Annotated in this window: 35 protein-coding genes (1 of these 35 running past the window's edge); 11 read left to right on the top strand and 24 right to left on the bottom strand. The window is 40.2% G+C overall.

Annotation, left to right across the window (positions count from 1 at the left end):
- Positions 1 to 2,448, bottom strand: the 5' portion of a protein-coding gene (locus tag VGE44_RS17015) for a TonB-dependent receptor (protein ID WP_331081394.1). Its footprint begins 315 nt before the window's first position; 2,448 of the gene's 2,763 nt are visible here — the first part of the coding sequence; its start codon is at positions 2,446 to 2,448; its stop codon lies beyond the left edge, outside the window.
- A 230-nt stretch (positions 2,449 to 2,678) separates the two neighbouring features.
- Between VGE44_RS17015 and VGE44_RS17010 the strand changes: the two genes are divergently transcribed.
- The 10 genes from VGE44_RS17010 (at position 2,679) to VGE44_RS16965 (ending at position 18,655) form a co-directional block, all read left to right on the top strand.
- Positions 2,679 to 3,752, top strand: coding sequence for a sensor histidine kinase (locus VGE44_RS17010; protein WP_331081392.1), 1,074 nt, complete (start codon positions 2,679 to 2,681; stop codon positions 3,750 to 3,752).
- A complete protein-coding gene (locus tag VGE44_RS17005; protein WP_331081391.1) occupies positions 3,752 to 4,480 on the top strand; it encodes a LytTR family DNA-binding domain-containing protein in 729 nt (242 codons plus the stop codon). Before VGE44_RS17010 ends, VGE44_RS17005 begins: the two co-directional genes overlap by 1 nt.
- Positions 4,481 to 4,622: 142 nt before the next feature.
- Positions 4,623 to 6,014: an MFS transporter gene (locus VGE44_RS17000; RefSeq protein ID WP_331081388.1), complete on the top strand. Its 1,392-nt coding sequence runs from the start codon at positions 4,623 to 4,625 to the stop codon at positions 6,012 to 6,014.
- Between the two features lie 21 nt (positions 6,015 to 6,035).
- The gene (locus VGE44_RS16995) at positions 6,036 to 8,396 is read left to right on the top strand and encodes a hypothetical protein (RefSeq protein ID WP_331081386.1); all 2,361 of its coding nucleotides are present in this window, start codon (positions 6,036 to 6,038) and stop codon (positions 8,394 to 8,396) included.
- A gap of 161 nt (positions 8,397 to 8,557) precedes the next feature.
- Positions 8,558 to 9,133, top strand: a complete 576-nt coding sequence (locus tag VGE44_RS16990; protein WP_331081384.1) for an RNA polymerase sigma-70 factor — start codon at positions 8,558 to 8,560, stop codon at positions 9,131 to 9,133.
- A gap of 87 nt (positions 9,134 to 9,220) precedes the next feature.
- Complete coding sequence (locus VGE44_RS16985) at positions 9,221 to 10,393, top strand: FecR family protein (protein ID WP_331081382.1); 1,173 nt, start codon at positions 9,221 to 9,223, stop codon at positions 10,391 to 10,393.
- Between the two features lie 151 nt (positions 10,394 to 10,544).
- Positions 10,545 to 13,967 (top strand): SusC/RagA family TonB-linked outer membrane protein, encoded by a 3,423-nt coding sequence (locus VGE44_RS16980; RefSeq protein ID WP_331081380.1) that lies wholly within the window; start codon positions 10,545 to 10,547, stop codon positions 13,965 to 13,967.
- A 20-nt stretch (positions 13,968 to 13,987) separates the two neighbouring features.
- Complete coding sequence (locus tag VGE44_RS16975; RefSeq protein WP_331081378.1) at positions 13,988 to 15,571, top strand: SusD/RagB family nutrient-binding outer membrane lipoprotein; 1,584 nt, start codon at positions 13,988 to 13,990, stop codon at positions 15,569 to 15,571.
- A gap of 134 nt (positions 15,572 to 15,705) precedes the next feature.
- The gene (locus VGE44_RS16970) at positions 15,706 to 17,055 is read left to right on the top strand and encodes an AGE family epimerase/isomerase (protein ID WP_331081376.1); all 1,350 of its coding nucleotides are present in this window, start codon (positions 15,706 to 15,708) and stop codon (positions 17,053 to 17,055) included.
- Positions 17,056 to 17,305: 250 nt separating this feature from the next.
- Positions 17,306 to 18,655 (top strand): AGE family epimerase/isomerase, encoded by a 1,350-nt coding sequence (locus VGE44_RS16965; RefSeq protein ID WP_331081374.1) that lies wholly within the window; start codon positions 17,306 to 17,308, stop codon positions 18,653 to 18,655.
- A gap of 158 nt (positions 18,656 to 18,813) precedes the next feature.
- On the opposite strand, the gene VGE44_RS16960 is transcribed toward VGE44_RS16965, so the two are convergent.
- The 5 genes from VGE44_RS16960 to VGE44_RS16940 all read right to left on the bottom strand — a co-directional run bounded on the left by VGE44_RS16960 (position 18,814) and on the right by VGE44_RS16940 (position 27,156).
- Positions 18,814 to 19,920 (bottom strand): amidohydrolase family protein, encoded by a 1,107-nt coding sequence (locus VGE44_RS16960; RefSeq protein ID WP_331081372.1) that lies wholly within the window; start codon positions 19,918 to 19,920, stop codon positions 18,814 to 18,816.
- Positions 19,921 to 20,297: 377 nt separating this feature from the next.
- The gene (locus VGE44_RS16955) at positions 20,298 to 21,113 is read right to left on the bottom strand and encodes an ion transporter (RefSeq protein WP_331081370.1); all 816 of its coding nucleotides are present in this window, start codon (positions 21,111 to 21,113) and stop codon (positions 20,298 to 20,300) included.
- 117 nt (positions 21,114 to 21,230) lie between these two features.
- On the bottom strand, positions 21,231 to 22,553 hold the full coding sequence (locus tag VGE44_RS16950) for a RagB/SusD family nutrient uptake outer membrane protein (protein WP_331081368.1): 1,323 nt from the start codon (positions 22,551 to 22,553) through the stop codon (positions 21,231 to 21,233).
- An 11-nt stretch (positions 22,554 to 22,564) separates the two neighbouring features.
- Positions 22,565 to 25,825, bottom strand: coding sequence for a TonB-dependent receptor (locus tag VGE44_RS16945; protein ID WP_331081366.1), 3,261 nt, complete (start codon positions 25,823 to 25,825; stop codon positions 22,565 to 22,567).
- A 185-nt stretch (positions 25,826 to 26,010) separates the two neighbouring features.
- The gene (locus VGE44_RS16940; RefSeq protein ID WP_331081364.1) at positions 26,011 to 27,156 is read right to left on the bottom strand and encodes a FecR family protein; all 1,146 of its coding nucleotides are present in this window, start codon (positions 27,154 to 27,156) and stop codon (positions 26,011 to 26,013) included.
- Positions 27,157 to 27,419: 263 nt separating this feature from the next.
- Between VGE44_RS16940 and VGE44_RS16935 the strand changes: the two genes are divergently transcribed.
- Positions 27,420 to 27,992 carry an RNA polymerase sigma factor gene (locus VGE44_RS16935; RefSeq protein WP_331081362.1) on the top strand — a complete coding sequence of 191 codons (573 nt, stop codon included), beginning with the start codon at positions 27,420 to 27,422 and terminating at the stop codon, positions 27,990 to 27,992.
- Positions 27,993 to 28,016: 24 nt separating this feature from the next.
- Here the strand turns inward: VGE44_RS16935 and VGE44_RS16930 are convergent, their stop codons facing one another.
- The 18 genes from VGE44_RS16930 to VGE44_RS16845 form a co-directional block, all read right to left on the bottom strand.
- On the bottom strand, positions 28,017 to 29,261 hold the full coding sequence (locus VGE44_RS16930) for an amidohydrolase/deacetylase family metallohydrolase (protein WP_331081360.1): 1,245 nt from the start codon (positions 29,259 to 29,261) through the stop codon (positions 28,017 to 28,019).
- Between the two features lie 63 nt (positions 29,262 to 29,324).
- Positions 29,325 to 30,740 (bottom strand): hypothetical protein, encoded by a 1,416-nt coding sequence (locus tag VGE44_RS16925; RefSeq protein WP_331081358.1) that lies wholly within the window; start codon positions 30,738 to 30,740, stop codon positions 29,325 to 29,327.
- 50 nt (positions 30,741 to 30,790) lie between these two features.
- Positions 30,791 to 33,010 (bottom strand): pyrroloquinoline quinone-dependent dehydrogenase, encoded by a 2,220-nt coding sequence (locus tag VGE44_RS16920; RefSeq protein ID WP_331081356.1) that lies wholly within the window; start codon positions 33,008 to 33,010, stop codon positions 30,791 to 30,793.
- Positions 33,011 to 33,166: 156 nt separating this feature from the next.
- A complete protein-coding gene (locus VGE44_RS16915) occupies positions 33,167 to 35,359 on the bottom strand; it encodes a PQQ-binding-like beta-propeller repeat protein (RefSeq protein WP_331081354.1) in 2,193 nt (730 codons plus the stop codon).
- A gap of 25 nt (positions 35,360 to 35,384) precedes the next feature.
- On the bottom strand, positions 35,385 to 36,350 hold the full coding sequence (locus VGE44_RS16910; RefSeq protein ID WP_331081352.1) for an amidohydrolase family protein: 966 nt from the start codon (positions 36,348 to 36,350) through the stop codon (positions 35,385 to 35,387).
- Between the two features lie 329 nt (positions 36,351 to 36,679).
- Positions 36,680 to 37,801, bottom strand: coding sequence for a lactonase family protein (locus VGE44_RS16905; protein ID WP_331081350.1), 1,122 nt, complete (start codon positions 37,799 to 37,801; stop codon positions 36,680 to 36,682).
- A 92-nt stretch (positions 37,802 to 37,893) separates the two neighbouring features.
- Positions 37,894 to 38,739, bottom strand: a complete 846-nt coding sequence (locus VGE44_RS16900) for a carbohydrate-binding family 9-like protein (RefSeq protein WP_331081348.1) — start codon at positions 38,737 to 38,739, stop codon at positions 37,894 to 37,896.
- On the bottom strand, positions 38,720 to 40,450 hold the full coding sequence (locus tag VGE44_RS16895) for a c-type cytochrome (RefSeq protein ID WP_331081346.1): 1,731 nt from the start codon (positions 40,448 to 40,450) through the stop codon (positions 38,720 to 38,722). Before VGE44_RS16895 ends, VGE44_RS16900 begins: the two co-directional genes overlap by 20 nt.
- Positions 40,451 to 40,655: 205 nt before the next feature.
- On the bottom strand, positions 40,656 to 42,218 hold the full coding sequence (locus VGE44_RS16890) for a SusD/RagB family nutrient-binding outer membrane lipoprotein (protein WP_331081344.1): 1,563 nt from the start codon (positions 42,216 to 42,218) through the stop codon (positions 40,656 to 40,658).
- Positions 42,219 to 42,262: 44 nt separating this feature from the next.
- A complete protein-coding gene (locus VGE44_RS16885) occupies positions 42,263 to 45,613 on the bottom strand; it encodes a SusC/RagA family TonB-linked outer membrane protein (protein WP_331081342.1) in 3,351 nt (1,116 codons plus the stop codon).
- Between the two features lie 142 nt (positions 45,614 to 45,755).
- Complete coding sequence (locus tag VGE44_RS16880) at positions 45,756 to 46,922, bottom strand: FecR family protein (protein ID WP_331081339.1); 1,167 nt, start codon at positions 46,920 to 46,922, stop codon at positions 45,756 to 45,758.
- A 90-nt stretch (positions 46,923 to 47,012) separates the two neighbouring features.
- A complete protein-coding gene (locus tag VGE44_RS16875) occupies positions 47,013 to 47,597 on the bottom strand; it encodes an RNA polymerase sigma-70 factor (protein WP_331081337.1) in 585 nt (194 codons plus the stop codon).
- Positions 47,598 to 47,789: 192 nt separating this feature from the next.
- A complete protein-coding gene (locus VGE44_RS16870; RefSeq protein ID WP_331081335.1) occupies positions 47,790 to 48,719 on the bottom strand; it encodes an RraA family protein in 930 nt (309 codons plus the stop codon).
- 62 nt (positions 48,720 to 48,781) lie between these two features.
- Positions 48,782 to 51,775 carry a DPP IV N-terminal domain-containing protein gene (locus VGE44_RS16865; RefSeq protein WP_331081333.1) on the bottom strand — a complete coding sequence of 998 codons (2,994 nt, stop codon included), beginning with the start codon at positions 51,773 to 51,775 and terminating at the stop codon, positions 48,782 to 48,784.
- A gap of 78 nt (positions 51,776 to 51,853) precedes the next feature.
- Positions 51,854 to 52,906, bottom strand: a complete 1,053-nt coding sequence (locus VGE44_RS16860; protein WP_331081331.1) for a Gfo/Idh/MocA family protein — start codon at positions 52,904 to 52,906, stop codon at positions 51,854 to 51,856.
- A 127-nt stretch (positions 52,907 to 53,033) separates the two neighbouring features.
- Positions 53,034 to 54,317 (bottom strand): aminotransferase class V-fold PLP-dependent enzyme, encoded by a 1,284-nt coding sequence (locus VGE44_RS16855; protein WP_331081329.1) that lies wholly within the window; start codon positions 54,315 to 54,317, stop codon positions 53,034 to 53,036.
- 208 nt (positions 54,318 to 54,525) lie between these two features.
- Positions 54,526 to 56,103 carry a RagB/SusD family nutrient uptake outer membrane protein gene (locus VGE44_RS16850; RefSeq protein ID WP_331081327.1) on the bottom strand — a complete coding sequence of 526 codons (1,578 nt, stop codon included), beginning with the start codon at positions 56,101 to 56,103 and terminating at the stop codon, positions 54,526 to 54,528.
- A gap of 44 nt (positions 56,104 to 56,147) precedes the next feature.
- Positions 56,148 to 57,671: SusC/RagA family TonB-linked outer membrane protein (locus VGE44_RS16845; protein WP_331081325.1), on the bottom strand; the 1,524-nt coding region annotated here is incomplete at its 5' end.

The following is a 57,671-nucleotide window of genomic DNA, read 5'->3' as shown; positions in this document are numbered from 1 at the left end:
TCCTGAGGCCAGGATCCAGGTAGCCGAGAAAGTCCATTTCTTCCAGCGGTACATGTTTACCGATTTGAATTCATGCCTGTTATCCTGATTCGCATAGTAATACTCTTCACCATAGGTGTCAAACTGGTTTTTTGCTTCTGCGAGGGTATAACTTAACCAGCCGGTAAAATTTCCTGTTTTCTTCTGTGCAAGCAGTTCAACGCCCCTGCTGAATCCCTGTCCGTTATAGAAGTGTTCTTCAATAGTTCTGGATCTGGGGTTAGGGCTCTGGCGCTGTGAGTATTCGGTAAGTCCGTTCAGCTTCTTATAATATACTTCAGCGTCAAAAAGAAAACCTCCGGTTTCATAACTAAGTCCGCCGATATAATGATTAGCTGCACCCACCGGTATTGCATCGCCATCTGATAATACCCAGAAATCTCTGCTGCCCGACAAAATATCTTCCCGCAGAACCCGGTTCGCAAATTGGTAAAAGCGTCCTCCTGCAGCTTTAAGCGTAAGCTGGTCGCTCAGGGAATAGGTGCCCGAAAGTCGAGGTTCAACATAGAAACGTCCGGTTTTACCGTAATAAGTAGAACGCAGGCCTGCTTTAAATTGCAGCTGTTCATTGGGATTCAACTCTGCTTCTGCATAGGCTCCTCCTGTAAGCGCTTTATTATATTGATCGATCAGCATTGTGCTGTCAGACTGGTAGTTAAAGCTTAGGTTTTGCTGCGAAGTAAACCCTCCGAACAGCAGCTTTACTTTATTGAATCCCTGCCATTCCCAGTCAGATTTGAGACTAAAGTCTTCAATCATGTTCTTTTCGACTGTGCCCCTGCTTATCTCAGAACTAAATCCGGCAGTATCAGTCACTGTTGATTTATTGCTTCTGTCGCGGTTGCTTTTATAAGTTGAATAACTGACCAGGGTATTGGAATATAATTTAGATCCCCAGAACCTCGACCATTTTGCACTGGAGCCTAAATTGCCATAGTCTGTTAAGTCGCTTATTTTGATTCCTCCGCCATTCCCGGTTATAAATGAAGGCAGGTTGATCTCCCTGCTGTTATCGAGATTATCGTTCCCCTGATAGAAGCTCCAGGAAAAAATATCTTTCTCGCCATGCCGGTAGGTGTATTTTGCATTCAGGTCATAGAAATAGGATATTGGGGTGCTTGCCGCTTGTGCACCACCCCGTCCACCGGGTCCACCCGGGCCTTGCTGTGCCTGGGTCAGGGTGCTTGTATTATTAAATTGATTGAACAGCTTATTGTAAAGGGGGCCCTGATATGATCTGCGGTAAGCCAGGAGTAAAGAAGAATTATCAGTAACAGGTGTTTCAAGAAATATGTTTGCGCTTAACAGACTCAGGTCAGTTCCCAGACTGAAATTTTTCTTATTGCCTTCTTTTCCGCTGATGTCGGTAACACTTGATAGCCTCCCACCAAATTTTGATGAAAATCCACCCTTGTATAACTGAACATCTTTTACTGCATTACTATTGAATGCACTAAAGAATCCATACAAATGATCGACCTGGTAAATGGTAAATCCGTCAAACAGAACAAGGTTTTGATCGGGTGTTCCTCCCCTGACATATGCACCTGATGAGGATTCATTACTTGCACTGATACCGGGCATTAACTGGAAAGAGCGTAAAATATCCTTTTCTCCAATATTGGGCAGTTCATTTAGTTTTGCAGGGGATATCTGCAAAACACTAACACGCCGGGTATCAGTGGTCATGACTCCATCCGTTTTTTTATCAGTAATCACTACTTCCGAAAGGTTATTGCTGGAGGGAAACATATTGATAGTTACCAGATTCTTAAAATCCAGGTTTCTGAGTTCGAATCGGTCAGTCTGATAACCGATATAGGATGTAATTACTGTGCAGGTATCTGTAGGGACGTTTAGGATTGTAAAATAACCATCGGCATTGCTTGTTGCGCTCAGGTCAGTATATGCTATTCTGATAACAGCTCCGGGTAAGGTTTCGCCGCTGGCTTTGTCTATCACTTTTCCGGAAATATTGAAAGGGCCTTTTCTTACGACTATGGGTTCTTTAATTTCTGCCCTTTGCTGTACTATTGTCTGGGTCAAGACCGGATTGACAAGTGTATTTCTGGCAAGTTTCTTTAAAGGCAGCAATTCATCCTGTGTTTTCAGTATGTAAATTGTTCCGTTACCTTCAAGCCAGTAACGATATCCACTGCTCCTGCAAATGTTCGCGAGGACGCCCTTTAGTGGTTCATTAAAGAAATGTTCAGCGACGAATTGCTTTCCGATTTCTTCGCGGTTGAAAATTATTCTAAGATTATGCTGCCTGGCGATCGAGTCCAGAAAATTATCCATCGACATCGTGATGAAGCCATTAATTACAATGCTGTTATCCATGCGCTGCTGGGCAATGGAGAACTGAAATGCGAAGAGTGCAAGTATGCAGGTGATGAATGTTTTTTTCATGATTATGCAGCTAAAATAGGCTGGCATATTCTGCCCAAAAAGTTAAGTAATGTTAAATGCGACCTAGCACCTTAATCATGCGATGAACGGATTGATTTTGCTGAGGAACAATTTTTTAATTCGGAACTTAAGATGATGAACTGCTTTATATTTGTACTCTTACCCATATTTTGGGGATCAACGAAAGCTGATCTCAATACTTAATTAATGGCTTGCCTGATATTTCAAATATGTTCACCAGGAAAAATTTAAAATCTCAATTGTGGATCTACCATGCAGTCCCCCTGCTGATCTGGCTTGGATTTGTACTGCTCCCATTTTTATTCTCTCCGGGACCGCCTGTTCCATCAGACAATCATGGATTTATGATTAAGATGTTTTATGGTAATATTTTACTATTGATTATTTTTTATATCCATTCCTATGGCTTGTTCCCTCTACTTGAATTTAAGGAGCGAAAATTCTGGTATTTTCTGGGATTGATTTTCTGTTTAGTCCTTTATATACTTATTTCAGAGCAATTAAGACCGGGGCCGCGCGGTAGCAATATCCCTATAGAGCAGCCTCCAAGATTACAGGGCCGTGGAGGGTTTAGAGGAGGCCCGGGATATTATTTTCACCTTGTACGCTTTTTTATCGTAATTATATGTAGTTACTCCTATTGTTTGTTCTTGGATAACATCAAGAGGGAGCGAATAATTAAGGAAAAGGAAAATACTCAATTGAAAACAGAGCTAAACTTTCTGAGATCCCAGATCAGTCCGCATTTTATGTTTAATGTGCTGAATAGTATGGTTTCTCTGGCAAGGAAAAAATCAGACATGCTAGAACCGGCATTAGTCAACATGTCAAGTCTGATGCGATATATGCTCTACGAGAATAATGGCAACCCGGTAAATCTGGGAACTGAAATAGAATACCTTAAAAATTACATTGATCTTCAGTTGTTAAGATATGGCGATTCACTCAAATTGAATTTATATATCAATGGTCGTTTTGATGACTACCGTATTGAACCTATGTTGCTGATTCCATTCGTCGAAAATGCTTTTAAACATGGGATATCAATGGTTGAAGGACCTCTAATTGATATTTCAATTCATATGGATGAGGGTAGCTCAAATCTGAAATTCATTGTGATGAATACTACCAGTACTTTGGAAAGTCCGGATGAAAATGGCAGAGGTATAGGTTTATCGAATGTTAAAAGAAGATTGGCCCTTTTATATCCGGATTCCCACAAACTGCAAATTGAGAAAACAGAAACTACTTTCAGAGTCATCGTTAATATCAAGCTTGCATAATGAGGTGTTTAATTGTAGATGATGAAAAGCCGGCATTAGAACTCCTGGAGGATAATGTAAGAAAAGTGCCATTCCTTACGCTTACAGGCACATGCAGAAACTCATTTGAAGCTCTTGAGATTCTCAGGAACCAGCAGATTGATCTGGTGTTTTTGGATATAAGGATGCCGGGAATCAATGGGCTTGATCTGATCCGTGGACTACAGAATGCCCCACTTATTATTCTTGTTACAGCTTATGACCATCATGCAGTTGAGGCTTTTCAACTTAATGTGGTGGATTATTTATTGAAGCCTGTTTCATTTGAGCGCTTCTTTTCTGCCGTGAATAAGGCTCATGACCTGTTTACACTTCGGAAACAATCGGCACAGGTACAATTGCCCAGGCACGATCATATTTTTGTAAATGCCGGTTATTCGCTTGTGAAAGTTCGCTTGCAGGATATTATTTACATCGAGGGCCTAAAAGATTATGTAAGGATTAATCTCTGTGAGGGTGAGGAGCCGGTGATTACCAGGATCAGTTTACGTGATCTGGAAAATAAATTACCCTCTGATCTTTTTATGCGCGTACATAAATCATTTATTATTTCTCTGGACAGAATAGATTCTGTTCAAAAATATAAACTTCAGGTAAGCGGTCAGGAGATACCAATAGGAGGATTATATCGAAACGTCTTGAATCTCCATATCAATGAGAGAAATATTCAGGTCAAAGGGCTTGATTGATTGTTACGTGGATAGCTTAATAATCCTAAAATTGCAGCTATTTTAATCCGGTTTATAGGGTTAAATCTCTAAAATTTGGCTTTTCTTTAGAAAAAATTTCTAATTTGAATCCGAATTCAATCACCTGTTTTAAAAATTTTAAATGACTCCTGATTCTACCTCTCCCGAATTAGCAAATGATGCTAATATCAACCCTGAAAAAAAGAATAATCTGAAATTGGTTATAGTTGCCTCATCAGTAGGTACACTGATCGAATGGTATGATCTTTTGCTGGCTGTAATTATGGCCAATATATTATCCATACAGTTATTCCCGGCCGGTGGTAACAATTTTATAGAAACCCTGGGGATTGTTGCTACAACTTATCTAATCAGGCCTTTCGGGTCATTATTGTTTGGGAATTTTGGAGATAAAATAGGACGTAAATATACCTTTCTGGTTTCTCTCTTACTGATGGGTGGTGCTACTTTCCTAATCGGCTGTATTCCTACATTTGAACAAGCCGGATGGGTTTCGCCAATTCTGTTTTTAATTCTTAGATTATTACAGGGTCTTGCGATCAGCGGGGAGTACTCTGGTGCAGTAATTTATGTAGCAGAGCATTCACCATCGCATAAACGGGGATTCTATACCGGGTTTATACAAACAACATCATCAATTGCACTGATTCTTGGGCTAGTTGTTGTTTTTTCGACCAAAAGCATTATGTCTGAAGAGAGTTTCAACTCTTTTGGATGGAGAATTCCATTCCTTTTCAGTGCAATTCTAGTAATTGCAAGCTATTTTATTCGCCGCAGGCTTCATGAAAGCCCGGTTTTTGCCCAACTGAAAAGTGAAGGTAAGACGAGTATATCTCCGGTTAGAGAAACATTCAAAACCAAAAAGAATATTGGACTTATACTTGCTGCTATCTTTGGTGGTAATGCAGCGCAGAGTGCGATTATGCAGGTTAACCAGTTTATTACATTATTTTTTCTTCAGCGCACGGTTAAATTACCTGATACCACGGCGCTCTTAATCATGGCTACCGGAATTCTTCTTGCCGGACCATTCTTTCAGATTTTTGGGGCACTAAGTGATCGTATCGGCCGTAAGAAAGTAATTCTTCCGGGAATGATTCTTGGGCTCCTCGTCATACCGCTCATGTTTTACTTGTTCCTCGAACTCGGGAATCCGCAGCGTCTGGATACTATTCAGCACATCGATACTCAAACCACAATTATTTTCATTGGCCTGGTATTTATGCTTACCATTTCGGGTACCATGGTCTATGGTCCGATGGGGGCTTTTCTAATGGAAATGTTCCCAACTAAGATCCGATATACCAGTATGGGATTTGTATATAACGTTGGAAATGGCGCAATTGGCGGATCAACCCCTGTAATTACAGAACTGATCAAATCATCTGTTGTAATTGGGTTTGCGCTTTCACCTTTTGTCGGGCTGGTTTATCCGCTTTCGCTGATTTTGATTGGAATTATCGTCAATATCTTTTGGGTTCCTGAAACCTACAAGAACAACCTAACTGATTAAACAGAACCTATAATCATTTTTATGGCAGATAAATTAAGCAGGCGAAAAGTTATAAGCAGCTTTGGCCTGACCGGTCTTGGGCTGCTTGCCTCCAATGTTCAGGCAGCTAACTCTAATCCAATATCCCTGATCAGGGAAGGTGAAAACATTCTGTTTTATTCGAGTTTAGTGGAATTGAAAGAAAGCACGGTTCTGAAGGCGGGGAATGTTGTCCAAACAGGGGGATATTATCAGATTGGCGATGGAGGTGAGGGAACCTATATCATCAGGGCATCAGCCTCTGAAATTACTCCTGATGGCGGTGGAATAATCAGTCTAAAAAAGAATCTGATCGCCGTTTTAATCAATGTCAGAGAAGTAAATTATAAGTGTTTCGGGGCTGTTGGCGACAAGAAAAATGATGATGGAGTACAGATTAAGGCAGCACATGATTATGCAAATAAACATCGTATTCCTGTCATAAACCTGAGTGGAGAGTACTGGTTCAGAGAGACAACCGCAATTGTAATTAAAACTAATGTGGATTGGGGCCAAAGTATTTTTCATTTCGATGAAAAATTCAATGGTAAGGAACCCCGGTTTAAGGTGTTAAGTGATGTGGCTCCTTATCCAATCGAACTCTCTGAGCAAGCAAAGGATTCATTGATCAGTCAATTAAAGCCGGGGGCTCAGGTTATCCCTGAACTGGCTCCATATAAAAACTGCCTTGTAATTGTTGCTGATTCGGGAGATATGATCGGATTGAGGAATCAAAGTACCGGTATCAGCAGGGGGTGGGCCAGAGAAGAACTTTTCTATGTTGAGGAACATGGGCGCATTGTGGGCGAGATGGCCTGGACCTTTAAGAATTATACCAGTTTAATGGCCTATCCCGCCAGTGACAGTTATTTGACTATTACAGGGGGTACATTTTACCTTTCGGGAGATAATGAAGGAAATTATGTAGAAAACGGAATCCGCATTGAACGAAGCAGAACCCTGGTATCAAATCAATGGGTTGGCCTGGAGCCTGGTAAACAGGATGTGGCTAAAATTCAGCGGAGTGGATTCTATTCACTAAGAATGGTATATGATGTAGTAGTTGAGAATATCAGGCTCATCCCATGGGAAAAAGACAGGCCGGGTGTGCCGATGGTACCACAGGGTACTTATGGAATCTCAGGAAATCGCTGGATGAATGTAACCTTCCGGAATATTACTGCAGAAGGAAGTCCGGTACACTGGGGAGTATTCGGTACCAACCTGACCAAGAATTTCAGGATTGAGAACTGTATGCTTAACCGTGTAGATGTGCATTTTCATTGCTGGAATCTCTATATCAAAGACAGTAAGGTAGGACAGAGGGGACTGACTTTAACAGGTGGAGGAGATCTCTTTGTTGAAAACACCCTGGTAAATGCCAATGCATTCATTTCATTCAGAGCTGATTATGGGGCTAAATGGGATGGGGATATTCGTATAAAAAATTGCAGACTTGTTCCTCGTACCAGTGCAACACAGGTTTCAGTTTTGCAGTTTGTTACGGCTGATTTTGATTTTAAATACCCAATTGGATATGGCCGCACACTTAGTGTGCAGGATATGGTTGTTGATTTTAGCGGACAGCAACAGAGTAAAGCTGTTTGCTGGCTGATGAAAACTTCGGAATGGGTGAATAATGCCGGTAAGGTAAGACTGTTCTTCCCGGAGCAGATGGACATAAATAATGTTAGTATTCGTGGCCGGAAGCAGGGACTTCGCTTATTCCAGTTATATGATTGTTCAAAATATTACATGAATAAGGAGGGCTCTTATGACGGTGTCAGGATGGAAAGTAATTGCCGGATTCTGATCCGGAATGTGGATCTCGAGAAGTTAAATCCTTCTCCTCTTAGTGCAGTAAAAGATAATGTTCATTTCTATCTGAATGATACTTCTGCTGATAAGCGGCCGGATGCTTTATATCCTGATATCAGGTTTGAAGGCTGCCGGAATATGGATCTTTATACAGGAAATGGTACCGCAAATCTGAGATTCGAAAATTGTACTATCAGCAGGATTACAAAAAACGTCCCTCCTTTCAAAGGTCGTCTGTCATTTACGAATTCAGAGTTTATTCCTGAAGTCGAAGCAAGTGCTGAACGAATTTATGATCTGGATTCTGAGCTGGGTGTCAGTTTTAGCGACTGCACCGTTTATATGCCTGAAAAATCCGGACAAAAAATGTCCGACTGGCTGTTTAGAATTGGCTTTATTCAAATCAATAAACAGGTTCGTTTTAATCATTCAAATACCCGTTTGGGTAATGATATTATTCAGTATTGTAAATCGAAATCAATTAAACTTGATTCAAATTTCATTGGGATGCTGAAAAGTCATCATGAGCTTGATGCGGAGCTATGATTATCAGGTAAGCCAGCTCCCGGTAGGGAATGTATGACCTTCAGAACTGGATCAATAGGATTTGTTTCGCGGAGTTGTAGTATTTGAATACATTGTCAGAACTTTGAACAGTTGTTTAAATTTTGAAGCAATAATTTGTTATACTTGCCCTTGTAAATAGCATGACTAATTATAGCGATTTAACAGATAGTCAATTAATTGATTTACTGAAAAGTGATAATGAGTCTGCTTTTACTGAGATTTACAACCGTTACTGGAAGCCGCTTTTTGATACCGCTTATTCCATTATTCAGGATGAGGACAGTTCCAAAGATATTGTGCAGAATGTTTTTATCAGTTTATGGCAGCGCAGAAAGGTCTCCGATATTCAATCACTAAAACCCTATTTACAGCAGGCCGCGCGCTTCCTTGTCTTGAAAGCCATAAGAGCTAATCAAACGGATTTACGTTTTTATGAACGGGTAAAGGAAATAACTTCTGAGATTCTGAATGATGATCCTCTGATTTTTAAGGAGCAGCAATTACTTATTCAGAACCTGTTAAATTCATTGCCTGAGAGTTGCAGAGAGACCTTTCGCTTAAGTCGTGAAGAGGGATATACCTATAAACAAATTGCTTCTCATCTTAATATTTCGGAAAAGGCCGTTGAAAAGAGAATGTCCAAATCGCTTAAACACATGCGTGGTGGCCTGAACTGGGAATTGTGTGTTGCGGTAATATTGGCTTCAGGCTTATAGCAAGCTGATACCACTTCTGTTTCCTTTTAATTTATTTTTTTTTGGTAGGGTGTCTGTTCTTTTCTGGTACTTAAAGGTATAAATATCATGGAAGAAAAGGATTTCTCAGATTTAATCACAAAATATTTGTCAGGAAATGCCAGTCAGGCAGAGATTGCTCTTGTTGAAGAGTATTATAAGAGACTGGAAGCCAAAGGAGCTGATTTAAAGGATTCCCGTTCTGATTTCAGGCTTCGTGAAGAGATGCTGAATAAAATCAGGGAACAAATTGAGAAACCGGTTACAGAACTTGAAGAAGGGCCCGATAAGAAAAACCGTAGTTATTATTATGCCATAGCGGCTTCCGTTTTAATTATTCTTTCCACAGGATTATATTTTTATAAGGGCAGAACACAAGCTCCTGCTCCGGTGGTTAATTATTCACCAATAAAAGTAAATGATGTTGCACCCGGGGGGAATAAAGCTGTTTTGACCCTGGCTGATGGCTCCAGGATTGCTCTTGATGATGTTCAGCAAGGAGAGATCGCTATACAATCAGGTGTTAGTATTACTAAAACAAGTGATGGACAGTTGATCTATGAAAAAGCAGATGCTAAGCTCAGGGTTTTGAATTCTTATAATCTTTATAACAAGATTGAAACACCTAAAGGGGGGCAGTATCAGGTTAACCTGCCTGATGGAAGTAAAGTCTGGCTTAATGCGGCATCTTCTTTAAGATATCCCGCTTTCTTTTCGGGCACAGAACGTAAAGTGGAGTTAACCGGCGAAGCTTATTTCGAGATTTCACCAAATAAACTCATGCCATTTAAAGTCCAGAGTGCCGGTCAGACAGTTGAAGTTCTGGGAACTCACTTTAATATCAATGCTTATTCCAATGAGTCCCAAATCAAAACTACTCTGATAGAAGGTTCTGTTAAAGTCTCAGAAAATTCAGCTCAGAAGGTAAGCTACTTGAAGCCTGGTCAGGAAGCACTTAACAGGAAAGGAGAAATCCTGATACATGCTGCAAATATAGAGCAGGCAATTGCCTGGAAGAAAGGAAACTTCCAGTTTAACGATATGTATCTGGTAGATATCATGCGTCAGTTAGAGCGCTGGTATGATGTTGAAATTGACTATTCGGAAGTCCCGCATACAAGATACAATGCTTATATGTCGCGCGATATAAACTTGTCGAGGGTTTTGGAAATCCTTGAAGTTACCGGAAGAGTGAAATTCAGTATTGAAGGGAAAACAATTAAAATTTCAAATAATCAATAATAATTTAAAGGCCTATGTAACACGAAACTACTTAACAGCCATTAAATAATAAACCGGAAGTGCTTGCAACACCCCCGGTTCTATTAGGGCACAATCGCTTAATCAACTCAAATTAATCAAAACAATCAATTTACCCTAACCCCGTAAAAGTATGAAATTAAAAATTCTCATCAAGGGAGTGGTTTGCGGTTATATTAATAATAACCCAGCCGGTCTTTTGAAATCCAAACTGGTTTTCATAATGAATTTAACAGCAGTAATTCTAACCTTTAGCTGTCTGACAGTAAGTGCTGCAGGCTTCGCTCAAAAGATTACCCTTTCGGAAAAGAATGCTCCTCTGAAGACTGTTTTGCAGGAAATTCGTAAACAGAGTGGCTATCAACTGGTATACAATTCTGATCTTATAGATAAGGCCAGATTTGTGAACATCAATGTGCAAAAGGTATCTCTAAAGGATGCACTAACCTTATCATTAGCAGGACAACCTTTTACTTTTCAGATTTCTGAAAATATAATTCTGATCAAGCCCAAAAATGAATCAGTACAACTAAACCTAGATGCTGGGGCACAGCGGATAGAAATCCGGGGAAAAGTTTCTGATACTAAAGGAGAAGCACTTATTGGAGTGAGTATCATTGTGAAAGGAACTACCACAGGAACCAGTACAGATATAAACGGAAATTTCTCCATCAACGCCCCGGCAGATGCTGTTCTGGTCTTAAAATACATTGGTTATGTAACTCAGGAAATTGCAGTAGATGGTCAGTCTACATTAGATATTCGTTTGAGGGAAGACATGCAGTCTTTAAGTGAAGTTGTGGTAACCGCCTTAGGTATTCAGAGGAATAAAAAATCTTTAAGTTATGCTGCTCAAAATATTACTACTTCTGAACTTACCCAGGCTCGTTCTACGAACCTTTTGGAGGGTTTGGGAGGGAAGGTTGCCGGACTTTCGATTACCAATTCCGGATCAGGAGTAGGAGCTGCTTCAAAAGTGCTTTTGAGAGGTAACCGTTCAATCAGTGGTAGCAGCCAGCCCCTATATATAGTAGATGGGATCACATTAAACGGTGATATTTCTAATTTAAGTCCTGATGATATAGAATCTCTTTCTGTATTAAAAGGTGCAAATGCTGCGGCATTATATGGTAGTAGAGCAAACAACGGAGCTATTGTTGTCGTTACAAAATCAGGTAAAGGAGCAGCGAAAGGGGTGACTTCAAACATTGGATTCACTTTTAACGGGAATGATCCGATTATTCTGACAAAATATCAAAACCAATACGGACAAGGTGCAGGGGGTGTTTATTCACCTTCTTCAGTTACCTCATGGGGACCGAAGTTTGACGGCAGTCAGGTTGCTCATTGGTCTAATGACCCTAATTATATTGCGAATCAGCTTGGAGGTAGTACAACATACGCTTATACAGCTCAGCCTGATAATATTAAGGATTTCTTTCAGTCGGGCAGAAGTTTTGCTACCAACCTTTCGGTTAACATTAATTCCGAAAAATCCAATGTTGCATTGGGTTACACCCATACAGATGCTTCAGGTATCATAAAGGGAAATAATCTGGGCAGTCATAATTTGAGTATGAGGATGTTATCAGACCTGAGTAAGAGATTGAAACTTGATTCTAAAGTCAACTATATCCGTCAGGATTTTAAGAATGTACTGTTTACAGGAGAAAGTTTTAATAATCCAATGAGATATCTGTACCAGATACCACGAAATATCCGTACCAGAGATCTTGAGCATTATGAGTTTGCGAATGCGGCTGGTCAAATCAAGCAGCATTTTTATTCTCCTAATTTTAACGGAGCAGGAAATCCTTACTGGACCAGAAATAACATCGAAAATCCACTTGAACTGGAGCGGGTCCTTGGAATGCTAAGCTTAAGCTATAAGATATCTGATAACTGGTCTATTCAGGGAAGATCAGCATTAGACCGTTCAAATTCAATGGGTGAAACTAAGCTTCATAATGATACTTATGTTATTGCTGCAAACGGATCTTATTCACGCCTGAATTCCAATTCATTTGAATGGAATACAGACGCACTTTTAACCTTTAGTAAAGATCTGTCCAAGAGCTTCAAGATTAATCTGAATGCAGGTGCTAATAACAGAGTTTATAAGGCTAATGCTTTAGGTGGTTCGGGAGTTAACTTCCAGATACAGAATTTGTTCTCTCTTGCCAATACATTAGACCCTCGCCCTGCAGATACCTATGAGCGTCATAAAGAAGTTCAATCTGTTTACGGATTTGGAGACATTTCATTTAAGGATGCAATATTTCTGAACATAACCGGAAGAAATGACTGGAGTTCAACACTTCCTTCAAACAACAGGTCTTATTTCTATCCTTCAGTGGGCTTGTCGGCTATACTTACCGATCTTGTTACACTGCCAAAGTTCTTTACCTATGCTAAGTTCAGGGCTTCATACGCCGAAGTAGGTAATGATACTGACCCTTATAATCTTTCACGTACTGCCTCTATCAGTAACGGTACTATCTCTCTTAGTCCGGTGTTGCCAAATGCGAATCTCAGACCTGAGTCCACTCATTCAACAGAACTTGGTCTGGAATTAAGAATGCTTGAAGGAAAGTTAAGGTTTGATGCTACAGCTTATAGAACCAATACTTTCGATCAGCTTTTCGCCTCACCGGTTCCTGTGGGTTCGGGTGTGAGCAGTGTTTTCCAGAACGGTGCAGATATACAGAATAAAGGCTTTGAAGCTTCATTAGGAACTTCATTGTTTTCTGAGAGAGAATTCAACTGGGATATAGACCTTAATTTCTCAAAAAATAAGAGTACAGTTTTGGAGATTGCTGAAGGTTTTGACCAGTTATCGCAGGCTTCGGATTATATCAGGATTTACAAACTTGTAAAAGGACAGCCTTTTGGTGATATATATTCCAGGGGATATGTTAGGGATGCACAGGGAAGAGTAATTGTTTCCGCAAACGGACTTCCTCAGATTACAACCGGACAAGATGTAAAGGTTGCGAACTTCAATCCTGATTGGCTCGCCGGACTTAATAACTCATTCAGGTACAAGAACTTCAGTTTAAGTACTTTGATTGATGTCAGAAAAGGCGGATCGTTTATTTCATTTACAGAGGCAATTGAATCAGGAGTAGGTGTTCTGGATTATACAGAGCAGGGAAGAGATGGCTCATTAGTATTCGGCGACAATATTTTTACAAATGAAACCGCTGTAACCCAAAGCGGAGCTGCAAATACGATTAACGTTTCTTCAGAAAGATTATGGAATCATCTGGGAGGCGTAGGTGCACCTGTCGGAGAGTCTTTTGTGCGTGATGCAACCAATATTCGCCTCAGGGAATTGGTTTTTGGATATCAGTTACCTGCTGAGTTATTAAGTAAAACACCTTTCAGATCAGCAAGATTATCATTGGTAGGAAGAAATCTTTTCTTTTTATATAATAAGTCTGAATATGTTGATCCTGAAATGGTAACTGATGTGGCAAATAGTTCAGAGGGCCGTGAATCACTTTCTCTGCCAACTACACGTTCCTTCGGTTTGTCTCTAAATTTTGGTTTTTAATTGCTCTAAACTATAATCAGATGAAAAAAATATTTCAAATTATACTAACTATTTCGGTTGCGATTTTTGGAACTTCCTGTACCAAAGATTTTGATGAAATAAATACCAATACAAAGGTTCTTACTGTTGACGGATTAGATCAGTCTTCGTATGGATTTGTGGTGAAACGTGCGCTTTACAGCGGCGTTTATTTTGATAATTCAACCTCATTTCTGCGTGGTCATGCGGCTTTTTCTGATATATATTCCAATTATCAGACGCATACACACCCCGATTTCTATTCAGATAATTTCGTCCTGAATGGTGCCTGGCTTGATGCTTTCTACGGTGGTTTTTATACAGGTGTAGCACCTCAGGTAAAGTACGCTGAAGATTATGCAGTAAGCAATAAATATGATATAGAGAATGCCATGATGAAGGTTTGGAGGGTTTATGTTTATCATCGTATTACAGATTTCTGGGGACCAATCCCATACTCTAAATTTGGCAACGGTGAAAAAACCGTGCCCTATGATAAGCAAGAAGATATTTACAAAGATTTCTTTGCGACGCTCGATCAGGCTGTTGCTCTTTTAAAGAGTAATAGAGGTAAGACTTCATTCTTAGGAGCTCAGGATGTTATTTATGCAGGCAGTGTTGATAAATGGCTTAAAATGGCCAATACACTTCGTTTGCGTCTGGCATTGAGAGTAAAGTACGCAGATGCGGCATTGGCTAAAACAAATGCAGAGAAGGCAATTGCGGATGGCGTTATTGAAAGTAATGCGGATAATGCAACTGTTAAAAGTGCAATCGCTTTTGCTAATAAATACAATACACTTACTGCCTGGTCTGACTTCAGAATGAGTGCTGACATGGAAAGTGTACTGAAAGGATATGCAGATCCAAGAGCTTCTAAATTCTTTTCGGCAGCAGGAACACCTGATCCTTCGGATGATCCTGCAGGATTTACCTTCAATTTTGAAGGAATCCGTAACGGTCAGACTAAAATTGCTAAGCAATCAGGTATTAATGCCATTAGCTCCAATATGGCTCCTGCCTACCTGACTGTTGGGGATAAGGGACCTGATTGGCCGGTTTTAAGAGCTGCAGAAGCCTATTTTCTGAGAGCAGAGGGTGCTCTTGAAGGCTGGAATATGGGCGGTGGATCAACAAAAAGTTTCTATGAAAGTGGGATTAGTGCTTCCCTTTCAGAGCATGGTTCTGATGGAAAAGACCTGGCTGGTAATGCTTATTTAAGCAGTAACAATGTTCCGGCGGGCTATGATTCTCAATCAGCTCCGGTTTCAACAATTCCTGTTGCATTCCTGACTTCCGCAAGTAAGGAGAGAGTTCTTGAGCAGATCATTACCCAAAAGTGGATTGCTTTGTATCCGGATAGTGAAGAAGCATGGGCAGAAAGGCGTCGGACTAATTATCCTACGCTTTATGACAGGATATTAAGTGAAAATCCCGATATCCCGGTAAATAAGATTCCAAGAAGGGTTCCATTTGTTGGAATCGAGTACAATAACAACAGAACTGCCGTAGAGGCTGCCGTAGCAACCATGCTGGGTGGTCCAGACAATGGGGTTACTAAACTCTGGTGGGATAAAAAACCATAATCTGTTCTGATTAAAGTATCTGTCCCGGGAATTATTTCCCGGGACGGATACTTTTTATCAGAAAAATTTTAAAAGTACTGACAATCAGTATTCTTCATCGACTACCTATTCATTGTAATTCTAACATTAGTATCATGGAAAAGAAAGATTATTCAAGACGCTCCTTTTTAAAGCATAACTCACTGGCAGGTCTTGGTATCCTTACCGCCGGTGGTTCATTGGCTTTTACTGCCGATAATTCTTCCTCAGAAACTGTAAATAATTCTTCAGAAAAAATCACAAAAATTGCCGGATTAACTGTCAGGCAATTAAGAGATAAATACAGGGAAGAACTTTTTGACAGGTTTATTCCTAATATGGATAAATATGCCATTGACCACGAATATGGTGGGGTGATGTGTTCCCTTGACATTAGAACAGGCGAATTGGCAAATTCCAATAAAACAGCATGGTTTGTAGGCCGTGGTATGTGGGTTTATTCTTTTCTTTATAATAATCTGGAGAAGAATCAGCGTTATCTTGAGATAGCACGTAAATCTAAGGACCTGGTTCTTAAGCTGCAGCCTAAAGATGATAGTTTCTGGCCGCGTACTTTCAGTAATGATGGAAAACCTCTTTCAGGTCCCGGAGATATTTATGGAAGCCTTTTCGTTGCTGAAGGACTATTTGAATATGCTAAAGCTTCCGGTGAAAAACAGTACAGAGAGCTTGCAAAGAAGATTATTTTTGATTGTGTAGTACGTTATGACCGCCCGGATTATGTTTATGATATCAGTTACCTTCCGGGAGCACCCAAGATTGAAGGACCCAGAGTTCTGGGGCACTGGATGATCTTCCTCAGCTTGTCTACGCAGATGCTTAAACATGAGCCTGATGCCGATCTGGAAAAGTTGGCAGCCCGTTCTGTTGATGCAATTATGAATTACCATGTCAACCCGGCCTACGGTTTGACTAATGAGGTAATCAATCATGATATGAGTATTCCAGATAATGAATACGGACAATTCTCGGTAATAGGGCATGGTCTTGAAACGATTACATTCGTTATGTTCGAAGCTGCAAGGCGTAAAGACAAGGCTCTTTTTGAGAAAGCCAGAATTGTCTATAAGAAACATGTCGATGTCGCTACAGATGCTTTATACGGAGGATATTTCCACTCATTGCAGAACGTAGATAAGTATGATTGGGATGTAAGAAAATCATTGTGGAACCAACAGGAAGTTTTGAATGGGGCATTATTTCTCATCGAACATACTGGAGACGAGTGGGGCTACAGGAATTTCGAACGTACTGACTCATATATCTATGATAAGTTCTATAAGCCTGAATATAAGTTCTGGCACTCAGGCGGAGACCGGAAAATGGAAAAGCCAAATATTAATCTGCTGGAGCATTACCACCATGCCCGCCAGTTAATGCTTGGCATACTTTCAATGGATCGTATCATAAAGCGGGGGAATAAGGTCTCAGGATTATTTGCTTAAGATCATAAGATCTGATTTTCTATAATGGAGAGTATCATTAAGATACTCTCCAATTGTTGATAAATATGGTGTTAAGTTAATAATCGTAATTGATCATTAATTTTACTATTGGCTGTGAGTTATAAACCAACAGATTTGGGGAATACTTACATTGTTTATATTTTTCAGATTTCAGGCTGATAGCTCATAACTGATCGCTGAAAATCCTTATCCTCATTTTATTGTCAATAAATCATTAGAATATAAAAGAATGCAACATAAAGATTATTCAAGACGTGATTTCATCAGGAGAAACTCTTTGGCAGGACTTGGTGCTGTTACATTAGGTAGTTTGTCTGGCTTTTCAGACGGTACCTCGGAAGCAGAGAACCTATCTCAAAAGAAAGATCCTATTAAGACCCTTGCGGGTTTGAATCTGCAACAGCTTCATGACCGTTACCATGATGAACTTTTTAATCGGTTCCTCCCGGCGATGGAAAGCCTCTGCATTGATCATCAATACGGAGGTTTTATTTGTGATGTGGATATAGCGGCAAGGAAGGTGATCAATTATACCAAACGAACCTGGTATCAGGGCCGTGGAATATGGGTTTATTCTTTTCTGTATAATAATTTTGAGAAGAATCCCCGTTTCCTGGAAGTTGCGAAAAATGCGATAGATTTCATCCTAAAGTGTAAACCTGTGGATGATAATTTCTATGATGTGAATTACAGCAGGGAGGGAGGTAAAATTTCGGAACCCGGAGATATTTATGGGGATCTTTTTGTTGCAGAAGGCCTTGCTGAGTATGCAAAGGCTAGTGGTGAAAAATCATGGCTTAAGCTTGCTAAAGAAATGATCTTTTACTGTCTGGAGCGTTATGATCGTCCGGATTATGTCTATGATATCAGTTATGCCCCGGGTAAACCTAAAATTCAGGGTCCGCGTAATCTTGGTCACTGGATGATATTTCTGAGCCTTTCGTCTCAGATACTTGCGCAAGGCCCTGATGCTGATTTTCAGAAACTGTCGGACCGCTGTCTTGATGCAATCATGAAACATCACATGAATAAGGAATTCAATATTTTGAATGAAATGGTTAATCATGATTTCAGTCTTCCTAAAAATGAATATGCCGATTTCTCTGTAATTGGTCATGGAATAGAGACCCTTGCTTTTGTAATGGCAGAGGCAGTCAGGCGTAAGGATTCTGCTCTTTTTAAAGCTTCGGAAGCAGCTTTCAAAAGGCATGTGGAAGTAGCGGCAGATAAATTGTACGGAGGGCATTTCGAAGTGCTATACAATGCAAATACTTATTCCTGGTCGCCAAGTAAGTCGGCATGGTGTCAGCAGGAGGTATCCATAGGTGCCTTACTTAGTATTGAGCATACCGGAAATGCCTGGGCTCATGAATGTTTCTCTGAAGGGGATGCATATATGATGGAGAAAATGAGTTGTCCCGATTATGCATTCTGGACCTTTGGAGGAAACAGGAAAGTTGTAAATCCTAGTACTAAAACCATAGAACATTATCATACGCCACGCTATCTGATGCGGAATATGCTTGCCTTACAGCGAATAATGAAGCGCAGAGGGAAGCTGTCAGGCTTGGCTTCCTGAAATATTATATTTTAATCTGATTTATCCTTTATAACAATTAAGGCCTCCTTCTGAAAAGTGGAGGCCTTAAAAAAACCAAAATATCCGATCATATTAGCACGGTGCAGGACAGGCAAAAAGATAATAGGATAGCGTTCTTCTTCAAAAGCCAATCCGGTTTAGTCAGGGAATTGTGATTTGTCAATCCCCGGGATTAAGCGGATTGCATTCTTATAATATACTTTCTTTAGTACTGCATCGCTCAGTCCGAGGCCATACATTTTCCAGTAAGCATGGTATTTTTTATGATAAGGAAAATATTCATCTTCTGTTTCAAGCACTCTGAAGTAGGTGGTATATTCTGAAGGAACCCAGCTGTCCTTTCCAAAAAGAATCCTATCCTGGTATTTATTAAAGAATTGCTTTGCGCGGCGCGGCTGGCGGCCAAGTTCAGCAATGATGGCTCCAAATTCAACGTTCATATTCGGATATTTATCGAGCAGTGTACCTAAGAAGTCTAAATTGTTGGCATACCATCCAAAATGGGCAATAATGAAATTGGTTTTAGGGTTATTTTTAATCAGGTTGTGTTGTTGTTTAATTAATTCTTCCCATGAAAAGCCATCGGATGCACTTCTGTTTCGTCCGGGTTGGGTTAGTAATTCAAGCCAGCGTTCATTTTGTTCATTAGGCTCATCCCAGAATTGTTTGGGGTCTGCCGTATGGATCAAAACCGGTATTCCAAGCTGAGCACATTTTTCCCAGATTGGTTTCAGCCTTTGATCATCAACTGCAACCAGGGCACCCTTGTTATCTTTAACAGAAAATCCAAGGCTTTTGAATATTTTCAGGCCCTGTGCACCTGCTTTTACATCGTCTTCGATCTGTTTTGCAGCTTTATTCCCATAGTCACTTTCACCAATTCCTGAAAAATTTGGATTCGCAAAAACGATTAAACGACCCGGTTCTGCAGCTTTGGCATTTTTTACTGCAAGGGCAAGGAAATCGCCGCTGCGGCCACTTAAATTTACCATGGTCTTCATGTTCAGCTTATCCATTTCTGAAAGGAGAACTTTGAGATTTTGAGTGGGCATATTCCCCTGGTGGTTATGTACATCAATAAATGGAAATTTAGCTCTGGTAAGAACATGCTCAGGAACCACCAACGAAGAAGGGGGGTTATAGGTTTCGAAATCAATTCTGCCTTTGTTGTTTTGTGCAAGTCCGCACTGACTGAACAATAAAAAAGCTGCCAGGTATATGGATTTCAATTTAAGTATTTGCATAAATATTATTTAAACTATGAAAATACTACAAAGCGGCTGGATTTCGAAAATAAAAATCCTGGAAATCGTTAATGGCGGGTAAAGCCCGCCATGACAATTGATTGCTGAGTCAAAATGGAGATTCTGTATTGGAGGCAAGCAAGCGACACCAATTTTAAATTGTCGGAGAGGTGGCGAAGGCCACGACCTCCTTTTAATGATATAAATTATCTTCATGTCGCAATTCAAAAACATAATATTTTATTGCGGTTTGTCCTCGTTGCGGATGCCACGATCTAATTCCCACTGGTAGGGGTATCTCACTGGTCAGGGTTATGCCATATCTGGATCCCTCCGGGCGCTGTTATCACCGTTCCATTACTCTTCGGTCAGTTTTCTTACCTTACCAATTCCTTACCGCAATTCGCACAGAATTTTGCTGTTTTCGGATAAATTGGAGCGTTACAGCCGGGGCATTTAGTTCTGGCCTCATCATTGGCCCTTGCCATTTCTATAGTTACGATCCCCGTTGGTACAGCAATAATTCCATAGCCTATGATCATCAGGAAACTGGCTAAAAATTGACCCAGCGGACTTTGAGGGGAGATATCGCCATAGCCTACAGTGGTAATGGTTACGATTGCCCAGTAAATACTAATGGGAATGCTCGTAAATCCGCTTTCATCACCCTCAATGATATACATCAGTGTACCCACTATAGTTACCACGGTTATAACCGTTGCTATAAAAACTACAATCTTATGTACACTCGCTTTCAGTGCATTTTTAAGGATATTGCCCTGATCGAGAAAGCGGCTTAGTTTTAAAATTCTGAATATCCTTAATAAACGGAAGGCACGGATTACCATCAGATATTGCGCACCGGCAAAGAAGAATGTGAGGTAATTCGGCAGGAATGAAATAAGATCTACAAGACCGTAAAAACTGAAGATATATTTCAGGGGTTTATGGCTGCTGTAAACTCTAAGGAAATATTCTATTGTAAAAAGGATTGTAAATATCCATTCAACTAAATGTATTTCAAAAAGATATTTATCCCGAAAGCTTGCAACGCTCTCCATGAACACCGAAAGTATACTAAATACAATAAGCCAGAGCAGGATCAGGTCGAAAAGTTTTCCTGCACGTGTATCTGATTCAAATACAATACTGTAAACTTTGCTTCTGAATTCGTGGTTTCTTCTCTGTATCATTTATCCAAGATACTAACAAATTAATAATCATGAGGTTTGAACAGATAGAAACAAATTAAAAACAAAAACGGCACCTTTTAAGGGGTGCCGTTTTTGATAATCCAATAAACTTAAAATTTAGTATCCCGGATTTTGTGGTAGCAATTTTGGATTTCTTGCGAGTTCTACTGATGGAACCGGCCAGATAGATTTATTCATATCTGTAATTCCAAGAACAGCCTGAAGTCTTCCTGTTCTTACAATGTCATGCCACTCATGGCCTTCGAAGCAAAGCTCAAGCCTTCTTTCTTTGTATAATGCAGTTCTGAAGTCAGCCAGTGTTGCAGGGTTAATTGCTGTAAGACCTGCTCTTCTGCGAACCTCATTTAAAAGTTTTAAAGCATCAGCATTTGGATAAGAAGTTTCCGCCAATGCTTCAGCTTTAGTAAGCATAACTTCTGCAAGACGGAAAACAATGATGTTGTCATCTTTTGTGCCACCTCTTGAATACTTTTTCATGTAGTTTGCAGCATTTGCAAAGCCATAAGTTGCATCTTTTCTAAGATCGCCGGCTTCATAAGCATTGAAGATATCATTGTTTACCTCAATTGTTCTGGTCCCTCCAAGTGATCCAGGAAGGAATGTTGTTGCCAGATTGTTCTGCAACTGAGTATCGTAATTGATCTCAAAAATTGATTCAGCTGAATTTTTGGTCAGGAATAAGTTAGCATAAGCTACATTCAAGGTTTCTCCTCTTCTTGAAGCAACCTGATTTGCATCTGCGATGGCCAGCGCATAGTTCTTTCTTGTCAGATGAATCCGGGCACCCAGGGCATACGCCGCAGCTTTTGTAGCTCTGGCTGTTTTGCCTAAGCCGGCATGTGTTTCTGGCAGATTTAATTTTGCAAAATCAAGATCTGCTAGAATTTGAGTATATACATCTGCAACCGGTGTTCTTGAGACCTGTAGTGCGGCTACATCCGGACTTTCAGTAGGTTCAGTAACCAATGGGACTGCGCCGAAGTATTTTACCAGATTAAAATAGGTAAAAGCTCTCAGGAAACGGGCTTCAGCAATTACAGAATTTTTAGCAGCATCAGCCATGCCCGGAATTTTCGGAACATTTTTGATCACCACATTTGCAGAATTAATTAACACGAATTGCTGATCCCAAAGTCCGGTGAATTGTGAATTGTCGGCTACAATGATCAGATTGTTTAATTGCTCAAACTGTCTGTTTAACGCATTTCCTTTGCTGTTTTTTGTAGGTAACTCTGCGAAGTAGATATAGTTGGATCCAAGATTGGCCAGATGGCGATATGTACCTATGATTGCTGCGTTTGCATCAGATTCCCGGGTGAATAATACCTGGGTACTTACGGAGTCTATCGGTTCCTGTTCGATTACATCACAAGATGAAACCGTTAGGTATAAGAAGATTATTAAATATATTCGTTTCATGACTTTTTATATTAAAATGTAGCATTTAAACCTAAAGAGAATGATCTTGCCTGAGGATAAGAACTCATGTCAAAACCAAGTGTTGTATCATTTCCATTAGCGTTAACTTCCGGATCATATCCACGATAATCAGTCCACGTGAAAATGTTCTGACCCGCAGCATAAACTCTTATGTTTTGAATTCCTGCTTTTTTCAATGTTGCATTTTGAATGTTATACCCCAGGGCAACATTTTTAACTCTCAGGAAAGAACCATCCTGCAATACACGGTTAGAAACTGACCCGTTTCTGGTTGGATCTCCCCATGCTGCACGGTGTAAGGTTGCAATATCACCAGGTTTTCTCCAGCGGTTTCTTGCTAAAGTTGAAGAGTTGAACCAGGTATGAAGTCTTCCATAAGAGTATTCAGCCTGATTGAAAATCTGGTTTCCATATACGAAGTGCATGAAAACAGAAGCGTCGAAATTTTTATAAGAAACAGAGTTGGTGAATCCACCGGTAAATTTTGGTTGCGCACTTCCCAAAACCACATTATCGAGTGTTGTTGAAGCCAGAGGAATATTTCCGTCACCATTTAGATCTTGCACATCATAATTACCGGTTGCAGGATTAACCCTAAGAATATTCCAGCCATAGAATGTTCCTAATGGATAACCTTCTTTAATTACGCTGGCATATCCATTAAAACCAAGGGGAATATCGCCGCCTGGCAGATTGGTTACTTTATTTCTGTTGAATGAAATATTGAAATCAGTAGACCATTTGAAGTCTTTTTTATCAATATTCACAGTGTTCAGGGCAAACTCAATACCCTTGTTCTCAACATTACCTACGTTTTGTATTGAGCTCGTAAATCCTGAAGATCTTGGTAATGAAACAGCAAGCAAAAGACCGGATGTGTTTTTCTTGTAAACGTCGGTACTGAAGGTAATTCTTCCTTTGAAGAAGCTCAGGTCTAAACCAATATTGGTTTGCTCTGTGCTCTCCCATGAAAGGTCAGGATTTGCTAATTGTGTCTGAGAAAGACCACTTGCTCCGATGTAGTTGAAGCCGCCTGAAAATAATCCTCTTGATGTGAAGTTACCAATCTCCTGGTTACCTGTTTGACCCCAGCTTGCTCTGATTTTTACATCTTCAACCCAGTTCAGGTCTTTTAAGAAATCTTCCTGGCCAAGACGGTATGCTGCAGAAACAGAAGGGAAACTTCCGTATTTGTTATTTTCTGCAAACCGTGAAGACCCGTCAATACGGTAACTGGCCGCCAAATTGAATTTGTCCTTGAATGAATAATTCAACCTGCTGAAATAGGAGGTAAGTCCCCAGCTGCCACCAGTAGAACTTGAGTTCTTAATGGATGCCGATCCCAGTGTTTGAATTGCTTCAAGCGCGAAATTCGTTGCTGAAGCCACAGTACGGTTAAATTTAGATTCCTGATTGGAGTAACCTAAAAGTACATTGAAGCGGTGGTTTTCATTAATAGTTTTGCTGTAGTTCAGGGTGTTCTCATTGATCCATCCCAAATCCTGAGTCATGCTGTTTGTACCAGATCCATTGGTTGTTCTACCAAGTACTGTTAATTTGTTAGGTGGTACAAAGTAAACTTCATCAAGGCTCAGGTAGTCCAATCCAATACTACTTCTGAAATTCAGACCTTCAATAATCTTGAATTCAACGAACGCATTACCTAAAGCTCTGTTACTGAATGCATCATTTCTAACCTGGTCGGCTATAATTAATGGGTTATCAATATTGCTGATATACGGATCATTTGGATTTAATGAACCATCCGCATTTCTTGCCGGAACGGCAGGTGATTTTACGATTGCAACCGCTACGATTCCATCACGGTCACCAGTACTTACCCTGTCAGTTTTCGAGCGGTTCATACTCATGTTGATACCTGCTTTTAATCTGTCATTGATTTTCTGATCAAAGTTAAATCTGAAGTTTCCTCTGCTGAATCCGCTTCCGATAACCACACCCGTTTGATTCAGATAACTTCCGGATAAGAAGTATTGCGTTTTTTGAGTTCCTCCTGATAATGAAATTTCATTATTTGAAATTGGGGCTCTTCTGAATATTTCTTCCTGCCAGTCTGTTGTTGTTAAAGCACCTGGATTGGCGATTGGAGGGGCATTGCCAACATTCACATTGGCTTCATTGATTAATTCACCCCACTCAGGGCCTCCTAAAAGTGGAATTCTTTTGGCTACTTCCTGGAATCCGAAATAAGAATTATAGCTGATTTTTGTCTGATCTTGTTTACCTCTTTTGGTTGTAATTACGATTACACCATTCGAAGCTCTTGATCCGTAGATCGCTGCAGCTGATGCATCCTTTAAGATGTCAATTGACTCGATATCATTCGGACTGATATTTGAAAGTGGGTTTTGCGGAACCGAACCACCGGCCGCGCCATTGTAATTTCCGGCATTAATTGGCACACCATCAACCACATACAATGGATCGTTGCCGCCTGTAATAGAACTGGCACCCCTGATTCTGACCGTAGAACGGCCTCCTGGAGTACCTGTATCCTGTGTGATATTTACCCCACCAACTCTTCCTTGTAATAATTGCTCGGGACTTGTGATTGGCAGATCTGCGAGTTTCTTATTTCCAACCGAAAGGGAACCGATTGCACTCGAAACATCTTTTTTACTCTGAGTTCCATAACCAATAACAACAACTTCACCCAAAGCCTGCTGATCTTCAAGAAGTACAACATTGATCGTGGTTCTGCCTGAAGTAGAAACTTCCTGTGTTATAAACCCAATATAAGTGAATTCCAAAATGCCTGCATCAGGAATATTTAATGTGAAATTACCGTTAATATCGGTGCTTGCCCCAATTGTTGTACTTTTCAATTTTACGCTAACACCCGGAAGTGGTACTCCTTTTGAATCAGTAACCTTACCCTTTATTTCCTGTGGTGGGGCAACTTCTTCAACTTCAATTACATTTGCTTCAACCTTCGCTTGTTTCTTTGAAAGAATGATCGTTTCGTCTACAATTGAATAGGTAAGTGGCTGATCAGCAAAACATTGTTTTAATACTTCGTCTAATGAAGAGTTGTTCGCACTGATAGTTACCGGTTTTGCTGAGCGTAACATCTGTGTATTATAAAGGAAGCTATATTTAACCTGCTTTTGAATCTCTCTCAGAGCCTTCTCCATTGGAGCGTTTTTGACAGTCAGATTTATCTTCTGTGCATAGCCGGTAGCATTAACCTGCAGCAGAGAGGTAAGACATAAAATAATGACGAGTTTCATAACCCTGATAAATTTTAATGACATGCAAGGTTCCTTGCACTTAAACAGCATGTAAAGTTTCATACATTTGTGAGTTTGGTTTGATTTAAATTATTGGTTTTACGATCGGTTATTTTTAGGGCCAAATTCTGCCGGAGGCGTTCGCAGCGCTTCCGGTTTTTTGTGCCGCTAATTAAGGGTATGGGTTACGGCATAACAGTTATCCTCCTTCCTTCAATTCTAAAGTGGATTGCACCTGTTAATTCCAGCATCTTTAATATTTCAGAGATATTTTTATCACGTGAGATTGTTCCCACAAAATCTTTATTGCTCAAATTACCCTGATAGTCTACCTCTACATTATACCATCGTGAAACTTTGCGCATAATGCTTTCTATATTTTCATTGGAGAAAATAAAGTATCCATTTTTCCATGCAACAGCTTCTTCAATATCTGCAGGGGCGACTTTTATTTTTCCGGTACCTTTATTTAGTATTGCCGCCTGTCCGGGTTCCAGAAATGCAGTTCCTGATTCTTTTAATAATTGTACAGAACCCTCAAGAAGTGTAGTATTGATGCTTTTTTCATCATCATAGGCCATTACATTGAACTGGGTACCCAGCACCCTGATATCCATAGACATATTAGTTTTCACTATGAAAGGCATTTTCTTGTTTTCCCTTATATCAAAAAAGGCTTCACCTTTTAATTCAATAATTCTTTCTTTTCCGATAAAAGCGGTCGGGAAACGAATACTGGAGCCGGAATTAAGCCATACCCTGCTTCCATCTGGTAATGACAGCTGGTACTGTCCGCCCATTGGAGTGCTCAGGGTGTTATATTTTACAGTTTCAATGAGTTTATTGCCTGCTGAATACTCTAACTGTCCTGATCCGGTTTTTCGGATGTCAGTATTGTTTTCACTTGCCAGAACTCCATTTTGGGCATCATCAAGATTGATCTGAGAGCCATCATCCAGAGTAAGTATCGCCCGGTTATCGCCCGGTAATACATCATTCTTAAAGCGTGTTGATTCTGTTTTTGCAACTACAGTAGTCTTTGTTTTCAGGTTGTTGAAATACAGCCCTGATGACAGGACTAGAAGTATTACAGCTGCTGCAGCATACCAGATTCTAATAATTTGTCTGCGTTTCTGTCTTGCTATACTGTTTAAAAGTTCAAAATGGATAGCTTCTTTAACAAGTTCCTCTTCACCCATTTGTTCCTTAATCCAGTGATGGCTATCAAGATCAATACTGTCCTGATAGTTTTCTATTGCTTCCCTTTCCTCGCTGGTACAATTTCCTGAGAGGTATTTTTCGTAAAGTGCGTTATATTCTTCTCTGGTCATTTTTAGGCTTTAATCTATAGAGTCAATTTTGGAGTTCGACACACATAGAAAATACTTTTTTTTTGCTTTTGCACCAGTGAGATACTAAAAACAGCGATTCGGCAAGTTTCTTAGCTTAAGAATCTGATAGCTTTGTTAAGCATTTAGAATATTTCCGAAAGTGTAACGAATTTGAATCAGGGCTTAATTATCCCTGATATTTTTCTTTATGTTGTTGGATTTAGTAAATTTAAATTTCAAAATCAGCCAAAAGCAAAACCTACATGTCTGAAAAAGTACCTTCTGATGAGATTCTGCTCAATTTGATGAAGGCTGGAGACCTTGATTCTTTTAATATTTTGTTTGAAAGGTACTGGGAGAAACTATTCACCACTGTGTTTTCAATCTGCCCGGATACGGAGGTCTGTTCTGAAATTGTTCATGATATTTTCCTGAATCTATGGTTAAAACGGGATAAGCTTCAGATTGAATATTTCAAAGGATATATAACTGCTTCTGCCAGGTATCAGGTTTACCGTTATGTCAAAAGCATCAAAAAGAAATCGATTGAATATAGGGATGAGCTGGACTATGGCAATTTGGTAGCTGTAAATGATGGTGAAAGCAATATTCGATATCGCGAACTGGAAAAAAAAGTAGAAGAGGAACTTGAAGTGTTGCCAAGTCGTTGCAGGGAAATATTTACCCTAAGCCGGATGCAACAATTAAGCAATGATGAAATTGCTGCCAGACTCGATATCTCGAAGCGAACTGTAGAGAATCAATTAACCTATGCTTTGCGTCATTTAAGGATATCTATAAGGCATTTTATGATTTTTCTTTTCTTTCTGCCCTAATAATTTAGGTCGATTATGGTTGAATCAATGGCTTTGTCTGCCATTGTTAATTACCACCGGATCTGAAATTCCATTCAGATTATACACAATTTTACCTGCCCTGATTGTCAGTTCACATTCCAGTTTTTTACTGGCATTGATTTTATATCCGGTATAATCAAAGAAGCCAAATTTTCCTTCTCTCATATTAAAAACAGAAAGATCAGCAATTGAGCCAACAGAAAGTGTTCCAAGATCTTCCCTTTTAATTTCTTTGGCAGGATTTAGGGTAGTGGCTTTTATTACGGACGGCAAATCCATTCCCATTGCAAGGAACCTCGACATCACAGTTAACAGATCTTTCATAGCTCCATTGATAGCCCCTTTATTCATATCTGTGCTAATGGAATTTGGGTAGAATCCCTGCTTTAAAGCCGGAATAGCCTGCGAGTAGGCAAAGCTGATACCGCCAAAACCCACATCAAATACAATTCCTCTTTTTTGAGCTTCAAAGACGAATGGTTTTACTTTTTTAGTTTTAGGATCAACTATAGACTCCCTTGAATCACCAAGTTCTGCAAAGCAATGGGTGAAAATATCACCCGGGCGGAGATGTTTGAAAAATAGTTCTTCAATTGAATGTGCTGGTTTTGTTCCTCCAAAATCAACCATTACCGGAATATTGCCTGCAAGTTTGCCAGCTTCAACAGCCCGGTCAACCGGGATCCATTCTGGTCCGTTATAATGCGAAGTCTTAATTCCTACAATATGATCTTTATATCTGCGGGCAACAATTGAGGTCAGTTTTGCATCCATATCCGCGAGGTTTTGCTCATATGCCCCTCCTCTGTAACCCTCACCGACAATATTTAGCCATGCCAGAACGCGGGTTTCCGATTGATCTATTACCTCTTCCTTGAACCTCTCAAATGACTTCCAGCCCGAACTGCCGGCATCAACTGTAGTTGTTATCCCGCTTCGGAATGTGAAGCCATCCGCAACCGGGTCACCAGGTCTCATGCTGTGAAAATTATGGGAATGTATATCAACCAGTCCCGGAGTAACATATAAATCAGAGGCATTTACGACTTGTTTTGCTGTTTTTGCGTCAATATTCTTTGCAACAAGGACTATCTTATCTCCATTAATAGCAATATCCATTGGCTCATTGATATTGTTTTTGGGATCAATTACATGACCACCTTTTACCAGTATACTGTAGTTCTGTGCCTGGCTTGAAAAAGCAAGTAAGCTCAAGAAAACGAAAATAATCCGGGACATCCTGTTCATTTTTTATAATCGGGTACTCATTTAATTGTTTAATGCTAATACTGATTAATGAACCTTCCTGACTTATCTGGGCAGACTTATCTTCCAGATATTACCACCAGCAGCTCCGTATTCTATAACAAATACATTGTTTTTTATCATTACTGCATCAGTAGCCCCATTAAAACCTTCTACTATGCGCTTTGTTTTTACAAAATAATTATCAGTGCCTTTATCATAAGACAGATCCAGATGCAATAGATCGGCACCCTGATCAGTAAATGGTTTCATCAGTGCTGATCGGGCCCCCAGAGAATAGCGGATAGTAAAGCCATCGCCTCTCAGATCTTTGGATAAATTCTTCTTACTGTCAAAAAACAATGCCAGGGGTGAACTGTGTGGCGTAAAGGTGCTTACTGTTACACCAGTGAGGTCGCCATCCAGTATTTTCCCGGAATGTCCGCGATACTCATTCGCATCGGGCCCCAGGTTTTGTATACCGGGAGAAAACTTTACGCCTGCCGGAATTTTCGGAAAATCAGGGTCATTCCTGAAGTATCTCACAGCCCAGGCATGGGCACTTCTGGGAATGAACGGATCGGTATCCGGATTTGGCTGCCAGTCGGGATATTGCTGCGGGTTTTCAATTCCGCCAACTACCCACGGAAATCCATAGTGATGGCCATGTCTGATCCAGAACATATCTTCATTATGATCATAATCAGATGAATTTGATACACCGAATAAATTCCCCGCGCCATCAAAAGCAAGATCATAGGCATTGCGTATGCCATCAGCAAAAATATAACCATCAGCTTTTAGTTTTGCTTCGTCATCAGGAAGTATCAGATCTTTAGAATCAATCGGGAACCTGAAAATTTTTGAGGTTAATGCACCATTTCGGGCGTTAGGCCATGCACCATTATTATCCTGTACCTCACCATGGTCGGTACGCGCACCACTGTTCACAAAGATGTACTTCCCATCAGGACTTATTTCAAGCGCATTCCAGCCATGGTCAAACACAGTGCGGTTAGTGCCATACTCCACGGTATTAAATACTACAGACATTACTGGCTTTTCATTTGATTTCAGATCATATCGAACCATCCGGCCTTTATTACCAAGGCCATTATTCACCTTGGTATTGCCGGTGAGAAATAAGGTGTTTTTATAAATGGCTGCACCCTGTAGTCGCGGAATACCATGGTCATCAACAGAGAGAATTTTCTCTGCGAGGGGATTTTCGGCATGTATATTTTTTATTCTGTACACTTCCCCATCATAACAGGTAAAGTACACTGCCTTTGTGGATTTGTCGTATAATATGCGCACACTTTTAGGTGCTACAGCCATGACATGCTCAACCTTAATATCTGGTCTTAAAGCTACCGGAGGTAGGAGCGCTTTGGGGGCCCTTATATTCTGAGCATTTAAAATTGCTGCAGAAAGTACGAGTACGGTTAAAAGTATTTTGTTGGAGAATGTATATTTATTCATCATTTATTTTCTTCTGATCTCAAATTATAAAATGAGCAAATTCTTATTGTTTATTTAGAGGGCAATGCAAATGTTACCATATATCCGGCAGGGTTTTCAGAATCCCCGCCAACAGAAATAGCTACATATTGTTTTCCCTTGCTCCAGTAAGTTGAAGGGTTCGCATTTGCAATTCCGGGCAAGGTAGTTTCCCAAATTTTTTCACCTGTTTTTTGATCAAATGCCCTGAATTTTCTGTCGCGGGTGCTGCCAATAAAGAGTAAGCCACCTTTTGTTAATAAAGGACCCGCTGAGCCGCTTGCTCCAGTTTCTGGTGCTCCGGGCAGCTGCCCTTCAGGCTGATTACCCAGGGTAATTGACCATTCAAATTCGCCGGTATTCAAATTAATTGCATGTAATTGGCCCCATGGAGGTTTGATCCCCGGACGACGCTGATTGTCTAAGAATTGACCATAAGCAGTTAAATTCAGGTATTTATCCTCTTTTGGAGTGCTGAGACCTGATTTATTAGCCATTTCATTCTCCTGAATTTCTTTTAGGAAGCTTTGTTCTCTGGAAGGGCGCGCTGCAGAAGCCTCTTTGTCAAAGAGATAGGAAATAATTGCTTCTTCTTTACCGGCAATTACACTCGCGAACGATGGCATTTTACCACCACCGCGTTTGATCTTATTCAATGCATCTTCACGACTCAATCTGGTTTCTATCGCTAAAAGTGAAGGGTTTCCAGATTCATCCCCGTTTTTATCTGCCATATGACAGCTGATACAATAAGTTGAATAAAGTGCTTTACCCTGATTAAAGACAGAAAGGTTAGATGTTTCATTCTCCACTACTTTTTTCATTGTAGCAATCTCAGGAGAATCATTCGACTTGACATAAATTATTCCTTTGATGGGATCAACAGTACCACCTCCCCAACTTGAGCCTCCACGGCTGCCCGGGAGCATAAAGGTTCCCTGAAGCGAAGGAGGAGTAAATGGACCTTCATACCTGAACGCATTGAAGCGCATCATTAAGCTGTCATGTGAACCCTTAGAATAATTGCTTATATCATCTTTAGTAACGAATTGCCGGGCATAGGGTGCAGGTTTTGTTGGAATGGGTTGTGTCGGCCATGCCTGTTCACCCGGAATATCGGATGCTGGAACTGGTTTTTCCTCGATAGGGAATAAGGGTTCTCCTGTATCGCGGTTAAAGGTGTAAATATAGCCCAGTTTCGAAGTTTGAGCGACTGCATCAATTTTTTTGCCATTATGCACTACCGTGATCAGGTTGGGAGGGGCGGGTAAATCATAGTCCCAGAGATCATGATGAACAGTTTGAAAATGCCATCTGTATTTGCCAGTGGCTGCATCCAGTGCGACCACTGAATTCCCGAAAAGATTCATTCCAAGCCGGTCTTTTCCATAGTAATCATATGTAGGTGATCCGGTTGCAAAAAATACCATTCCCCGTTTCTGATCCAGACTCATGCCTCCCCAGTTATTGGCGCCTCCTACATATTTCCAGGCATCTTTCGGCCAGGTATCATAACCAAATTCTCCAGGCTGTGGTACGGTGTGGAATGTCCATTCTAATTTACCGGATTTGATATCATATGCACGGACATAACCCGGTTCGGCACCGTATAGTTCAGAAACCTCATTTCCAATGATCAAAAGGTTTCGGAATACTATTCCCGGACTTGTTGGTATCACCGATATTTTAGCGGGATCGCCACGCATACCCACATTCATACTTACCCAGCCATTGTTTCCGAATGAAGGGATAGGTAATCCGGTTTGTGCATTTAAAGCAAAGAGTTTATCGCCTGCAGTTAGCAGAATTCTTTTATCAGCACCCTCTTCCCAATAAGTAACCCCTCTGCCAATGCCACCTCCGGCTTCTCCATTGAATGGGTCAAAAGCCCATATTTGTTTGCCTGTGGTAGCATCCAAAGCATAGGCTCTGTGACGGGCAGATAATGTGTACATTACCCCATCAATAATGATCGGGTTACTTTCACTGTTACCGCCGCGCGATCCGGCAGGAGCATCACTGAATTTATGTGTCCAGGCAAGCTTTAGATTCTGGACATTATCAGTATTGATCTCATTTAGTACAGAATAGCCTGTGCCTTCAGCATCAGCCTTGTAAACTGACCAGGTACGTTCAAGATTAACTTTTTTACCCATTTCCGGATAAACTTTACAACCAGTGTAAACCAGAATAGCAAAAAAGGAAAGCAGAAGAATTGCTCTTATGTTAAAGGATTTGTAAAGTTTTGCCATACAATTGATTATAATTGAGCTATCAAATTAAAAACAATTTGATAATATGTTGTACGACTATTGAAAATAATACAATGATTATTTAAACCATCCGCGAATAAATAACTTATTCAATGGTAGAGTTTTAATGGCTTAATGTTTTCAGATACTTTTTTTTTATTTATCAGGCAGTGAAAAAGCAATATAAGCATCTGCCGATTTGGTTCTCATTTTACCTCCCCCACAGGCAATCACTACATACTGTTTACCTTTGATACTGTAAATTGATGGACTTGCATATCCTCCAGCCGGAAGTTTAGTCTCAAAAAGCAGTTTCCCGGTCTTTTTATTGTAGGCTCTGAACATCTCATCGCTGGTTGCAGCAATGAATACCAGACCTCCGGCAGTAACTACAGATCCTCCCCAGTTTTCAGTACCTGAATGAATTCCCTTAGCTTTCATATCCGGATGATCCCCTAGTGTTTCTTTCCAAACAACCTTACCATTGTTTAGGTCTATTGCCTGAAGTGTACCCCATGGCGGACTTACTGCCGGGTATCCTTCGAGGGTTAAAAATTGCTTGATTCCTCCTAAACGATAAGGTACCTCATAGAATGGATGTTTCTTTTTCTTTTCAGCGATGTACTCTTCTTTTTGCAGGGCTTCATTTTTAAGCAGGTACGATGCAATAGCAGTTTTATCTGCCTCGCTAAGGTTTTTAAAAGCGGGCATCATTCTTCTCCCGGAACTGATTAGATTTTTAAAGTCTAAAGTTTTGTATTTATTGTTCAGATCTACCAAAGCCGGAAAATTACCTGAACCTTTAAGATCGGCACCATGACAGCCGCTGCAATTTTTGGTGTAAAGGGAAGTGCCAGCTTCGAGATTACTTTGCCGTTTTTTTACCGGCTTATCAATGCGGTTATCGGCTATGGTAACGATCCAAGGTAATTCATTTGCATTGATATACATAATCCCGGTTTCGGGGTCTACCGATGGACCACCCCATTCGCCACCACCGGTAAGTCCGGGGAACACCAAAGTTCCTTCCAGACTAGGGGGAGTAAACATAGGTCCTCTTTTAAATGTACGGAAGCGCTTAACAAGTTCCTGATAGGAAGAATCAGGAATGTTTTTATTGAGATCTGCTTCTGAAATCCCTTGTCTTGCAAATGCCGGTATGACTGTTGGAATGGGCTGAGTGGGGGAGGGTTGCTCACCATCCAGATCAGAATGTGCAGGCACAGGGGTTTCTACAATAGGGTAGACTGGTTTGCCAGTGACTCTGTCCAGGAGATAAATATATCCCTGTTTACTCGTTTGTACCAGTGCGTCTATCGATTTGCCCTCTTTTTTAACAGTAAGCAGGGCGGGAGCATTTGGAAAATCCCAATCCCATAGGTCATGGTGAATGGCCTGAAAATGCCAGATATATTTTCCTGTCTCGGCATTTAATGCCAAAATACTGTTCCCGAAAAGATTATCGCCTCTCCGTTTGCCACCATAATAATCTGCATTTGCAGTACCTGTAGCAGCATATAAGATTCCTCTTTTTTCATCCAGACTGAATCCACCCCAGGCATTGGCACTACCCACAAATTTATAGGCTTCCGGGTCTTCCCAGGTTTCATAACCCTTTTCGCCGGGTGCCGGGATAGTTCTGAAAAGCCATTTCAATTCACCGGTGTAAACATCATATGCTCTGATATGCCCCGGGGCTGATTCTTCTTCTTCAGAAAGGCTGTTTCCCATAATGATCAGATCCTTATAAATCATACCGGCAGATGTAGAAGTTACTCTCAGATCACTGATATCCCTGTTAATTTCCAGATTGTCATGTAATGAAATCCGGCCATCTTTTCCAAAGCTGTTGACAGGTTTTCCGGTTGCACTATTTATACAATAAAGAGAAGATCCGGCAGTGTAAAAAATCCGGTTTTCATTGTTTTTGCCTTTGTGTATTGCAATCCCGCGACAAACATTCAAACCATAACTTTGCTTTCCGGCATTGTCAATAAGCATGCTTGGTGCCGGATCGAAAATCCATTTTTCTTTTCCGGTAGCAGCATCAGCAGCAAATAGTTTCAACTGAGGAGATGTGCCATACAGAACACCATCAATGATCAATGGGTTGGTTTGAATCTGACTTGATTTATCAGCGTCTTTGGTATGGTAAACCCATGCCACCTTAAGCTCCCCGACATTATTTGTATCAATTTGATTTAGAGGGGAATAAGCCTGGCGTTCTTTGCCTCCAGCATAAACATCCCATTCCTTGTTGCCGAGATTATTCTGACATGAATTAAGTAAAACAAAAGCTAAAAGGGATAAAAAGATAGTATTTTGCCCTTTGGAAGATTTGAATATCATAAACTTATGGGGTTATTTGAGCAGCTTAAATATTGTAGAACTTAACAGCATTATCATGGAACAACCTCTTTTGTTCTTTATATGGTCTGTTTTTAACGATCTCTTTAAGAATATTTACCCAGTTTTCAAGTTCGCTGCCTTTTAAGCACCATGGCCAGTCGCTGGCAAACATTACACGGTTTGGCCCGAAAATATCAAGGCAATGGTTTATGCCAGGGGCAAGAGTTTCAGCAGATTTCGGATATCCTGAGCTGACAGAGATAATGCCTGAAATTTTACAAACTACGTTTTTGTTTTCTGCGACAGTTTTCATCGCAGCAATCCATTCATTCGCATCATGATTGGCCTTACCACCTGTTATTGCAGGATCCAAAAATGCTCTTGGATCAACATTTCCACAATGGTTTACCAGAAATCTTGTGCCGGGACATGTTTTAATTAATTCGGCAACAGAGGGTAACCAGGCTGGTGAAATCGTGAAATCCAAACTCATATTCAGTTTGCCCAGTACTTCTACGTTTCTGATCAGTAGAGGATCTTTCATCTCGGCAACAGATCTGAATCCATACCTGATGCCCTTAATATATTCAGAGCCTTTAAATTGTTTAATATAGTTTTCAAAATCTGGACTCATCAGGTTGGCACTTATCACAGCAGCTACCGTGGGATTAGACCTGTCCTTACACATCTCAATTGCATACAGTGCTTCTTCATGACGTCTTGCAACAGGTACTGCAACTTCCATATATACCGCTTTTACCATATTGATATTCCGAACGGCATGCATATAGGCCTTCATATCATAATTTCCGGGAACCGGCGGGGATGTCCAGCCTTTTCCAAACCGAACGAGGTCGGCAAGATGCTGGTGGGTGTCAATAAGAGGAAGTGGCTTTGGAGGATTTGTGAGCGTTTTAGAAAGCAAAGAGTTTCCGGGAAGAGAAGCTAAAGCGAGGACTGAAGCTGAAGCTAAAAATTTTTTTCTGTTCATTGTAATTTATATTCATTTCTATACATTCATTCCGACCTGAAAAATGAAGGTGGTTTTCTTAGTTACCAGAGATAAGTAAGATTTTTCAATTTAATAAATATTCCAATAAATTTTCAGTCGGGAGGTAACTTTAGCGGTATTCCGGGAATATTTCTACGGCTTGTATTTTTATCATTCCGATATTTAATTCGGAATGATAGGTGTTTTATTACTTTGAGAAGGAGGGTTTTTGGTGTAATCTTATTCTTAAATTCAATAATCAGCGTTTTGGGGTACAATCTACCTAATCCAAATTGTACCCGGATTTGCTATCATTTATCATAATTTACTCAATCCATCGCAACAAATTTCAAGCAAACAGGTTTATCTACCATAATCTTTTGTCCGCTTGGGCTAATTAGACCTGTTTTCTTATTACGATTAAAAATCATTATTTCATTACTCGCACTGTTGCCAACCAGAAGGAAATTTCCACTGGGATCTATTACAAAATTCCGGGGGGTATGAATATCAGTAGTTTGGCGACCAGCATATTTCAAAATGCCGTTTTTGGCGATCGAATAAATGACTATTTCATTAGCATCAGCCCGATTTGATCCATATAAAAATTTGCCATCAGGAGAGACATGGATATCAGCAGCTTCAACTTTACCTTTGAAATCCGGTGAAAGCATCGTTATAGTCTGCTTGGTTTCCAGTTTGCCGTTTTTATAATCAAATCCAACAATCGAGGCTCCCATCTCTAAAATCAGGTAGGCATACTTTCCGTTAGGATGGAAAGTTAGGTGTCTTGGACCTCCACCCTTATTGACACTTGTAAAAGGTATTTTAGCGGGTATTAATGCTTCAGATGAAGCTGGATTTACTTCGTAAGTTTTTACCTGATCAATACCTAAATCTGCAGCAAGTAAGTAGCGCCCGTCTGGTGTTAAAACTACAGCATGAGCATGGGGTTTTGCCTTAGAATCGGAACTAACTTCATGTTGTATTTTTTGTATTTCAGGAATTAGAGAACCATCTTTTTCAACACGGATTGAAGCTATACTACCAGAATCATAATTGGCTGCGAATACTAATTCTTTGGAATCATTAACAGATACATAACAGGGACCATCCCCACCTGAACTGACACTATTTAAAAAGCTAAGCTCACCCGTTTGGGCATTAAAAGAATAGGCATGAATTGTGCCCTTGTCAACTTCACTTACTGAGTATAAATTCTTTCTGTCTTTACTGACCGCCAGATAAGATGGATTTCTGATACCGAGTGTTTTAGAACGAAAGCTTGACTGACCTGTTTTGGTGTTGAAACTAAAAACATGTATGCCGTTCGTTTTTTCTTTGTTTGTATAGGTACCTACGACGAGATTATAGTTTTTCCCTTTTTTTGATTGTGCATTTGCCGATAGAGTAAGCGAAATAAAGATTGCGAATAAAACTATAGTTCTCATGTATTCAGGATTTTTATTTCAGATTATTAACGGATCTGCATTAATTGATTTAACCTATTTTCTTTAATCTCAAATTAATAATTAAAATAATGCTATAGAAATTTTAGTGTGCCAAAATATTGGGGCAAATGAAATTGTGGTTTTGGATGAGTGATAGGCGACCAGGAGGCATAATGAGGGTTGGAAGTAATTTCGGCTATTTTGTAGAAGTTAGCTTTCCAGATAACACCTTTTTCAGGCCTGCTGATTTTTGAATAATTTTCGAGCATATCAAGTGGTATTCTATATTCTACTGTCCAGGTAAGTGGTCCCGAAATTTCGGGATCCACTATTGTTGGTAAGGAATGCCCGATTTCTATCTTTTTGATATCTTCAGGAACAGGTTTAGGACCAATGCGCGGATTGGGATTGTATTCAAGCAGTGGTGTACCTCCGCAATTAACTTCCAGATTAAAAAAGTTTAAGGGGAATTCAGAATCAGGAGAAAAGAAGAACTCTATCGCAGAATCTTTCCATACAGGTCCATTAATTTCAGTTGTTATGCTTCTTACATTACGATCCTGAACACGAAAAATAACGTAAACATTTTCTGAATCATACATCATTTTTGCCTGTACCATTGGGCGAAATTTTGGTTCCGTACGAATGAAATTTTTAATCTCAATTGATTTAACTTTCTTCCATTCAGGTTTATCCCAATTCCCATCTATATTAATAACATGCTTTAACCTTACTATTTCATAAACAGGAGAGAATGTTCCTGAATCCCGACTTTGTACCTGAGCAATTGTATTGAAACCAACAAATAAGATAATAAATGTACTTGTTGCGGCTTTGCTGAGCTTTATGCTGTTGTAATTGAAGCAGATTTTGAATGCTGCAATTCGTAATAGTATGGTTTCTTTCTTATCCAAAGCACTATTTTTTCTTTCCGGCATTTCTGACAATGTTTACATCTGAACTTGTAATTACACTGGCTTTATTCCCAAAATTCTGACGGATATAGGTTGCAATTGATGCAATTGCATGATCATCCAGGAATCCTGCATGAGCTGGCATTAATCCATCCCATTTCTGTCCGTTTACTTTGATCTCTCCCTGCAATCCATTTAATATTGCTCCTAATAATCTTGTTTTATCGCCCGTAACCCAATCTGATCCTGATAGCGGAGGGAATCGATTATTATCTCCTTTGCCATCCTTCTGATGACAGTTTGCGCAATAGGTATTAAAGAGAATGCTACCTGCAAGCATATCGCCACTTTCGAGTTTGTCTTTGATTACATCGGGCTCTTTAATGTAAGATCTGCTTTTGCGTTTTTCCATTTTGGCCAACTGGGCTTCGCCGAAATTTGCCTTATCGCCTTTGTACATGATCCGCCATATTTTTCCCTTATTTGACTCAGAAATATACAGTGATCCATCAGGGCCTGTTGATAGTCCCATCGGTCTGTAAACAGCATCGCTGGTATTTACTACCGTATCTACTCCTGTAAAGCCATCAGCAAATACTTCTATTTCACCCTTTGCTTTCCCATTCTCAAATGGAACAAAGCAAACAATATAGCCTGCCTGAGGATACGGGGAACGGTCTGTTGAACCATGGAGTGCAACAAAGGCTCCCTGCTTGTATCTTTCAGGAAATTGATTTCCCTGATAAAACAGGATGTCCATTGGTGCCCAATGACCCGGGAAGCCAATAACAGGCATATCAAATTCGGCGGCTCTGCCAATTATTTTGCCATCTCCACCGTAACCAGGTTGTAATACATTCTTTTTGAGTAAATGGTCGTAATAGGCATATGGCCAACCAAAATCAGAGCCTTCAGTTACTTTCAGAAGAGGTTCAGAAGGGAGTACAGCACCTTGCCATGCCGAATAAAGATCCGGGTAAATTGTGTGAAAATTATCGATGCCATTCATTACTGCATATAAATGGTCATCCAGGGGGCTCCAGGCCATTCCAACTACACTTCTGATCCCAGTGGCAAATTTATAACCATCCTTTTGTGTCTGATTATTCTTATTTGCATCGAATCGCCAGATACCGGCATGATTTACCCGTTCCGGTGAAGGGTCTAAGCCTTTGCCGCCCGGTATGCCGATTGGACCATATTTGCTAATGTCCTGTCCGGCATCAGATGGCGATCCAAATGGAACATACATATATCCTTTGCTATCAAAAGCTAAAGGTTTTGTTGTATGCCAGTTCCTGGCCACATTAGTATCCAGATCAGTAAGGATCACTTCGGTCTTGCTTGTAGGAACCAGTTCTCCAGGTTTCAATTTATTTCTCAAAACCTGATTAACAGTACTGGTGTATAAATAACCATTGTGAATAGTCACACCAACAGCAGAACTGCCAACATCTTTATAATCACCAAAATAGACGATGGAATCAGCCTTGCCATCATTATCTAAATCCCGTAATCCAACTGTGCCCCCGGAACGATCCATTGCACGATTGAAGGTCAATTTTACATAGATGTCTCCATTATCATTGACTGCTAAATGCCTGGCCTTACCAATGCTATCTACAACAACCAATGCTTCAAAATTATCGGGCAAATAGAGACCTCCATTATCAGGATCTCCTTTAGGGGAGTTTTTAGAATTTGCGCATGAACTGAACAAAATAATTAATAACAAAAAGCTTGTTAAATGATTCCGGGAATTTAAAATTGTTGTAAGGACTTGATTTAGAAATTTCATTTTAACAATGATTAAATGTAATTGAAATTAAGACCCGGGTTAAGACCCGAGATTTCAGACTGAAATATGATGTGGGAACGCAGTCAATTTTTTAATTCATCCCGGATATTTAAAGTATCCGGGATGAATTAAGGGTTTCAATTTAATGTTTTACATCCCACCACAATCTTGTAGCAGCGTTATCCGGCCCCCCCAGCAGAGCTTCTGCTGCCTTTACTGCAGCAGCATTCCTGTCTCTGTCATAATTGAGGAATGGGATGCGTCGGATAATCTTATTTGCCGGGACATCCGGGTTATCTGAATGTATCAGGGGATATAATTTAGGATATCCTGAACGTCTGATAGATGCCCATGCTTCATGCCCTTCAGGAAATAGTGCAATCCATTTTTGGGTCAGGATTTGTTCGCGTTGTTTCTCAGGGTCAGCAGAGAATTTTACCGGAATATCTGTAAGCGCAGGTGTATTAAAGTACCCACCCGGAGCTTTCGGCAAGTTTGTGCTTGAGATATAATTAGTGATAGCGGCATTATCAGTTATCCCCCATGTTCTGAGCGACATTTCTATTCCCTTTTCATACATTGCTTCGGCGGTGCCACCCATATTCCATCCATTTAATGCGCCTTCAGCACGCAGAAAATAGGCTTCGGCAGTATACATCACTGTTGAAGGCGTTTTAAACATGCTGCCCGGAAGAAGCGCATCACTTGGTCCGGAGGTATTGTCAGGGTCATTTGCCGGAGCAACAATTTCTGCAACATTCATTCCGTTTCTAACACCCGCATATTTACCCGTATTCACAGAAGGAGCCCAGTATTTGCTCATTCTTGGATCGTCATAACCTCCCAAAACACTTTCCATTGTAGAACTCATTCTGAATTCATTCCAACCTGATTGTCTGTTATATCCATTGTAATTTACACCGCCAACTTTAAGATAGGCATCGTCACTTAATTCAGCCATTGTTCCCCCTGCAACTGCAGCTTCCGCTTCTGTTTTTGCCATTGCAGGTTCTACGTCGGATATTCTTAAAGCCAGGCGTAAACGAAGTGTATTTGCAAATCTTACCCACTTTCTATTGTCTCCATTGTAAATCACATCTTTATCTCCATATGATGGCTGAGCTATATTGGCATTGAGTACATCAGTAGCTTCCTTAAGTTCTTTAAAGAGATCCATATAAATGCTTTTTTGAGAATCATATGATACTACGGTGCTGTCAGAACCAATTTTTGAGTAAGGAATAGGGCCATAATAATCTGTAGCACGATGCATTACAAATACCTTCCAAATCCTTGCGATAGAATTCAAGGCCTTTGTTTCAGGGGTCTTTGTTTCTTTTAAAATGGACATTAATGGCGGAAGGGATTTAGTATAGGTAGCAATCCATTGCTCCTGAATCCATTCTTGTGCGATGTTGTATCGATCTGTAGGGTCAAATGTTGCAGTGATTGCTGAATATTGAGCAAACAAATCGGCAAAAAAGCCTTGTGCATACTGATATTCTGCTGATGATCTGCCGGAATACATGGCCATGTATTGTGCGTTTGTAAATAATCCCTTAACATCACCTGCATTTAACGTGGTTAATCTGGTTGGATCTGTATTCAATTCCGAATAATTTTTAGTACATCCGGAGCCAATGGCCAGGATTACCAGACTTAAGCAGAGATATACTCTGAAATGTGTTAATATTTGATGTTTCATTTCGTGCGTTTTTAATAATTTTTTATCAAAAGGGAATTGGATTGTCAAAATGACACTTTCAGGTTCAGACCAAAATTACGCGATGTAGGTAAGGCTGCATATTCCAAACCACCTCCATTTATACCTCTGGTTACCTCCGGGTCTATTGGTGCATCTTTTTTGAAGAAGAATAAATTCCTTCCAACCAATGATAATTTTGCGCTTTTTATAAACCGATATTTGCTGATTAATTTATCACTAAGCTGATATCCTAATGTAAATTCACGTAATCTGGTATTCGTTGAAGAATAGCTGTAAAAACCTGCAGAGGGGTATCTGCCTCCAATTAATCCAAAGTATTTTTGTGATGCAATAGAAGTTGTGTTTTTTGTCCCGTCTTGTCTGTATGCATCCAACACGATACCCCCTTCACGACCTAAAAGAGAGTTTTTTGAATGGCCATATGCATCAATTAATGCTTGTGTACCACCAATCACTGTACCTCCTTGCCTGTGATCAATTAAAAAACTCATAGAAAGATTCTTAAATGAAAATTCATTGGAAAAACCAAGCATATAATCAGGGTTATAATTTCCAACAAATTGATCCAGACCATCGGTCAAAATTGGTGTGCCGTCATCTTCAACCAGCTTTCTTCCCTGAGCATCCTCTTTCCATCCCCTGACATACATATCACCATAGCTACTTCCTTCGTCAACTTTGATCAGATAAACATTGTCACCTTCTCCAATAACAATTGATTTAATCGTTTCGGTAAGTTCCTTTACCTTGTTGTTATTTTTAGAGTAGTTCAATCCCATATCCCATCTAAAGTTCTTACCTGCTATTGGTGACACATTAGCAACAAGTTCAATTCCATGATTTTGAATTAATCCCGCATTTATATATTTCCTGTCAAATAAGGAGGCTGCAGGTAGCCCTATTAATAAAAGTTGATTCTTGGTTTGGGTATTATAATAAGTGAAATTCAGACCTAAGCGGTTATTGAAAAATTTCCAGTCTAAACCGGCTTCGTATGAAGTAGTTAATTCAGGCTTGTAGGTTCCCAATGACTGAATATTAGGTGTAATAATTGCACCTCCAATACCAACTGAATAATAGTTTCGGTCAAGATATTGTGTTCCTCCATATCCTGAATTTGCCATAGTAAGGCTTGCTTTTCCATAAGATACCCATGATGGTAGCTTAACCATATCTGATACTATTGCTGATAAACCCACTGATGGATAAAAGTAAGATTGGCTTGCTTCCGGCAACGCAGATGACCAGTCATTCCGGGCTGTGATATCTAAATACAGATAACTATTATATGCAAAAGTAGCGGTACCGTAAAGAGATTGAACTCTTGGAGTTCTTCCATCGGCCGTTGTAAAGAACGGTGACTTCGCATTATGCATATAGAAAAAGTTCGGTTTATTTAATCCATTTGCACTACCGCTAATGCTTTCATATTTACTTTCTTGTAATGAAGCACCTAAATTTCCTGAAACATCGAATTTCTTTCCAAGATTTCGTTTAAATGATAATAAGGCATCTACATTTATCCCCTGACTTCTGTTTGTGCTATAATCATAGTTTGACCCAACCTGGCTAAAATATGAATCGGCATATACTTTTCTGTCGTTGTTTTGAATAGTTTTATCGATACTACCACGAACCTGAAGATTCAGCCAATCATTAAATTCATATTTTGCAGACACCAGACCCAGAATACGATCCCTTTTTTGGTAATAATTTATTCTGTTTAATGCCCAATATGGATTTACAAGAACTGAAGAACCAGGTAGCCAATAACTTTGCTTTTCAGTTCCTGTATTATCAATATATGCGTAGTTTTTCATTTCATCCAAAGGAATAGATGTAGGGGCGCTAAAAATTGAAGGTAATACATAGCTTCCACCTCCTCCCGGAACCGGACGATTATTTACATCTTCAAAAATATAGCTCATCTTGGTAGACACAGAAAGCCTGGATGATATTTTATTATCTGTTTTAAGATCTACATTATGCCGGGTAAGATCATTGTTTGGCAGGATTCCCTGGGCCATTGTGTTTCCATAGGAGAAATAAGTTTGCATTTTTTCGCCGCCACCACTAATACTCAGTGTATTATTGTATGTCTGGCCGGTTCTGAAAAAATTCTTCAAATTGTCTGGTTGCCCCAGCAATGGAACACTTTTTCCGTTCCATAGAGTAACCGTCTGTCCTGTGGCTTTTGGACCCCAGCTACGTTCAGAATTCGAACCGTAAATGCCGGCATCTCCCTGTCCGTATTCATATTGCAATTCTGGCAATACAGATGCCTGATCCAGTCCAAGTCCGCTAATGAAGTTAACTACTGTCTGATTAGCTTTCCCTCTTTTGGTAGTAATAATTATGGCTCCATTTTGCCCCTGACTGCCATATAAAGCTGCGGCAGAAGCACCTTTCAGAATTGTCATACTTTCAACTTCGTCCGAATTCAGCATTCCAACATTTCCACTTAAAGGGACACCATCGATTACATATAAAGGTTGATTACTATTAGTTATGGAACGATTACCACGTATTAAAACCTTAGAATCACCACCCGGACCAGTTGCGTCTTTAGTTATCGTAACACCTGCAACTTTTCCCTGTAATGAATTGATCAGGTTAGTTTCTTTTGCCTCATTCATCTTATCGCCCTTGATGTTTTGTACAGCATAAGTCAGAGATTTGGCTTCCCTTTCAATACCAAGCGCTGTCACTACAATTTCTCCTAAAACCTGAAGATCCTCACGCAGGGTTACATTTAAAGTAGTTCTCCCATTTACAGCCACTTCCTGGGCCAGGTATCCCACATAACTGAAAACCAAAATGTCAGTATCAGAAACATTTAGTGTATAATTCCCCTGCAAATCTGTTGCCGTACCCAAAGCGGATCCTTTGATACGTACACTTACCCCCGGTAGAGACTCTCCTTTTGAGTCGATCACCTGCCCTTTGACAGTAATTGGAGGGGCATCCTCAATAAGTGGAGTTATATCAATAATTCTTGGCTGCTGAAACAGTTGTGGTTTTCTTTTAACTATTACGATGTTTCCTTTGATGGTATACTTTAAAGGCTGATCCGTAAAACAGCGGTTAAGTACATCTTCAACAGTTGAGTTTTTGAAATTGACATCTACAGGTTTTGCTTCTTTCAGCATTGCTGCGTCATACACAAATTCATATTTACTTTGGCTGCTTATTGACCAGAATATCTGTTCAAGAGTAGCGTCTTTCTGAGATAAAGTAATCTTTTGAGCATACCCTGCGGCACTGGCCTGAAGTATGGTAAAGATCATTAAAACAATAGAAAGTTTCATAATCAGAAATAGTTTATAGGCGGTGGAATATTGCACACTGCATATCCTATGAGAAGGAATTTTCATACATTTGTATTGTTTAGGTTTATAAGTTTGTCGATATCAAGTTATTTATAAGCGGGTAAGCCTGAAACTGTCTCAAAGACAGATTTGAACCGGTGCGTTCGTAGCGCTCCGGTTTTTTCAATTACCCTTTTTCAAGTAAGGATCAGGGCATAACTATTATCCTCCTTTCTCTCCCCTGTGCATCACCGGGGATGATTTTAAAATGAATTGAACCGGTAGATTCCAGAATTTCAAGTACTTCAGATACATTTCTGGCACGGGATATTTTTGCGCCGAATACTCTTTCAGCGATATGTCCCTCATATTTTACTTCAAGATTGTACCATCGGGATATTTGCCTCATTATACTCTGAATGTCCTCGTTTTTGAACATGAAATAACCTTCTTTCCAGGCTGTAACCTGAGTGACGTCAACAGAGGCTACATCTATGTCTCCATTTTTAACTCTTGTTTGCTGGCCGGGTGATATTACTTTGCTTTTATTTTCTTTAATAATTCTTACAGAGCCCTCAAGTAAGGTAGTATTTGTACTGCTTTCATCGGGATATGCCATTATATTAAAATGAGTACCTAACACTTCCACTATTTGATTACTATTGATCACCCTGAATGGCATTTTACTGTTGTGTGCAACTTCAAAATAAGCTTCTCCGCTTATTTCAACCTTTCGTTCATTGCCGGTAAATTTTACTGGGTAACGCAGTGATGAAGCAGAGTTTAACCAGACTTTACTTCCATCAGGTAGAATAACCTGATATTGACCGCCAGGAGGGGTTTCAATGGTGTTATAGGTCATCCTGACAGCAGGGTTGGATTTTTCCATCGTACCTCTTTCAGAATCACGGACTTCATAAATCAATTGGCCATCGGCGGTCTTACTAATTTTTATGCCGGATTGCTCAGCAAGCTGGCCATTTTCAGCATCAGTCAGACTGATCTTGCGGCCATCGGCTAAGGTTAAGGTAGCAATATTTCCACCAGGGGATATGTCATTTTTTTCTTCTGAAACTGCATGTTTTGTGTCAGGCTTCTTTATATAATCGAGATAAAACAGTGTTCCGACAGAGATAATGATGATAATAGCTGCTGCGGATATGAATCGTGGCCAAAGGGTATCTTTACTGGATATACTTATTTCAGCTGCTATTTTCTTCCGGAAATCTTTTTTTGCAGTTTTTAGGTCGGCTTCTGTAAGTACGGTGAATTCATCTTCATGAAGATGATGAAACCATTTTTGAAGAAGTAGTTTTTCTTTCGGACTACATTTTCCCGATTTGTATTTTTCAAGCAATTCCTTTGCTTCTTTCATGAGCTTCAAAAGACTTAATTCTCTTTATGCTACTAAGTCGGCAAAGGCTCTATGGAATGGGTATCGGGAATTAAAAAAAATTAAACCATATTAAAATTTATTTAATAATAGCATAATCAAGTATATGATTAGTCCTAAACGTACACGAAGAATACGTAATGCTTTTTTGATTTGGGTTGATACGGTTTGTTCAGATATGTCCATAAGATTGGCTATTTCTTTATGGCTAAGTTTTTCTTTCCTGCTTAGCTGAAACGCTTCTTTCATTCTTGGTGGCAGCGCCTGAATTTCTTTTTCTATCAGAGTCTTCAGATCATTTTCCCGAATCAGAAAATCTGTTTGGATTCCGGAATCTGCTATAAAATTTTGCAAGGATGCCAGGTATTTTGCTTCAACCTTTTTATGGGAAAAAAGATCCAGGGCTTTGTTTCGGACTGCCGAGAAGAGATATGATGTAAGAGAGGTTTGCATTGAAAAATCGAATCGTCTGGTCCATAGTGTGATTAAAACCTCATGGATAATATCCTGTGCTTCTTGTTTATTACTCAGCTTTTTATGAGCATAGATATAAAGCAGGCTATGGTAGCGTTCATAAATTTCGGTAAAGGCTTTTTCATCCCCTTCATGCAAAAGAGCTGTTAATTCCTGATCGGACAGTGTTTGATAATAGGACATTGATACTATTAGGTAGACGATCAAAGCGAAAGACTAATATAGTAATAATGTAAAAATATATAACCGCCCGATTTTAGGAAAAAGAATTAATCTTAATAATTTATTTAAAATCTGTTAATGGATTATATAGACAGACAATATTTCTGGCTTTTATTTTTATCGATGAAAAAATAAAAAAATGTTTTTTTAGCGTTACCAGGTTCTTTCCTTTAACAATTCCTGCATTTCTGCCTGAGAATAGGGCAATTTGCCGGGATTGGCGCTAATCCACTTCGCGAAATCGGCTTCAATTTCTGCTGTCCAGCGGTTATCGATCTGTCCGGAAGTATATTTACCTTCTTTTAATCTGATTTGACCAAATTCGTCCCTTACCAACACCAATTCTCCAACTTTCACTACTTTTTCGGCCAGATGAGGCGGAATAAAGGCAACCCCATCCAGATAACCCAAAATTATATCTCCGGGCAAAACGGTTACAGGGCCGATCCGGATTGCCACATTTATACCTTTAAGCATCATTTCTGTCTGATGGGAAGGATGATCTCCCCTGATGAAGGAGGTAAAACCGGGCATTGCCTCGAGATCTCTCAGATCTCTTACAGTGCCGTTAAATACTACTCCATTGCCTGATTTAGCAAGGATCGCCGTCCCAAGGTTACTTCCGATTATCGGGCCATCTACTACTTTTCCATAAGAATCGGCGACATAAACATCACCTTTGCCTAGCATATCGATTGGCCAGGAAACCATGTCGCCAACGTGGCCATCTGCTTTGCCCTCTTTTTCAAGTTGTTCTCTTACTTCAGGTCTGATGGGCATATATTGTGCTGTAAGTGCCCGTCCAACCAAAACTTCACCGGCATTAATGTTTTTCCAGTTTCCCTCGTATTGGTGTAAATAGCCTGCTGCCTTAAGTACTCCCCAGGCCTGTTCCAGAGGGACTCTTTTCATTCGTTTAAGCAGATCGTCCGAAACTTTTGGTCTCCCATCCGCGAAACGTTCTCCTGTCCATTTTGGGGTAAGCTCTATCATTTCCTGCCGGCTGATTATGAGATTTTGTGCCTGAATCGATGTACATAGTATTAGGAAGGCTGCAATGAGCTGTATTTTTAAAAACGACATAGATTAACTAGTTTAAACGATTATTATTTACGCTTTTTACAATAAGTGATTGTCAACAGGTTTTAATTCAGCAAGGATTCAATAGAGTGGACCTTGCCATTTTTAATTGATGTTCTGACCTTCATGGCATCCTGGATTCTTTTTAATGGATCTCCATCTACGATGATGAGATCTGCCAGTTTCCCTGCCTCGATACTCCCCAAATCCTTCTCAACGCCGACTACCCTTGCTGCCTGTATGGTTGCCGATTGCAAAGCCTTGAAAGGAGAGAGTCCTGCATCAACATATACCCAAAGTTCTGAATGAAGGCTGCTGCCAAATGGAGCAAAGGGCGCATCAGTCCCGGCAGTAATGCTACCTCCGGCATCAGAGATCGCTTTGATTGTTTTTAGAAGTGCTTTATAGTTGGCATCGGCTTTTGGCGTTCTGAGGGAGTCGAACTTGCTGGTTTGAGCGTACAGACCTTTCAGAAATTCAGGTGTAAGAAATTTCCTGTTTCGTTCGTCATTGAGTAATTCATCATATTGTTTAGCCAGTCTGAAATACCCTGTTCTTAAGCATGCCGTTGGGGTGATATTTATTCCTGATTTAGCAACCAATTGTACAACATCCTGGTAGCTTCTGAAATTGGCATCCAGCAGCATTGAATAACCTCTGCGGCTGGTACCTGAAAGATGCTCAATAGCGTCAACATTGTATTTTGTGGCTGGATAAAGTTCATGAGAGGAGAGTGGAATGCCTATTTTGTGTGCACCTTCAGTAAGAACTTTCTGAATGGAATCAGGCATTCTGACATAAGTCTTGATCAGACTATAGCCCAGTTTTTTAGCCCTTTCCAATTCCATTCTTATGTGATTGGCTTCGGTTACACTATTTGCAAGTCCATAAGCTATGCGGGTACCATCAGTTAATCCACCTGTAAAAAATAGTCGTGGGCCGGGACGAACACCGCTTTCCCATGCTTCTTTGCGTTCAAGTGCATCATAAGGATCAGCCCCAGGCTCTCTGACAGAAGTAATACCATATGAAAGCCAGATCTTACCAAGTTTTTCGCCAACATTCGAACTTTGATGGGTATGCATTTCGAAGAGTCCTGGCATCACTACCTTGCCTGAAGCATCGATAATTTTAGTGCCTTGTTTATGATTTTGATGTGGCTTGATATCTCTGATCCGGTGCCCTTTAACGTAGATATCCATATTCTCCTGGTACGTACTGTCTTTGCCATTGAATACCTTACCTGCATGGATAATATATTCTTCAGTCGGGATCTCGGTCTTCCATTTAAGGTCAATAGCTATTTCCTTTACTTTTCCGCTGCTTACATCAATCTGTTTTAATTTATCAGTTGCGATATAAACTATAGTTTTTGAATCACCGGTCCAGCTAAGGTTATCAGCAAGTTCATCAGTGAGTTTTCTCTCTTTACCAGAAATTTCACCGTTCATGTTTACCGGGATAGTCCAAAGCGTACCATCTTTGGTATAAGCCATGGTTTTTCCATCCGGTGACCAGGCCGGTCCATTCTGTACTCGCATCCCAAGAGGCTTCTCTGAATCAGGGCTAACCAGGATTGCAGTGTCTTTTTCAAGTGATACAAGCATGAAGTTATTAAAGCCTTCCCTGAAACGGGTTGAATGAGCTTTTAAGGCCATCATAGCCACTGTCTTGCCATCAGGCGACCAGGAGGGTTTGCTGGGTACCCAAACTGTTTTATTGGCTACTTTAACTTCTCCGCTGGCTACATCGGCAATATGAAGAATACCATAGCCCCATTTCTTCATATAGTTCTGGGTATAATAGGCAATTTTTTTACCATCCGGCGACCAGGTAGGGTAGGATGTATCCTCAATGATCTGTTTGGAAAGCAGGCGACTCTGATTTGTTTTCAGATCATGTAACCAAACATTCATGATGCCTCCCCGATCTGAAATATAGGCCAGAGTATTGCCATCAGGCGACCAGTCGGGTTCCAGATCTACAAAAGAATCATTGGTCAGCTGTATAAGTTTGCCATCAATTTCCTGGATAAAGATGTCGCCTTTGGCTGCAAAAGCTATTTTCTTTCCGTCATCAGATACCACCGGACTTGCAATTCCCAAGGCTTTATGATCTTCAGTATTATCAAAGTCATATTTTTTCTTTTCGTAAGGCTTACGGTTAAGGGTAAAAGTAGCTTCAAAAGGGATAGTTTCAATTGAAGATTGACCGATTGTCCTTATCCTGATATGCCCATCTGCGGTATATATTAGTTTATTATCAGCTGCCCAGTTAATTCGAAAAGGAAACAGATCTTCATCCCCTGTTGAAATTTGTTCAGTACTGCCATCATTCAGGTTAGCCAGATAGATATAACTTGTATTTTTATCATCAAAAAGCATAGTTTTGCCAGTGAAAGCCACATAACTTAGCTTACTGTCATCAGCATTCCAGGAAGGTGCAGCAATACGCATAGCTTCAGGGACCGCCAGTTTCTCTGTTCCGTTTTCAAGAATATAAATACCGGATTCAGCCCTTTGTGAAACAAAGGCGATTTTGGTTCCGCTGTTGGAAAATGCAGGATTTGAATCATTTGCCTTATCGCTTGTGAGCTGCCTGACCTCCTTGCTTGAAAGATCAATTTGCCATATATCGTAATTTCCGCTCCTGTCTGAAGAGAATACGATGGATTTACCATCAGGCGACCAATCCGGTTCCCTGTTATCCGATATGCCGGATGTTAACTGTGTTAAATCTGAGCCATCCTTGTTGATCGTCCAGATATGATAAGTGCCATCCCGGTAGGAGTGAAAAACAATTTTTTCTCCATCCGGTGACCAATCGGGCTCCTGAGAATCTCCCATTTCATCGGTTACGCTTTTCGCTTCCCCTCCTTCAGCAGGGATCGTCCAGATTGTTCCCTGAAGGGAAACGGCCAGGGTTGATTTATCTGGTGATAATGCAGCAGCCATATTAGTACCTTCGGAAACGGTGACTTCAATGGCACCATTTTTACAGGATGTAATGACAAAGTTGAATACAATAAGGCAACTCAGGATTAGGATTTTTTGTTTCATCGGATTATTCGGATTAATAAAATCAATATTATAATTGCTCGATCAGGTTTTTTACTTAAGTAGTTTTAAATCAAATTATTACGATTGTGCTTTTGCCAATACAGCCTTCATGCTTACAGGTGCTCCTCCCTGTCTTTTACTTTCATCTGCAGCTTCCATAAATACATGTATTGCCAGAGTTTCTTCTATACTGACCGGACTAATGCCGGTTTTGAAGAATTTAAGCATATCGATAACCAGGGGGCGATGACCAACATCATTAAAAGAACCAGCGGGCAGGATCTCGTTTAAGCCATAGGCAACTCCGCTGTGTGTAACTTTCCCCTTTCGGATTCCCCGATACGTGCCGATTCGGTCATTGTCCCAGACTCCTAATACATGATCTGTATTTTGAGTATGCCTGCGCTGTACAGTCTGGCAATCTTTTCCCATTATAGTGAACAGAATTTCAATACCGTGAATTCCATACCAGTAGAAATCAGGATGTGTTGGTTCAAGAGGACAGCCGCTATAAGAATCTGCTCCCATAATATCACCGATCGAACCATTTCGGGCAGCCTGAGCGCCTTTTAAATACCTTGTTGGTGAAGAGGAAAAAATAGGGCAATTATATTTTTTTGCAGCGTCCATAATTTTAATAACATCTTTTAGTGAGGCCGCGAAAGGTTTGTTGATGAACAGTGGTTTACCAGCTTTTATCACTTGCATTGCCTGTTCAACACGCGGATGACCGTCGAATGTCATCAGCATAACTGCATCTACCCTGGATAGTAAATCCTGGATTGAGTCTACCAGTTCGACTCCATTTTCTTTCATCTTCCCAGCATAGGTTGGGATTTGTTTTATACTGGATTCTATTTTTTTACTTCCATAAGGATAGGCTGCTGTAACCCTGAATCCTTCGAATGAACTATCCCAAAGGGGTTGTACAACATCGTATCCCGGTCCGGGAATATTGTTGATATGACTAATAATCATGGTCACCTGTGAGGTATCAAGCCCGATTATTCCAATCCGGGTGATTTTTTGTGATTGATTGTTTGCCAACACCTGAACCGGACTAAATGAGGCTAAGCCCGCTCCTGCTATTGCAAGACCAGATAAGAATTCACGCCTGTCTATATTTTTCATAGCTTATTATGAAAAGGAACTAATTGAACTTATTGTGATATGAGCCTATAATTTATTTGAAATTACAGGAATCTTCACAAGATTTCAGGGAGGGGAATTTCAAATTACCCTCCCTGAAATGTATTCATTATGAAAGCGTATTGAGCAGTTTGTCAATATCAGCCTGGTTATTGTAGATCGATGGGGAAATCCTGAGTTTATTTCCGAAACGCATGGCCACATGGATTTTAGCAGCACGCAGTTTGCGCATCGTCTCATCCGGATCTTTTGCAGTAAATACAATGATCGGGCTCTCATTTCCTTCAGGGGTGATAGTAGGGTAGCCTAATTTGGGCATTTCCTTCGCCAGACGATCGGTTAAGGTTCGAACATAGTTACGGATATTGTCTACCCCCAGTGCGTGAATATATTTGAGGGAAGCTATGGCACATGAAACCCCTTCATAAGAAGGATAGCTTACCTCGTAAATTCCCGGGCCTTTAGCCGGGGTGAAATTGATTTCCGGTTTTGATGGGTCTATTTTATCAGTCCAGGGTGCATAATTATAGCTGATTCCCCCATTATGATGAGTAGTACGAACTACTGTATCCTGCAGATCTTTACGAACATACATAAATCCAAAGCCTTTACTTCCCATCAGCCATTTGAAGGTTGAGCAGGCTGCAAGGTCGATACCCATTGCTTTGACATCAACAGGTACCGCACCAACGCCCTGAATGAAATCGACATAGAGCACAGCCCCATTTGCATGAGCAAGATCACTGATTGCTTTGACATCCTTAACCAAAAATCCATTAACATTGGATACAAGGGTAATCGCAACCAGTTTTGTGTTTTTGTCAATAACGCCTTCAAAGTCTTTGACATCAAAACGCCAGTCATTATGTTTAATAATTTTCACTTTTAAACCGTCACGCTGCTCACGCATTTTATAACTATAGAGGCTTGCAGAATAGTGAAGGTCTGTGGTTACAACATTGCCACCTTTAAAATCCATTCCGTTCAGAATATTGTTTTCGGCTTCAACAGTAGTCCTGGCGAAAGAGATCTCGTCTTTATCTGCATTGATCAACTTTGCAAAACTATCCTTGCATTCCTGCCTTGTATCTGAGTAAAGAGGCCACCAGGGTTCTCCAACTTCGTTTTTGGCCCACTCTGCATAACGATGAAGAGCTGCTGCTGTATAAATATTGATCGGGTGGGTAGAGGCATTGTCCATATAGACTTCCTGTTTAACCCTCGGAAAATCATCCCTGATTTTCGTAAAATCTGGTGCTATACCTGTAATATGGGAGGGCATTACATCCGGATCGATTGTGTTAATATCCGACTTGAATGAACTCAGAGATCCCATTCCGAGTGTGGTAGCACCCACACCGGCAAGGGATTTTAAAAAGGTTGATCTTTCCATTTGGTTTTATATTTTAATAATTATGTTTCCTGAATGAGATTTAGCAAAGGATAAACCGATAAAATCGGTTTATCCTGCTTGTCTGTATTTCAGTATACCATTTGTGAAGCAGCATGATGAAGAATTTATCAAATCTATCTTACCTGACTTCATTATCCTGCTACTTTCATTTGTATTTACAATACTATCTTCTAACTGATGTTTTGTATTAATAGCCAGGATTTTGTGTCATATTCTTGTTTACATCAATTTCCGATTGTGGTATTGGTAACAGATATTTTCTAAGCGGATAGAATGTTCTGTTTTCGACCAGAATATAGTTTGTTCCCCAGGTAACATCACCTGTGGTTTGATTTACCGTACCTAAGCGACTACCATAAAATGGACCATTCATCACAGTAGGCCCAAGGTCCCAGCGTTTGATGTCAAAATATCTCAAACCTTCAAACGCGAGTTCAACTCTTCTTTCGCGGCGAACCAGTTCACGGGTCAATACAGTTGCATTTATTTGTCCGGCGCGGGTCCTGACTTTGTTTAAATACTCAAGTCCCAAAACCAGATTCTGACCACTTTCTACAGCTGCTTCAGCATAGGTGAGATACATTTCAGCTAATCTGATTACCATAATAGGTGCATCGAAATTCTGACGTTCAGCATTCTGAATTCCCGGATCCAGATACTTTTTAGACATTTGAGCGGCCTTTGAACCATCATTCAGGTAATAATCAGGATTTGAACTTCCACCAAATTGAGGATCCAGTGCAGTATATATTCTGCCAAACCAGGTAGAACCCGGATAAGCAATAGACATTGCGAGTCTTGGGTCGCGGTTTGCAAATGGCTTATTTGGGTCATATGCAGGATCCTGAGATATTTTTAATCCATTGATTGTCTCGTATTCTTCTACAATACTTCTGGAAACTGCATTTTCAGAATAACCACCTTTCCAGGCCGGAAGTCTCTGCCATGGAATAGAGGTAGCATAATCATTCTGAATGTGCTGAATCTCAGCGATGGCTTCCTTGTTATTGGCTTTATTCTGACGATAGAATAATTGCTCATAATTTGGATACAGCTCATAAACACCCATGTCGATCACAGCTTTGGAAGAAGCCATGGCATCGGCATATTTGCCCAAATAAAGTTCTAATCTGGCTTTTAATGCCAATGCAGAGCCCCTGGTAACATGTCCTTTTGCAGTGATGTTATTTTGTACAGGAAGTATCTTGCTGATCTTATCGAGCTCGTCAAGAATGAAAGTATGAATTTGTGCAACAGGAGTACGGGATGGTAATTCTGTTGAAGGATTAGTTTTTGTGATCAGAGGCATATCTCCAAAGAACATGGCTTTCAGGAAATAATCGTAAGCCCTCAAAAAACGGACTTCAGATTTTAACTTATCCTTCAATGCCGCATCAATGGTCATTCCCTCAATATTTTCGAGGAAGGAATTGTATTTTCTGATTTGTGTATAACTGAACACCCTTCCGCCATTACCAATGGTAACATTTTGTGGGTTCACTGTTCCGTTTCCAACCTGTTGGTATCCTGTTACTGTCAACCAGCTATAGTCATTGTCGGTCATCGCATCCCGCATGACCACATCCATCCCATTATCCCATCCCCGATAAGCACCTGCTAAAGCCATATTAATATCGCTTTCTGTTTTCCAAAAAGTGGCTCCACTTAATTGATCATTGGGTACGGCATCCAGATATTTCTCAGTGCAGGAAACCATGCCCAAACTGATAAATAACATTGAAAATATATATTTAAATCTTTTCATAACCTTTAATTTATATTAAAACAATTCAATAATGTTACTGTTGATCAGAAGTTTACATTAAGACCAACTGTGTAGAATTTAACCTGAGGGTAACTCCAGCCAGCAGCACCTCCGAATACATGTCCGTGGAATGCAGTATTATTTGCCTCCGGATCATATCCATCAGGGAACTTAGTGAATGTAAGCAGGTTTTCGCCACTCAGATAGATTCTTGCCCGCGACATAAATGCCTTCTTTGTTAATGAGGATGGTAAAGTATATCCAAGCTGGATGTTTTTCATTCTCAGGTAAGAGGCATCATGTATTGAAAATCCACTTGCAACAACATTTTTTCCTCCTGCTCCGCCTTCCAGTTGTGTTTTAGGGAAATATCCTTGCTTTACAACCACTCCGTTTTGTACTATCATTCGGTCAAGGTGCATGCTCAATGCTTTACCGTTTCTCATAAATGGCATATAGCCACGAACTCTGAGGTATCTGGAAACACCCTCAGTACCATGGAAAAAGGTGGAGAAATCAAAACCCTTATATCTGAATCCGAGGTTCATTCCATAAGTGAATTTTGGAACAGTATTTCCAAGTACCACCCGATCGCTACCATCAATTTTACCATCTCCATTCTGATCCTTGAATTTCAAATCTCCTGCACCAACATTAGGATTGTGAACGGCTCCTGCCTTTGCTTCTGCATCGCTCATGAAATAGCCATCCCACTCATATCCAATATAGGAGTTCCATGGAGTTCCTTTTTCCCTGACAATTGCACCTCCCTCCCCCGCAACATCGAAAATATCCCTGCTGAAATATTTTTCTACATTGTTTTTGTTGTAAGAACCATTCAGGGAAACATCGAACTGGAATTCGCCTTTCATTTTTGAATACCTCATTTCCGTTTCAATCCCCTTATTGCTCATGGCGCCATAATTTACAGTAGGGGCGGGAAGACCGAATGTTCCTGATACAGGTACAACAGTCAGGATATCATCTGTGTATCTGTCATAGGCATCAAGACTTACTGAAATTCTGTTCTTTAAGAACTTTAGATCTAAACCTATATTTTTCTCTGTAGTTGTTTCCCATGTAATATCAGGGTTGTTTGCAGTAGTCTGAGCCGCACCTGTAGCACTGGCACCTCCAAAAGCATAATTCTGACCTAAAGTTATTAGAGGCAGGTACATGAAGTCAGCGATCCTGTGGTTACCCAACTGCCCCCACGATGCTCTTAATTTTAAGAAATTAAGCCAGTTTATATCTTTCATGAAGTTTTCATCGCTCATCACCCAGCCTGCAGAAAATGAGGGGAACCATCCCCAACGATTCCCTCTTGCAAATTTTGAAGAACCGTCCCTCCTAATGTTAGCTTCGAACATATATTTTCCGTCGTAATCATAGTTTACTCTCGCAAAATATGATCCCAGTGTTGCTCTTCTGTTTGTGCCTGAGTTTAAAAGACCTGCTGTACTACCTGCGCTGATCGCTGTTAGATCATTGGATGGAAAGCCTAAGCGATAAGCCATTGTAGAGTAAATATTCTCTGTTCTGGTTGAAGCACCTGCCAGGCCTTTTAT

The sequence above is a fragment of the Daejeonella sp. genome, from assembly GCF_036405355.1.
Classification (GTDB): Bacteria; Bacteroidota; Bacteroidia; order Sphingobacteriales; family Sphingobacteriaceae; genus Daejeonella.
This window is presented reverse-complemented; position numbering and strand designations above follow the sequence as displayed.

What these genes read in the sequence shown, in the direction of transcription:
- VGE44_RS16860 (WP_331081331.1), bottom strand. Translation starts at nt 52,906, where the DNA reads ATGAAAAATATAGACAGGCGTGAATTCTTATCTGGTCTTGCAATAGCA.
- VGE44_RS16915 (WP_331081354.1), bottom strand. Translation starts at nt 35,359, where the DNA reads ATGATATTCAAATCTTCCAAAGGGCAAAATACTATCTTTTTATCCCTT.
- VGE44_RS16970 (WP_331081376.1), top strand. Translation starts at nt 15,706, where the DNA reads ATGGAAAAGAAAGATTATTCAAGACGCTCCTTTTTAAAGCATAACTCA.
- VGE44_RS16850 (WP_331081327.1), bottom strand. Translation starts at nt 56,103, where the DNA reads ATGAAAAGATTTAAATATATATTTTCAATGTTATTTATCAGTTTGGGC.
- VGE44_RS16890 (WP_331081344.1), bottom strand. Translation starts at nt 42,218, where the DNA reads ATGAAACATCAAATATTAACACATTTCAGAGTATATCTCTGCTTAAGT.
- VGE44_RS16945 (WP_331081366.1), bottom strand. Translation starts at nt 25,825, where the DNA reads ATGAAACTCGTCATTATTTTATGTCTTACCTCTCTGCTGCAGGTTAAT.
- VGE44_RS16880 (WP_331081339.1), bottom strand. Translation starts at nt 46,922, where the DNA reads ATGAAAGAAGCAAAGGAATTGCTTGAAAAATACAAATCGGGAAAATGT.
- VGE44_RS16990 (WP_331081384.1), top strand. Translation starts at nt 8,558, where the DNA reads ATGACTAATTATAGCGATTTAACAGATAGTCAATTAATTGATTTACTG.
- VGE44_RS17005 (WP_331081391.1), top strand. Translation starts at nt 3,752, where the DNA reads ATGAGGTGTTTAATTGTAGATGATGAAAAGCCGGCATTAGAACTCCTG.
- VGE44_RS16930 (WP_331081360.1), bottom strand. Translation starts at nt 29,261, where the DNA reads ATGAACAGGATGTCCCGGATTATTTTCGTTTTCTTGAGCTTACTTGCT.
- VGE44_RS16865 (WP_331081333.1), bottom strand. Translation starts at nt 51,775, where the DNA reads ATGAAACAAAAAATCCTAATCCTGAGTTGCCTTATTGTATTCAACTTT.
- VGE44_RS16940 (WP_331081364.1), bottom strand. Translation starts at nt 27,156, where the DNA reads ATGACCAGAGAAGAATATAACGCACTTTACGAAAAATACCTCTCAGGA.
- VGE44_RS16955 (WP_331081370.1), bottom strand. Translation starts at nt 21,113, where the DNA reads ATGATACAGAGAAGAAACCACGAATTCAGAAGCAAAGTTTACAGTATT.
- VGE44_RS17000 (WP_331081388.1), top strand. Translation starts at nt 4,623, where the DNA reads ATGACTCCTGATTCTACCTCTCCCGAATTAGCAAATGATGCTAATATC.
- VGE44_RS16900 (WP_331081348.1), bottom strand. Translation starts at nt 38,739, where the DNA reads ATGCCGGAAAGAAAAAATAGTGCTTTGGATAAGAAAGAAACCATACTA.
- VGE44_RS16920 (WP_331081356.1), bottom strand. Translation starts at nt 33,010, where the DNA reads ATGGCAAAACTTTACAAATCCTTTAACATAAGAGCAATTCTTCTGCTT.
- VGE44_RS16885 (WP_331081342.1), bottom strand. Translation starts at nt 45,613, where the DNA reads ATGAAAATTCCTTCTCATAGGATATGCAGTGTGCAATATTCCACCGCC.
- VGE44_RS16965 (WP_331081374.1), top strand. Translation starts at nt 17,306, where the DNA reads ATGCAACATAAAGATTATTCAAGACGTGATTTCATCAGGAGAAACTCT.
- VGE44_RS16935 (WP_331081362.1), top strand. Translation starts at nt 27,420, where the DNA reads ATGTCTGAAAAAGTACCTTCTGATGAGATTCTGCTCAATTTGATGAAG.
- VGE44_RS16925 (WP_331081358.1), bottom strand. Translation starts at nt 30,740, where the DNA reads ATGAATAAATATACATTCTCCAACAAAATACTTTTAACCGTACTCGTA.
- VGE44_RS16980 (WP_331081380.1), top strand. Translation starts at nt 10,545, where the DNA reads ATGAAATTAAAAATTCTCATCAAGGGAGTGGTTTGCGGTTATATTAAT.
- VGE44_RS16870 (WP_331081335.1), bottom strand. Translation starts at nt 48,719, where the DNA reads ATGTCGTTTTTAAAAATACAGCTCATTGCAGCCTTCCTAATACTATGT.
- VGE44_RS16910 (WP_331081352.1), bottom strand. Translation starts at nt 36,350, where the DNA reads ATGAACAGAAAAAAATTTTTAGCTTCAGCTTCAGTCCTCGCTTTAGCT.
- VGE44_RS16855 (WP_331081329.1), bottom strand. Translation starts at nt 54,317, where the DNA reads ATGGAAAGATCAACCTTTTTAAAATCCCTTGCCGGTGTGGGTGCTACC.
- VGE44_RS16875 (WP_331081337.1), bottom strand. Translation starts at nt 47,597, where the DNA reads ATGTCCTATTATCAAACACTGTCCGATCAGGAATTAACAGCTCTTTTG.
- VGE44_RS16950 (WP_331081368.1), bottom strand. Translation starts at nt 22,553, where the DNA reads ATGAAACGAATATATTTAATAATCTTCTTATACCTAACGGTTTCATCT.
- VGE44_RS16905 (WP_331081350.1), bottom strand. Translation starts at nt 37,801, where the DNA reads ATGAGAACTATAGTTTTATTCGCAATCTTTATTTCGCTTACTCTATCG.
- VGE44_RS16985 (WP_331081382.1), top strand. Translation starts at nt 9,221, where the DNA reads ATGGAAGAAAAGGATTTCTCAGATTTAATCACAAAATATTTGTCAGGA.
- VGE44_RS16975 (WP_331081378.1), top strand. Translation starts at nt 13,988, where the DNA reads ATGAAAAAAATATTTCAAATTATACTAACTATTTCGGTTGCGATTTTT.
- VGE44_RS16995 (WP_331081386.1), top strand. Translation starts at nt 6,036, where the DNA reads ATGGCAGATAAATTAAGCAGGCGAAAAGTTATAAGCAGCTTTGGCCTG.
- VGE44_RS17010 (WP_331081392.1), top strand. Translation starts at nt 2,679, where the DNA reads ATGTTCACCAGGAAAAATTTAAAATCTCAATTGTGGATCTACCATGCA.
- VGE44_RS16960 (WP_331081372.1), bottom strand. Translation starts at nt 19,920, where the DNA reads ATGCAAATACTTAAATTGAAATCCATATACCTGGCAGCTTTTTTATTG.